The sequence below is a fragment of the Stenotrophomonas sp. CC22-02 genome, from assembly GCF_004365115.1.
Taxonomy (GTDB): domain Bacteria; phylum Pseudomonadota; class Gammaproteobacteria; order Xanthomonadales; family Xanthomonadaceae; genus Stenotrophomonas; species Stenotrophomonas forensis.
Genome location: NZ_SOCO01000001.1, coordinates 1299246 through 1356916, shown reverse-complemented (window position 1 = coordinate 1356916; position 57671 = coordinate 1299246). Strand labels below are relative to the sequence as shown.

Annotated in this window: 44 protein-coding genes and 1 pseudogene (1 of these 45 only partly in view); 15 read left to right on the top strand and 30 right to left on the bottom strand. The window is 64.6% G+C overall.

Annotated features, from left to right (window positions below):
* Positions 1-87 precede the first annotated feature (87 nt).
* Positions 88-1011, top strand: a complete 924-nt coding sequence (locus tag N440_RS06460) for a LysR family transcriptional regulator (RefSeq protein WP_133934456.1) — start codon at positions 88-90, stop codon at positions 1009-1011.
* 554 nt (positions 1012-1565) lie between these two features.
* A complete protein-coding gene (locus tag N440_RS06455; RefSeq protein ID WP_133934455.1) occupies positions 1566-1922 on the top strand; it encodes a hypothetical protein in 357 nt (118 codons plus the stop codon).
* A gap of 63 nt (positions 1923-1985) precedes the next feature.
* Here the strand turns inward: N440_RS06455 and N440_RS06450 are convergent, their stop codons facing one another.
* The 11 genes from N440_RS06450 to N440_RS06400 form a co-directional block, all read right to left on the bottom strand.
* Positions 1986-5135 (bottom strand): type I restriction endonuclease subunit R, encoded by a 3150-nt coding sequence (locus tag N440_RS06450; RefSeq protein ID WP_133934454.1) that lies wholly within the window; start codon positions 5133-5135, stop codon positions 1986-1988.
* A gap of 23 nt (positions 5136-5158) precedes the next feature.
* A complete protein-coding gene (locus N440_RS06445) occupies positions 5159-6319 on the bottom strand; it encodes an SIR2 family protein (protein WP_133934453.1) in 1161 nt (386 codons plus the stop codon).
* Positions 6319-7641: a restriction endonuclease subunit S gene (locus N440_RS06440; protein ID WP_133934452.1), complete on the bottom strand. Its 1323-nt coding sequence runs from the start codon at positions 7639-7641 to the stop codon at positions 6319-6321. Before N440_RS06440 ends, N440_RS06445 begins: the two co-directional genes overlap by 1 nt.
* Positions 7631-9649, bottom strand: coding sequence for a type I restriction-modification system subunit M (locus N440_RS06435; RefSeq protein WP_343133943.1), 2019 nt, complete (start codon positions 9647-9649; stop codon positions 7631-7633). The genes N440_RS06440 and N440_RS06435 overlap by 11 nt, the downstream gene beginning before the upstream one ends.
* A 17-nt stretch (positions 9650-9666) precedes the next feature.
* On the bottom strand, positions 9667-10659 hold the full coding sequence (locus N440_RS06430) for a restriction endonuclease (protein WP_133934451.1): 993 nt from the start codon (positions 10657-10659) through the stop codon (positions 9667-9669).
* 249 nt (positions 10660-10908) lie between these two features.
* Positions 10909-12474: a glutamine-hydrolyzing GMP synthase gene (gene guaA, locus N440_RS06425; RefSeq protein ID WP_005413109.1), complete on the bottom strand. Its 1566-nt coding sequence runs from the start codon at positions 12472-12474 to the stop codon at positions 10909-10911.
* A gap of 104 nt (positions 12475-12578) precedes the next feature.
* Positions 12579-14036: an IMP dehydrogenase gene (gene guaB, locus N440_RS06420; protein ID WP_133934450.1), complete on the bottom strand. Its 1458-nt coding sequence runs from the start codon at positions 14034-14036 to the stop codon at positions 12579-12581.
* Between the two features lie 529 nt (positions 14037-14565).
* Positions 14566-15444, bottom strand: coding sequence for a bifunctional methylenetetrahydrofolate dehydrogenase/methenyltetrahydrofolate cyclohydrolase FolD (gene folD / locus N440_RS06415; RefSeq protein ID WP_014036908.1), 879 nt, complete (start codon positions 15442-15444; stop codon positions 14566-14568).
* A gap of 222 nt (positions 15445-15666) precedes the next feature.
* A complete protein-coding gene (locus N440_RS06410) occupies positions 15667-17499 on the bottom strand; it encodes a monovalent cation:proton antiporter-2 (CPA2) family protein (RefSeq protein ID WP_053449528.1) in 1833 nt (610 codons plus the stop codon).
* Positions 17500-17803: 304 nt separating this feature from the next.
* Positions 17804-18940: a molybdopterin-synthase adenylyltransferase MoeB gene (gene moeB, locus N440_RS06405; protein WP_133934449.1), complete on the bottom strand. Its 1137-nt coding sequence runs from the start codon at positions 18938-18940 to the stop codon at positions 17804-17806.
* 51 nt (positions 18941-18991) lie between these two features.
* Complete coding sequence (locus N440_RS06400; protein WP_133934448.1) at positions 18992-19924, bottom strand: LysR family transcriptional regulator; 933 nt, start codon at positions 19922-19924, stop codon at positions 18992-18994.
* Between the two features lie 107 nt (positions 19925-20031).
* Between N440_RS06400 and N440_RS06395 the strand changes: the two genes are divergently transcribed.
* Positions 20032-21066: an alcohol dehydrogenase catalytic domain-containing protein gene (locus N440_RS06395; RefSeq protein ID WP_208322780.1), complete on the top strand. Its 1035-nt coding sequence runs from the start codon at positions 20032-20034 to the stop codon at positions 21064-21066.
* Between the two features lie 60 nt (positions 21067-21126).
* Here the strand turns inward: N440_RS06395 and der are convergent, their stop codons facing one another.
* The 7 genes from der to ndk all read right to left on the bottom strand — a co-directional run bounded on the left by der (position 21127) and on the right by ndk (position 27758).
* Positions 21127-22524, bottom strand: coding sequence for a ribosome biogenesis GTPase Der (gene der, locus N440_RS06390; protein ID WP_008264979.1), 1398 nt, complete (start codon positions 22522-22524; stop codon positions 21127-21129).
* Between the two features lie 17 nt (positions 22525-22541).
* Entirely contained in the window at positions 22542-23750 is a 1209-nt protein-coding gene (gene bamB, locus N440_RS06385; RefSeq protein WP_040007922.1) for an outer membrane protein assembly factor BamB, read from the bottom strand.
* A complete protein-coding gene (locus N440_RS06380) occupies positions 23750-24388 on the bottom strand; it encodes a tetratricopeptide repeat protein (protein ID WP_006434876.1) in 639 nt (212 codons plus the stop codon). Before N440_RS06380 ends, bamB begins: the two co-directional genes overlap by 1 nt.
* Positions 24389-24453: 65 nt before the next feature.
* On the bottom strand, positions 24454-25326 hold the full coding sequence (locus N440_RS06375; RefSeq protein ID WP_133934447.1) for a RodZ domain-containing protein: 873 nt from the start codon (positions 25324-25326) through the stop codon (positions 24454-24456).
* A gap of 18 nt (positions 25327-25344) precedes the next feature.
* The gene (pilW, locus tag N440_RS06370; RefSeq protein ID WP_133934446.1) at positions 25345-26130 is read right to left on the bottom strand and encodes a type IV pilus biogenesis/stability protein PilW; all 786 of its coding nucleotides are present in this window, start codon (positions 26128-26130) and stop codon (positions 25345-25347) included.
* Positions 26117-27322: a 23S rRNA (adenine(2503)-C(2))-methyltransferase RlmN gene (gene rlmN / locus N440_RS06365; RefSeq protein ID WP_005409296.1), complete on the bottom strand. Its 1206-nt coding sequence runs from the start codon at positions 27320-27322 to the stop codon at positions 26117-26119. Before rlmN ends, pilW begins: the two co-directional genes overlap by 14 nt.
* A gap of 10 nt (positions 27323-27332) precedes the next feature.
* Positions 27333-27758, bottom strand: a complete 426-nt coding sequence (gene ndk / locus N440_RS06360; RefSeq protein WP_008265389.1) for a nucleoside-diphosphate kinase — start codon at positions 27756-27758, stop codon at positions 27333-27335.
* Positions 27759-28072: 314 nt separating this feature from the next.
* Between ndk and N440_RS06355 the strand changes: the two genes are divergently transcribed.
* The 3 genes from N440_RS06355 (at position 28073) to N440_RS06345 (ending at position 32460) form a co-directional block, all read left to right on the top strand.
* Entirely contained in the window at positions 28073-28726 is a 654-nt protein-coding gene (locus N440_RS06355) for a TetR family transcriptional regulator (protein ID WP_006431024.1), read from the top strand.
* Between the two features lie 53 nt (positions 28727-28779).
* Positions 28780-31152: a 3-hydroxyacyl-CoA dehydrogenase/enoyl-CoA hydratase family protein gene (locus N440_RS06350; protein ID WP_133934445.1), complete on the top strand. Its 2373-nt coding sequence runs from the start codon at positions 28780-28782 to the stop codon at positions 31150-31152.
* Positions 31153-31251: 99 nt separating this feature from the next.
* Positions 31252-32460 carry an acetyl-CoA C-acyltransferase gene (locus N440_RS06345; protein ID WP_006431022.1) on the top strand — a complete coding sequence of 403 codons (1209 nt, stop codon included), beginning with the start codon at positions 31252-31254 and terminating at the stop codon, positions 32458-32460.
* Positions 32461-33015: 555 nt separating this feature from the next.
* Here the strand turns inward: N440_RS06345 and galU are convergent.
* The 8 genes from galU to cmk form a co-directional block, all read right to left on the bottom strand.
* Positions 33016-33894 carry a UTP--glucose-1-phosphate uridylyltransferase GalU gene (gene galU, locus N440_RS06340; protein WP_133934444.1) on the bottom strand — a complete coding sequence of 293 codons (879 nt, stop codon included), beginning with the start codon at positions 33892-33894 and terminating at the stop codon, positions 33016-33018.
* Complete coding sequence (locus tag N440_RS06335) at positions 33891-35804, bottom strand: nucleoside-diphosphate sugar epimerase/dehydratase (RefSeq protein WP_006430999.1); 1914 nt, start codon at positions 35802-35804, stop codon at positions 33891-33893. Before N440_RS06335 ends, galU begins: the two co-directional genes overlap by 4 nt.
* A 3-nt stretch (positions 35805-35807) precedes the next feature.
* Complete coding sequence (locus N440_RS06330; protein WP_133934443.1) at positions 35808-36797, bottom strand: glycosyltransferase family 4 protein; 990 nt, start codon at positions 36795-36797, stop codon at positions 35808-35810.
* A gap of 3 nt (positions 36798-36800) precedes the next feature.
* Positions 36801-37979 (bottom strand): lipopolysaccharide assembly protein LapB, encoded by a 1179-nt coding sequence (gene lapB / locus N440_RS06325; protein ID WP_006430997.1) that lies wholly within the window; start codon positions 37977-37979, stop codon positions 36801-36803.
* Positions 37980-37985: 6 nt separating this feature from the next.
* On the bottom strand, positions 37986-38270 hold the full coding sequence (locus N440_RS06320) for a LapA family protein (RefSeq protein WP_006430981.1): 285 nt from the start codon (positions 38268-38270) through the stop codon (positions 37986-37988).
* Between the two features lie 77 nt (positions 38271-38347).
* Positions 38348-38653, bottom strand: coding sequence for an integration host factor subunit beta (locus N440_RS06315; protein ID WP_005409286.1), 306 nt, complete (start codon positions 38651-38653; stop codon positions 38348-38350).
* An 88-nt stretch (positions 38654-38741) separates the two neighbouring features.
* Positions 38742-40427 carry a 30S ribosomal protein S1 gene (gene rpsA / locus N440_RS06310; RefSeq protein ID WP_005416230.1) on the bottom strand — a complete coding sequence of 562 codons (1686 nt, stop codon included), beginning with the start codon at positions 40425-40427 and terminating at the stop codon, positions 38742-38744.
* 198 nt (positions 40428-40625) lie between these two features.
* Entirely contained in the window at positions 40626-41303 is a 678-nt protein-coding gene (gene cmk, locus N440_RS06305) for a (d)CMP kinase (protein WP_049457846.1), read from the bottom strand.
* 197 nt (positions 41304-41500) lie between these two features.
* Between cmk and ykgO the strand changes: the two genes are divergently transcribed.
* The 7 genes from ykgO (at position 41501) to N440_RS06270 (ending at position 46891) form a co-directional block, all read left to right on the top strand.
* A complete protein-coding gene (ykgO, locus tag N440_RS06300; RefSeq protein WP_005409283.1) occupies positions 41501-41626 on the top strand; it encodes a type B 50S ribosomal protein L36 in 126 nt (41 codons plus the stop codon).
* Between the two features lie 146 nt (positions 41627-41772).
* Entirely contained in the window at positions 41773-42102 is a 330-nt protein-coding gene (locus N440_RS06295) for a hypothetical protein (RefSeq protein WP_006430960.1), read from the top strand.
* A 39-nt stretch (positions 42103-42141) separates the two neighbouring features.
* Positions 42142-43179: an agmatine deiminase family protein gene (locus N440_RS06290; RefSeq protein ID WP_133934442.1), complete on the top strand. Its 1038-nt coding sequence runs from the start codon at positions 42142-42144 to the stop codon at positions 43177-43179.
* Positions 43180-43338: 159 nt separating this feature from the next.
* Positions 43339-44226, top strand: coding sequence for a carbon-nitrogen hydrolase (locus N440_RS06285; RefSeq protein ID WP_005409280.1), 888 nt, complete (start codon positions 43339-43341; stop codon positions 44224-44226).
* Positions 44227-44240: 14 nt separating this feature from the next.
* Positions 44241-44771, top strand: a complete 531-nt coding sequence (locus N440_RS06280; RefSeq protein ID WP_133934441.1) for a GNAT family N-acetyltransferase — start codon at positions 44241-44243, stop codon at positions 44769-44771.
* Positions 44764-45996 (top strand): TraB/GumN family protein, encoded by a 1233-nt coding sequence (locus N440_RS06275; RefSeq protein WP_164087773.1) that lies wholly within the window; start codon positions 44764-44766, stop codon positions 45994-45996. Before N440_RS06280 ends, N440_RS06275 begins: the two co-directional genes overlap by 8 nt.
* Before the next feature lie 49 nt (positions 45997-46045).
* Positions 46046-46891 (top strand): phytanoyl-CoA dioxygenase family protein, encoded by an 846-nt coding sequence (locus tag N440_RS06270; protein ID WP_133934440.1) that lies wholly within the window; start codon positions 46046-46048, stop codon positions 46889-46891.
* Between the two features lie 66 nt (positions 46892-46957).
* Here N440_RS06270 and N440_RS06265 read toward each other — a convergent pair whose 3' ends face one another.
* The 3 genes and pseudogenes from N440_RS06265 to N440_RS06255 form a co-directional block, all read right to left on the bottom strand.
* Positions 46958-50044 carry an efflux RND transporter permease subunit gene (locus N440_RS06265; protein WP_133934439.1) on the bottom strand — a complete coding sequence of 1029 codons (3087 nt, stop codon included), beginning with the start codon at positions 50042-50044 and terminating at the stop codon, positions 46958-46960.
* Positions 50041-53496 (bottom strand): annotated as a pseudogene (locus N440_RS06260) (efflux RND transporter permease subunit); the annotation flags it as partial. The gene N440_RS06265 and the pseudogene N440_RS06260, both read right to left, overlap by 4 nt.
* A 62-nt stretch (positions 53497-53558) precedes the next feature.
* Complete coding sequence (locus N440_RS06255; protein ID WP_133934437.1) at positions 53559-54710, bottom strand: efflux RND transporter periplasmic adaptor subunit; 1152 nt, start codon at positions 54708-54710, stop codon at positions 53559-53561.
* 205 nt (positions 54711-54915) lie between these two features.
* On the opposite strand from N440_RS06255, the gene N440_RS06250 reads away from it, so the two are divergent.
* The gene (locus N440_RS06250; RefSeq protein ID WP_133934436.1) at positions 54916-55305 is read left to right on the top strand and encodes a c-type cytochrome; all 390 of its coding nucleotides are present in this window, start codon (positions 54916-54918) and stop codon (positions 55303-55305) included.
* Between the two features lie 9 nt (positions 55306-55314).
* Positions 55315-55776, top strand: coding sequence for a cytochrome c (locus N440_RS06245; RefSeq protein WP_133934435.1), 462 nt, complete (start codon positions 55315-55317; stop codon positions 55774-55776).
* Positions 55777-55877: 101 nt separating this feature from the next.
* Here N440_RS06245 and N440_RS06240 read toward each other — a convergent pair whose 3' ends face one another.
* Positions 55878-57671 carry the 3' portion of an ATP-binding cassette domain-containing protein gene (locus tag N440_RS06240; RefSeq protein WP_133934434.1) on the bottom strand. The gene runs 87 nt beyond the window's last position, so 1794 of the gene's 1881 nt are visible here — the last part of the coding sequence; its start codon lies beyond the right edge, outside the window; the stop codon is at positions 55878-55880.

Below are 57671 nucleotides of genomic sequence, written 5' to 3'. Positions count from 1 at the left end.
CTATCGGGGAATGGCGGCCACTTTATTCATCGCCCCAGCGGCGATAAATTGGCCCCACCGCAAAACATCTGTTCCCCGGAGAGCCAAATGAGCCGCAAGTTCGACTACCTGGGCGATGTGGAGGTGTTCCTGGCGGTGGTCGAGCACGGCTCGTTCACGGCCGGCGCGGTGGCCCTGTCCACCACGCCCTCGGTGCTGAGCCGCGCGGTCACCCGCCTGGAAGCGCGGCTGGGCCGGCAGCTGCTGCAGCGGACCACCCGCCGCGTGGGCCTGACCGACGCCGGGCGGCTCTATCTGGAACAGGTGCGCACCGCATTCGGCCTGCTGGACGACGCCGAGCGCGACGTACTGGCCCAGGACGGTGCGCTGGCCGGCCGCGTGCGCCTGAGCGTGCCCACCACCTATGGCCACTACCAGCTGCCGCCCGTGCTGGCGCGCTTTGCGCAGCAGTACCCGCAGGTGCAGGTGGAACTGAACATCACCAACCGCAACGTGGACCTGGTGGCCGAAGGCTTCGACCTGGCCATCCGCTTGGGCCAGCTGCCTGACAGCGGGCTGGTGGGGCGGAAGCTGGAGGATGCGCCTTTGGTGCTGGTGGCGTCGCCACAGTACCTGCAGCGCCGGGGTACGCCGCAGACGCTGGACGACCTGCAGCAGCACCTGTGCTTGCCGTTTGTGATGCCGCGCACCGGGCGGCTGGCGCCCTGGATCTTCCGCGACGACGGGCGCGACGTGGACTGGCTGCCACGTTCGTCCATCGAGACCTCCGACGATGTGCTGGGCGTGGTGTCGCTTGCCGAACAGGGCATCGGCATCTGCCAGAGCTATGCGTTCATCGTGCGGGAGCGGTTGCAGCGCGGGGAGCTGGTGGAAGTGTTGCCGCAGCTGCGGGGGCGGTCGCGGCCATTCTCGGTGATCTATGCGCCGCATCGGCGGCAGTCGGCGGCTGCGCGGGCGATGATTGAGTTGCTGGTGGGGAATGCAGCAGTGGTTGAGGACGGCGTGGATTGAGGTTTCTGCCGTCTTCCTGCGGTGTCGGCTTTGGACCGCTTTTCGGGCTGTCTGACTGATCGCGCGGTGCTGCGGCCCGCTTCGGAATACGAATTGTTGTAAAGGCGGCTGTCTCGCTATCTCCTGAAGGCACGGGCGATTGCGACGCCCTTGTTCGCTATTAGCAGCGTGTCTGCGCGAATGCGTCGGATCATGAGGCCTACGGCACGAATAGTGCGTGCCACAATAGATTTCCGCTCTCGAATTCTGCGATCTCTTCGCGAATTTCAATTGGTATTCGGAGCGACCGCGTAAACACCATGGCGCGCCACCGACAACGGGTGGCTCCGGGTCTGCAAACCCGCGATGAGAGATGCACATGTTGTTTGCGCTTGCCCGTCGGCACCGTCCCCAAGCGGTGCCGGCGGGCAATCCGTCGGCCTGTATGGCGGGCGGTGCGTGGGGGCCTTCGGGCCCGCCGGTCTATTGTGCGTTCTCATCCCGGTTTGCAGCCACGCATCGTCCGCCACCTTTTCACGGTGGCACTGTTAAGTACAGCCACGGAAGCCGACGCCATGAAGAAATCCGACACCTTTTCCTCGTACACCGTTGTTGAACCCATCAACGACGACACGCCCCTGCCCGATCTGAACTCCCTGCTCGGCATCCTCACGCGCATCCGCGCGGGTGAGGGAGCCGACGGGCTGCCCTGGCCGGAGAACGATGTGTCACCCGGCCGCCGCGTGAGCCTGGCGAAGAGCGAACGCGCAATGGTGGGTGCGTTGACGGTGCTGGAGTTGCTGCACGCGGCAGACCGTTGCCGGGTGGCCGCGGAGCCGGAGCGGCATTTGGATGAGGGGGTTGTGGATGGATTGTTTCTGGCTTGCCGGGGGTTGGTCGAGTGGGCTTGTCGGGAGGTTAGGCCGGAGTAATCCGCCAGCCCCTCGCTAGATCATACGGGCGCCTATCGGCGCCCTGATTCTTTAATCGTGCGTCTACTTTGACCAAGCGTTAGACAGTGATTCCGCCTGCTTTAGCACCAGTTCGATTGCGGCATCCTCACCTACCGGCGGGTACTTCCATTTCTTCAGGGTTCGTCGCACCAAAATCCGCAACTTGGCGCGGACGCTCTCCCGCACCTGCCAATCCACCGTGGTGCTATTGCGCAGCTTCTCCGTGATCTCGATGGCAATGTTCTTCAGAGTGTCGTCACCCAACTCCCGCACCGCACCTTCGTTGTTGGCTAAGGCATCATAGAAGGCGATCTCATCCTGACTCAGGCCCAATGCCGCCTCGCGTTCCAAGGCTGCCTGAAAATCCTTGGCCATCTGGATCAACTCCTCAATGACCTGCGCCGTCTCTACCGCCCGGTTGTGGTACTTGCGCAAGGTTTCCAGCAGTCGGTCGCCGTACTTTTTCTCCTGCACCACGTTGTTGCGCGCCCGCGCCTTGATCTCGTCGCGCAGCAGCTTTTCCAGCAGTTCCACCGCCAGGTTGCGGCTCTTCATCTGCCGCACGTCTTCCAGGAACTCGTCTGAAAGCAGCCCGATGTTGGGCTTGTCCAGGCCAGCCAACGCGAAGATATCCGCCACTCCTTCGGCTACGATGGCGTTATCAAGAATCTGCTTGAGCGCACTGTTCTTGTCCGCATCGGAACGCTTGCGATCCACCGTGGTGAACTTGACGATGGCGGCCTTGACGGCGGCAAAGAAGGCAATCTCCGTGCGCAAGGCTGCGGCTTCATCGAGCGTGCTGCATAGGGAAAACGCCTTACTCACCGCCAGCATGGCATCGAGGAAGCGCTGCTTGCCGTCTTTCAGCCCCAGAATATGGTTGGCCACTGGCACCAATAGTTGCAGCGCATCCGTTTCGAATTCGCTGTAATCAAAGCCGTGCATCAACCCCCGCACGATGTCCAGCTTCTCCAGCAATACAGCCAGAGCCTCCGCCGCGCTGTGCGCAGGGTCGCCCTTTCCCTTGGATTCGGTGTAGGTTTTGAGCGCCGCTTTCAGCTCGTTGGCAATGCCGATGTAATCCACCACCAATCCACCGGGCTTGTTGCGGAACACTCGGTTGACGCGGGCAATGGCCTGCATCAGGTTATGGCCCTTCATGGGCTTGTCTACATACATGGTGTGGCAGCAGGGCGCGTCGAAGCCAGTCAGCCACATGTCGCGCACGATCACCAGCTTCAACGGGTCTGCCGGGTCTTTGAAGCGCTTTTCCAGGCGTTTCTTCACCTGTTGGCTGTACAGATGCGGCTGCAGCAAGGCCTTGTCCGCTGCCGAGCCGGTCATCACTACCTTGATTGCGCCCTTCTCGGGGTCAGCATCGTGCCAGTCCGGGCGCAGGGCGACGATGGCGTCGTACAGCTCGGCGCAAATGTCACGGCTCATGCACACGATCATCGCCTTGCCTTCCAGCGTGGCCGTGCGCGTCTCGAAGTGCTGCACCAAGTCGACAGCGACCTGTTCCAGACGCGGTCGCGCACCAACCAGCTTGGTCAGCGCAGCCCAATCGCTCTTGGTCTTCTCGCGGGCAGTGATGTCTTCTTCGTCCTCGATGACCTCATCTACCTGGGCATTGAGTGCGTCGATCTCGGCCTGGTTCACGTCCAGCTTAGCTAGACGGCTTTCGTAAAAGATTGGGACCGTTGCGCCATCGTCTACCGCATCCTGAATGTCGTAGATACTGACATAGTCACCAAACACCGCCCGAGTGTCTTTGTCCTCCAGGGCAATAGGCGTGCCGGTAAAGCCGATGAAGGTGGCATTGGCCAGCGCGTCGCGCATGTGCTTGGCATAGCCGAACACGTACTTGCCGGTCTTGGTATCCAGCCGCCCCCTCATGCCATACTGGCTGCGGTGCGCCTCGTCGGATATCACCACGATATTGCTCCGATCCGACAGCAAGGGATGCTGCTCTTCATCTTCCAGAAGGGCGAACTTTTGCACCGTGGTGAAGATGATGCCGCCAGCCTCGCGCGAGGCCAGCATCTCGCGCAGTTCCTCGCGGCTGCCCGCCTGCATCGGCGTCTGCCGGAGCAGGTCTTCGGCCGCGCAGAAGGTGCCGTACAACTGCCCGTCCAGATCGTTGCGATCGGTCACCACCACCAGCGTGGGGTTCTTCATCTCCGGCTGTTGCAACAGCTTGCCCGCGTAGCAGGCCATGGTGATGCTCTTGCCCGAGCCCTGCGTATGCCACACTACGCCCGCCTTGCGGCTGCCGGGCTGCACTTCCTTACCGTAGGTGGCGCGCAACTCCTGCACTTCTAACAAACCCTTGTTCGGGCTGCAGGCGGCAATCACCGTGGCCTTCACAGCCTCGCGCACCGCATGGAACTGGTGGTAGCCCGCGATTTTCTTGATGATCTGATCAACATCCTGCTCGAACAACACGAAGTGACGCACGTAATCAAGAAACAGTGCGGGCTCAAAAAAGCCGCGCACCAGCGTTTCCAACTCGAACTCCAATAGCGGTCGGTCGTCCTCACAGGCGATCGCTCGCCAGGGCTGCATGCGCTCCTGGTTCGCCGTGAGCGATCCTAGCCGCGCTGTGAAGCCGTCGCTGACTACCACCGCCACATTGGCGCTGAACAGGTCGCTGATCTCCTCCTTGTAGGTCTGTATTTGGTTGAACGCGTCCCAGATGTCGGTCTGCTCGTTCGCCGGGCTCTTCAGCTCAATAACGGCGAGCGGCAGGCCGTTAACGAAGGCCACCAGATCGGGGCGGCGCAGCTGTTTGGTACCCGCCACGGTGAACTGGCTTACCAGCAAGAAGTCATTGTTGCGTGGATTTGTGAAGTCGATCAGGTTGACTAAGTCAATGTGCTTTTTGTCGCCTACGGAGAACTCCACTGGGATTCCAGCCAGCAACAGTCGGTGCATACGTCGATTGCGGGCGATCAGCAGCGGCTCGCTCACAGTCAGCAACTCGTGCGCAGCTTGTTCCAGCGCATCGGCAGGGATGCTCGGATTAACACGGGTCAACGCAAACAGAAGGCGCTCTCGTAGGACCACTTGACGATAACTGGTGCGTGCGGGCTGCTCACCATCTGGAGCGAGATCAAGGCCGGACTCAAAACGCCAGCCGACTGCCTGGAACCACTCTAAACATAATTCTTCTAGCCGCTGTTCATTCACCATGGGAGAACCTATGTTGGAGTGAATCATTCAAATGCCACTTGCCGGCGCGACACCGCAATAGCAAGCCTCAGCACTTGTTCCAACAGACTGTGATTGCAGCCTCCATCGTCAGCAACAGTTGTTGAATACCATATTGGCCGAATCTTCAGCTGCAATAGTCGAGCCTCTTTCTGAGCTCGCTCCTGCGGCGTAGCAGGCTCATTGAGCAGAGCGAAGTGATCAGGTATTTCGAATGCAGCCTCATCAACGACAGATTTAAAAAGATCAAGTGTCTTATCTTGCTCCAAGCTACAACCAAGGAATAATAAGGAATGGCTTATAAAAATCTGTCGCAGTGCCCGTGGCAATTGGTTCTGGAATGAGAGAGGCTCGCCGTAAGCAACCCGATATTGGTCCTGCGTGAAGACATATGTATTGTCCTGACGGGCATCGCCATGCAGCTTCAAGATACAGCGCTCACCGCGCAGCAAACGCTGAACGAAAGCATTTCCAGGCTGCATTCCATACATATATCCATCCATCGCCTGACCACGTTGCTGGAATAGATCTTCGATCATTGAATCGAAATTAGTCGTGACGATACAACCCTGCGCCAACTCAGGCAGCAAAATAACAGGCCCTGCAATCGCGCCCGCGCGTTGACGAAATTCAGTTTTTATGAAGTTCCTTACCTGATCTGCAGCCGCTTCGTATAGCAACTGCGCCGCCCCCATATAATCGTATTGCGCCATCAAAGGCTCAATATCCCTTACCTCCACACCATTAAGCTTTTGCGCCATTTTACGCAGGGCTTCACCCCACATCGGATAGCCGCACGCTTTTGATATGCCCGCCCCTACAAATGGTGAAATTCGACCTAAACGAACGGCGTCGACGAGATCGAGAAACACGGCCACCTGATCCGAATTTTTAATGAAGCGGATTGCAGAGTCATGCTGACTGATCTGACAACTTCCTTCCCATTGGTCAAGTTCGTCTAGATAGGCACCCCGATCTGTCCAGTACAACACTTCACTAATTGGATAGGCGTATTGATGTTCGGGATCCTTCAAGCTTCTGAACGCAAGAGGTTCAGCCTCATCTAATACGGCATTGAAGCCCTTATTGGATGAGTACGCCGCCTGCAAAGCCTCCTCGACCTTGTCCACGATGAGCTTATTCTCACGAAGTTTCTTGATGTCCATCACGTCGCCCCATTCGTGCCCATATACTCAGCCAGCTTACCCACGGCCAGCTCTCCTGAGAGAAGTTTGGGGAGAAGGGTATCGCGTAGCACCGACAATGTCCGGACATTCTCACGGCGCTGAAGTAAGTTGCGCAACAGTGGCTTTACAGCAATCGAAAATCGAGGGATTACATCATCGTCGGCAGCGATTGCACGGATCTTAGCTAGTTGTTCAGGCCTGACACGCTGATGGCTGTTTGAAGTTCCGGTGACCAGTTGGCACATAGCATCATTAAAGGCAGGCGACGATGCGAGGCAATATACAAAACTTTCACTCTCCGATTGCCTTGGCGTCCAGACGATAAATTCGGTGGAACAAACAGCTTCTTTGCCCGCCTCGCCAATAAGCCAGATGCGCGGAATACGCGGATTAAGCTTGGAGATAAGTATGCAATTATCGGGCACAGGAGTCTTATTACTCTTGATCTCCCCCCCGGGTTCCTGCAAAGGAAGTTGAGCCTTGTCAAATAGGGGGAGGCTGTAATGTGTAAAAATTTTACTAGGAGTCGCCAAGGGATTGACGCTGCCCTTGCCTTGTTCGGCAATCTCACCAAAAGAAACTACTCGCCATCCTTTCGGAATCACCCCCAACTCAGATTCTTCCACCTCACTGGGAAACAGAGCGGCAGTAGCCGCGAGTTGATCGCGTTGTTCACTGGGCATCTGGTCGAGTTCAGCGTCAATCTTGCCGCTTATGACGCACATGGCGGCGCGCAGCGGATCTTGGCCTTGTTCAATGGCGGCGATCTTGGCCTTCACTGGGTCGAAATCGATAAACCATGATTTGAATATGGCTTGAGCCATACCTTCGATGGTCTGATTAACACGGCGATTAAGATTTATCTTCGAATCAAGCGCACCCAAAACCCCCGCAATTGCCTTCTGCACGGGCAGCGCAGGAACTCTGACTTTTGCCGTATGAAGATGATTCCTATTAACACCCGGAACGGCACCTTTATCTGAGTAAGCCTGAAAATCCAGCGTCCTTAGAAAATAACTAATGAAGCGAGGATCGCTTCCTTTAAAGTCGCGAACATAAAGCGTCGTGTTCAGCGGCCAAAAATCGCCATCCACATAGAACACTTCACCTATGGTTCCATATCGCCCTGTCACAACCCCAGGACCTTTGACCATGGCTTCTGAATGGAAATCTGATATTCCAGACGATGAAACTATAGGAATCACTCCTACGGATCGCCTCCCCTTCGGAAGGTCATAACCGCGCTTCAACTCAATCACATCACCCAGATTGAGCTCTTTCCAACCAGCATCAGATTGCATAACCCAATCCCATCAGGCTCCGTCGGATTTCATCCTCCAGCTTCGCGCCCTCCACGATCTGGTCCGCCAACTGTGTTGTTAGCCGCTGCATCTTCTGCGCGAAGAGTTCGCCTTCTTCTTTCTGTTCTACCATCCCCACATAGCGCCCCGGCGTCAGCACATGCTCATGCTTGCGCACGTCGCTCAGTGCAGCGGAGTGGCAGAAGCCAGGCACATCCTCGTAACCATTGCCCTGCTGCCAGGCATGAAAGGTGTCAGCAATCTTCTGGATGTCGTCCAGCGTGAAGTCGCGGAGCACGCGGTCTTTCATATAGCCCAACTGGCGGGCATCGATGAACAGGAACTCACCGCGCCGGTCGCGCTTTTTCTTGTCCAGCGCGAAGCCGTTCTGCTTGTCACGACTCAGAAACCAGATGCAAGCCGGAATCTGAGTATTGGTGAAAAGCTGGCCGGGGAGTGCGACCATGCACTCCACGTAGTCGTCCTCGATCAACCGCTTCCGGATCTCGCCCTCATTATTGGTGTTAGAGCTCATGGAGCCGTTTGCCAGCAGCAGCGCCATGCTGCCAGTGGGCGCCAAGTGCCAGAGCATGTGTTGCAACCACGCGAAGTTGGCATTGCCCTGTGGCGGTGTCCCTGCAATCCAGCGTGGATCGTTGGCAAGCTTCTCGTTCCACCATTCCTTCATGTTGAACGGCGGGTTTGCCATGACGAAATCGGCGCGCAGGTCTGGGTACTGATCGCTTAGCAGTGTGTCAGCCGGGCCGCTGCCAAAATTGAAGTCGATGCCACGAATGGCCATGTTCATCGCCGCCAGTCGCCAGGTAGTGGGGTTGCTCTCCTGCCCGTAGACGCTGATCTGCCCGCTTTTACCATCGGCCTCTTTGCCGCCATGCTGTTCGATGAACTCCTCGCTCTGTACGAAGAAGCCACCGGAGCCCATGGCCGGGTCGTACACGCGACCCTTGAATGGTTGGAGCATTTCCACGATGAGGGTGACGATGCTTTTGGGTGTGTAGTACTGACCACCCTTCTTACCTTCGGCCAAAGCGAACTGACCGAGGAAGTATTCGTAGACGTGGCCGAGGATGTCTTTGGATTTCAGATCCAGCGACTGGCCCTTGTACTCTTTGGCGCTGAAGTCGGTATCCGAGAAGTGGCTGATTAGCCCCGCCAGCTTGCTGGAATCGAGCTGTACGCGTGCGAAGTCCTTGTTGAGCACGTTCTTCAGACGGGCATTCTCGCGTTCGACGGCTTCCATGGCGTTGTCGATCAGCCAGCCTACTGAGCGCATTTCCTCTGGCTCATCCTTGCCCGGCTTGTTCCACGGCAGCGCCGCCTTGGGCGGCAGCTGCGCGCTATCGCGCAGGGTTTGCCAACGGGCCTCTGCCGGTACCCAGAACACGTTCTTCTCTGTGTAGTAGTCGCGGACTTCAAGCTCGGCGGTGATATTCTCTTCGTACTCCTGCGTGCCTGAACCACCGTACTCGTCCGGGTCCATGTAGTAGTCATGGTCCGGGTTGGTGAACTCTCGACGCAGCTCGCGTTGCCGCTCTTCGAAGGAGTCGGAGACGTACTTGAGGAAGATCAGCCCGAGTACGACGTGCTTGTAAACGGCTGCGTCGAGGTTTGAGCGTAGCTTGTCTGCCGCGGACCAGAGCTTCTTTTCTAGGTCGTTGAAGAATTGTTGTTCGATGGGTCTCATGCTTCTATCCCGTGTTTCGTCATGTCTTCCTTCCTTGCTGGCCTCGCTGTCTAGCCGTTTGATGGCCGCGACTAGTTCTGCGATGGGTTTGGGAAAGGATGTAACTTTTTCGGTCAAGACAACCGAGCCGCCACGTCTCCTTCCAAGGTGGATACGGCCGTCGTCGATCAATTTCTGCTTGACACGCTGGTAGATACTATCCTGCCAGCCCAACGCCTCAAGCAAGCGCTGATTGCCTGCACTGCCACCATGGGAAACCAAGCACTCAATGAGTTGTTTGATCTGTTTTTGCGTGGAAGTCACTTGCTATTCCTCTGGCCTCAGGCAGGCCAGTACAGCCGCTTTAGCGGCATAACTCGTTTGGTTTCGGCATCTGTAGCGTCATAGTGCTCAATCAGCGCGCGAACTACATGGTCCAGAGTCCACATCGCTAGAGGTATTGAGGCGCGATCGGCTTCGTATTGAGCATCCTTCGTGAAACCACCGGTACTTACGTACAATCCGCGATCGTCCTTGTGTCGGCCGCCCAGGAAGCTGCGAATTTCCTGACTCCTCATTTGCCCCTTCCGGTGCTTAACCTCCACCATAATACGTGGGTGTTCGAAGCCGAACCCATCCGGCGAAGCGACGATGTCTTTGCCTCGGTCTAAACCAGGCGGAGAGACCTGAGTCTTGTAGCCCATGGCGCGCAGGATCCCGGCCACCAGCTGCTGCATATCGTCCCAATCAAGCTCGTTGACGCGGTCCTTGATCCGCTCCACCGCCTGAGAGTCAATGTCAGCCAACGGATCTGCCACAATCTCAGCGACCTCATCATCGGTCATCGGGGCTGGTTGGCCCAGAGCCGCAGCGAGAACTTCAGCGGCAGCGACTCGCGGCACCTCGAACAACGTCAAGGTGGAACCGAGACTGTTCTTTGTCCCAGCGCCCAAACGATCGCGCGGCAATTCTTGCTCGCCCCAGTGAACGTCTCGGGCCAAAGACATGCCCTGCTCTGCCCAATCGGCATGATGCTTAGCTGGACCAGCAATCTTACCGATCGAGTACAGTCGATTTGAAGGAGAATAGGTAATAACCCAATCGCCATCTCGGATGTCATTGACGAAGCGCCAGACCTGAGAAGCGCCTGACACTGCCGTGCCATGCTTGGCCTGGGGCTCAGCCGCCTGATAGAGGCCGATCAGCTGTTTTCGACCGACGCCAGGTTTGGCATGAGCAGCGAGCTGATTCCAGCCGACAGCAACGACACCGCGCTCTCGAAAAGCGTCATACAAGGTACCGCCATCGCCGCGAACCATCCACATCCGCTCCATCGCGCCTCCTCCCATTCTCGAAGCCATTAATCCAGCCCGCCCAAGAACTCGGCTGTCAGCACGACGGGCTTGATACTTCGCAAGCTGTGGCTCTACGAGTCAGATCTTGGCGAAGTGGTTACCAGTGACATTGTATCAGCGCCCAATGGTCGTCAATGCCCCAGCTAGGCCCGCCCATTAGACTCAACTGATAGGCTCGCCCCTCCCCTCAAACAACAAGGGCGCCTCTCGGCGCCCTCGCTCTTCAACTCATTCCCACTCAATAGTAGCCGGCGGCTTCCCCGAGATGTCATAGACAACCCGCGACACCCCCCGCAACTCATTGATGATCCGATTGCTCACCGTCCCCAGGAACTCATACGGCAGATGTGCCCAATGCGCGGTCATGAAGTCGATCGTCTCCACGGCCCGCAGCGCAATCACCCACTCATACGCACGCGCATCACCCACCACGCCCACCGACTTCACCGGCAGGAACACGGCAAACGCCTGGCTGGTCTTGTCGTACAGGTCCGCCTTCCGCAGCTCATCAATGAAGATGGCATCGGCCTTGGCCAGCAGCTCGGCGTATTCGCGCTTCACTTCGCCCAGGATACGCACGCCCAGGCCCGGGCCCGGGAACGGATGGCGGTAGACCATGGTGCGCGGCAGGCCCAGCTCAACGCCCAGGCGGCGCACTTCGTCCTTGAACAGCTCGCGCAGCGGCTCCACCAGGCCCAGCTTCATGTGCTCCGGCAGGCCGCCCACGTTGTGGTGGCTCTTGATCACATGCGCCTTGCCGGTCTTGCTGCCGGCCGACTCGATCACGTCCGGGTAGATGGTGCCCTGCGCCAGCCACTTGGCGTTCTTCAGCTTGTTCGACTCTTCGTCGAAGATCTCAACGAACAGGTTGCCGATGATCTTGCGCTTGGCTTCCGGGTCGCTCACGCCTTCCAGCGCAGCGAAGTAACGGTCGGCGGCATTCACGCGCACCACCTTTACGCCCATGTGCTCGGCAAACATTGCCATCACCTGGTCGCCTTCCTGCCAGCGCAGCAGGCCGGTATCCACGAACACGCAGGTCAGCTTCTCGCCGATGGCCTTGTGCAGCAGCGCAGCCACAACCGACGAATCGACGCCGCCGGACAGGCCCAGGATCACTTCGTCATCGCCCACCTGTTCGCGCACACGGGCGATCTGATCGTCGATGATGTTGGCGGCGGTCCACAGGGTCTGGCAGCCGCACACGTCCACCACGAAGCGGCGCAGCAGCGCCTGGCCCTGCAGGGTGTGGGTCACTTCCGGGTGGAACTGCACGCCGTACCAGCGCTTTTCTTCGTTGGCCATGGCGGCCACCGGAATGCGGTCGGTGGTGGCGGTGATGGTGAAGCCCGGCGGCGCAACGGAGACGTGGTCGCCGTGGCTCATCCAGACATTCAGCTTCGGCTCGCCGCCGTGGTCGCTCAGGCCCTTGAACAGCGCGTCCGGGTTGATCACGTTCACTTCGGCGTGGCCGAACTCGCGCTGGTCCGCCGCTTCGGTGGCACCACCCAGCTGCGCGGCCAGGGTCTGCATGCCGTAGCAGATGCCGAAGATCGGCAGGCCACTGTCGAACACTTCCTGCGGCGCGGCCGGCGCACCCGGTAGCGTGGTCGATTCCGGGCCACCGGACAGGATGATGCCCTTGGCGCCAAACGCCGCGATCTCGGCCGGGTTGTGGTCCCACGCCCAGATTTCGCAGTAGACGCCCAGCTCGCGGATGCGGCGGGCGATCAGCTGCGTGTACTGCGCGCCGAAATCGAGGATCAGGATCTTGTCGTTATGGATGTTGGTCATGGCGCCCTGGCAATGCAGTAGGGAAAACGAAATCAGATTTGCAGCAGCAGATGGAAAAAGAGGAACGGGAATCAGCTTCCTCGTTCCTCTTTGCTCATCCCGCGTCAGGCGCGGTAGTTCGGCGGCTCTTTGGTGATCGTCACGTCGTGGACGTGGCTCTCACGCTGGCCGGCGCCGCTGATCTTGACGAACTTGGGCTTGCTGCGCATGTCTTCGATGGTGGCGCAGCCCACGTAGCCCATGGTGGCGCGCAGGCCGCCCATCAGCTGGTGGATGATGCCGCCCACCGGGCCGCGGTACGGCACGCGGCCTTCGATGCCTTCCGGCACCAGCTTGTCGGCGGTGGCGGCGTCCTGGAAGTAGCGGTCCTTCGACCCCTTCTCCATGGCAGCCAGCGAACCCATGCCGCGGTAGCTCTTGTACGAACGCCCCTGGTACAGCTCGGTCTCGCCCGGCGATTCCTCGGTACCGGCCAGCAGGCCGCCAACCATGATGGTCGAGGCACCGGCGGCCAGCGCCTTGCCGATGTCGCCCGAGTAGCGGATGCCACCGTCGGCGATCAGCGGGATGCGGTCCTGCAGCGCTTCGGCCACCAGATCAATGGCGGTGACCTGCGGCACGCCGACGCCGGCAACGACGCGCGTGGTGCAGATCGAGCCCGGGCCGATGCCGACCTTGACCGCGTCCGCGCCGCTGTCCAGCAGCGCCAGTGCGGCTTCGCCGGTGCAGATGTTGCCACCGATGACCTGCACGTTCGGGAAGTTCTTCTTGACCCAGCTGACGCGGTCCAGCACGCCCTGCGAGTGGCCGTGCGCGGTATCGACCACGATCACGTCCACGCCGGCGGCGACCAGCGCTTCCACGCGGCGATCGGTATCGCCAGCCACGCCGACGGCAGCGCCGACCAGCAGGCGGGTCGACAGATCCTTGGCGGCGTTCGGGAAGTCGGTGTTCTTCTGGATGTCCTTGACGGTGATCAGGCCACGCAGTTCAAACGAATCATTGACCACCAGCACCTTTTCGATGCGGTTGCGGTGCAGCAGCTGCAGCACTTCGTCGGAGGCGGCGCCTTCCTTGACCGTGATCAGGCGATCCTTCTTGGTCATGATGTGGCGGACCGGATCGTCCAGCTCGGTTTCGAAGCGCATATCGCGGTGGGTCACGATGCCGGCCAGCAGGCCGTCGCTGCCCACCACCGGCACGCCGGAGATGTTGTGCGCCTGGGTCAGGGCCAGCACGTCGCGGATGGTGGTTTCCGGGCCGACGGTGATCGGGTCGCGGATGACACCGGCCTCGAACTTCTTGACCTTGGCCACTTCCGCGGCCTGCTGTTCCAGGCTGAGATTCTTGTGGATGATGCCCATGCCGCCGAGCTGTGCCATGGCGATGGCCAGGCGGGCTTCGGTGACGGTATCCATGGCTGCGGACAGGATCGGAAGCTTCAGCTTCAGGTCGCGAGTCAACCGCGTTTCGAGGTTGACGTCCTTGGGCAGGATGGTCGAATGGGCGGGGACGAGCGAGACGTCGTCGTAAGTGAGTGCTTCAGCCTGGATGCGCAGCATCGGCATACCCGAGATGTGGGGAAGCGCGACATTTTACCCTGTTTTCGCGCCCTGTGGCAGGGGGTAGATGCGACGCAGTGTCGCGCGGGCGGCGAATGGTTCAGGGGGACTGGGTGGGTGCCAACCTTGGTTGGCACAATCCATCCGACACCCTGACCCCAGATGGGGCAAAGGCCTCTTCCTGCTTGTGCCAACCAAGGTTGGCACCTGCCAGGAGCGGGTCATGCCGGGCATCCAAGCCACCCGGGAACTGCCTTGGGTGGGTGCCAACCTTGGTTGGCACAATCCATCCGGCACCCTCACCCCAGATGGGGCAAAGGCCTCTTCCTGCTTGTGCCAACCAAGGTTGGCACCTACCAGGAGCGGGTCATGCCGGGCATCCAAGCCACCCGGGAATTGCCTTGGGTGGGTGCCAACCTTGGTTGGCACAATCCATCCGGCACCCTCACCCCAGATGGGGCAAAGGCCTCTCCCTGCTTGTGCCAACCAAGGTTGGCACCCACCAACAGCAGGCCTCCCCAACAGCCGGTCAGCTCAGCGCTTCGGCCGCTTCCAGGGTGTTCTGCATCAACGTGGCCACGGTCATCGGGCCGACGCCGCCCGGAACCGGGGTGATCCAGCTGGCCCGCTGCGCAGCCGCTTCAAACCCTACATCGCCCACCAACCGGCCGTCATCCAACCGGTTGATACCCACGTCGATCACCACCGCGCCCGGCTTCACCCACTCGCCCGGCACGATGCCCGGGCGACCCACCGCCACCACCAGGATGTCGGCGTTGCGCACGGCCTGTTCCAGCACGTCCTTGGGGGTGAACTTGTGGCAGCTGGTCACGGTGCAGCCGGCAATCAGCAGTTCCAGGCCCATCGGCCGGCCGACGTGGTTGCTCACGCCCACGATGGTGGCGTTGCGGCCGCGTACCGGCTGGTCGGTGTGGCCCAGCAGCGTGGTGATGCCACGCGGGGTGCACGGGCGCAGGCCGAACTCGCGCAGGGCCAGGTGGCCGACGTTTTCCGGATGGAAACCGTCCACGTCCTTGCGCGGGTCGATGCGCTGGATCAGCCGGCGCGCGTCCGGAATGCCCGGCAGCGGCAGCTGGATCAGGATGCCGTTGATCTTCGGATCGGCGTTGAGCTGGTCGATCAAGTCGAGCAGCTCGGCTTCGGTGGTGCCGGCCGGCAGATCGTAGTCATGCGCTTCGATGCCGACCTTCTCGGCGGCACGGCGCTTGTTGCGCACGTACACGGTCGAGGCCGGGTCGCCGCCCACCAGCACCACGGCCAGGCCCGGACGGCTGCCACCGGCGGCCACACGGGCGTCGACGCGCACCTTCAGGCTGTCGAGCAGGTCCTCGGCGATACGGCGGCCATCAAGGATGCGGGCAGGAAGCTGGGGGGCGGAATCGGTCATCGGGAGCGGGCGTGGGGCGGCGGGGACGCTATTGTCCCCGATTCAGGCCCCCTCGCCCACCGCCGCGCGTCGACACCGCGCCCCGGTAGTGCCGGCCGCTGGCCGGCAACCCCATGGCGTCGGAACGTTTCCGTATCTGCCGGTAGTGCCGGCCGCTGGCCGGCAACCTCATGACGTCGGAACGTTTCCGTAATTGCCGGCCAGCGGCCGGCACTACCGGGGCTACTCTTCCTCTTCCGGCACGTCCTGCGGGTTCAGCGTCTTGCTCGCGCGCTTCGGTGCGGTGAACGGGGTCGGTGTCGGTACGCCCTGCGGGCTGTTGCCGTAGATCATCCGCGCGCCGGCATTCAAACCACCGCCGGCAATTTCCAGCTCGAAGCGCTCAGCATCGCGGCGACGGATCTGCTCGGCAATCTCCACCGCGTCATCCTCATCCGCACCCAGTTCCACCAGCGCTGCCTGGCCAAACAGCACCGCCGATTCAAACGTCTCGCGGATCTGGAAATCGACACCGGCATGGATCAGCCGCAGCGAATGCTCGCGGTCGAACGAGCGCACCATCAGCTTGGCCTGCGGGAACTCATGCGCCACCAGTTCGACGATGCGGTCGGCGGCTTCGGCCTTGTCCACGCACACCGCAATCGCGCGCGCGGTCGCGGCACCCGAAGCATGCAGCACGTCCAGGCGCGTGCCATCGCCGTAATAGATCTTGAAACCGAACCGCGCCGCGCTCTGGATCATCTCCACATCGTTGTCGATGATGGTCACGTCCACGTCGCGCGCCAGCAGCGACTGGCTGGCGACCTGGCCGAAGCGGCCGAAGCCGATCAGCAGCACGCTGCCGGACAGGCCATCGGCCTCGTCCACGCCGTCCATGTTCACCGTCGGCTTCGGCGCCACGCGCTTGTAGACCAGCACCACCAGCGGGGTCAGCGCCATCGACAGCACCACCACGGCGGTGAAGTTGGCATTGATGTCCAGGTCGATCACGCCGGCCGATGCGGCGGCGGAGAACAGCACGAAGGCGAACTCGCCGCCCTGCGCCATCAGCACACCGCGATCCAGCGCCTGCGCGTGGTCGCTGCCCATGATGCGCGCGACCACGTAGATGCACAGCGCCTTGGCCGCCATCAACGCCAGCACCAGGCCGAGGATCAGCTGCCAGTGCGCGGCTACCACGCTCAGGTCCAGCGCCATGCCCACGCTGAGGAAGAACAGGCCGAGCAGGATGCCGCGGAACGGTTCAATGTCCGCCTCAATCTGGTGACGGAAGGTCGACTCGCTCAACAGCACGCCGGCCAGGAACGCGCCCATCGCCATCGACAGGCCGGACAGCTGCATCAGCAGCGCCGCGCCCAGCACCACCAGCAGCGCGGCGGCGGTCATCACCTCGCGCGCCTTCGATTCGGCCAGCACGCGGAACAAGGGATTGAGCAGGAAGCGGCCGACCAGCACCAGGCCGACGATGGCACCGACGCCGATCGCCACCGACAGCCAGCGCGAGCCTTCGCCATCGGCGCTGCCCGCACTCGGCGCCATCCACGCCACCAGCGCCAGCAACGGCACGATCAGCAGGTCTTCGAACAACAGGATCGAGACGATCTTCTGCCCCGACGGCAGCGCGATGTCACCGCGCTCGGCCAGCAGCTGCATCACCACCGCGGTGGAGGTGAGCACGAAGCCAGTGGCGCCGATGAAGGCCACCTGCCAGGGGAAGCCGAACAGCTTGGCAATGCTGGTCAGCACCAGCGCACAGGTGACGATCTGCAGCGTGCCCAGCCCGAAGATTTCCTTGCGCAGGCTCCACAGGTGCGAGGGCCGCATCTCCAGGCCGATCACGAACAGAAACATCACCACGCCGAGCTCGGCGGTATGCAGGATCGCCTGCGGGTCGGAGAACCAGCCCAGCCCGAACGGTCCGATCGCCAGGCCAGCGGCGAAGTAGCCCAGCACCGAGCCCAGGCCGGCCCGGCGGAACAAAGGCACCATCACCACCGCCGCGCCCAACAGGGCCACGACCTTGACCAGCTCGCTGGTCGCTGCTTCTACCGCCATGCGGTGCTTTCCCCAAGATCCAGAATCGGGTTCAACAATAGAGCAATGCCGATGACGGCAATAGCACGCATGTTGCGCCGGATTGTCTTGGAGGTGGAACGATGTGGGGAGTGACCCCAAGCATCATCCCGAAACCGCACACCCGCTTCGGCACGCGCCAACCTTGCACCCGCTTCGGTAGGTGCCAACCTTGCACCCGCTTCGGTAGGTGCCAACCTTGCACCCGCTTCGGTAGGTGCCAACCTTGGTTGGCACGAGAGCGCCGACCAAGGTCGGCATCTACCAAAGCCTCCCCCAGCCGGGTTCACCCACCCCGACAAAACGCGGCGTAATCGATATACCCCGGGAATGGCACGCCCGGCGCGCACACCGGGCAGTGCGGGTCGGGCCGGATACCGGTCTCGCGGAAGCGCATGCCCAGCGCATCGAAGCGCAGCAGCCGCCCCACCAGCGGCTCACCGATGCCCAACAGCAGCTTCAGCACCTCGGTGGCCTGCAGCACCCCGGCCAGCCCCGGCAGCACGCCCAGCACACCGGCCTCGGAACAGTTCGGCGCGAACTCCGGCGGCGGCGGCTCGGGGAACAGGCAGCGGTAGCACGGTGCCACGCCGCGCTGGCGGCCGGCGTCAAACACGCTTACCTGGCCGTCAAAGCGCTCGATGGCGGCGTACACCAGTGGCTTGGCGTGCTTGATGCAGGCGTCGTTGAGCAGGTAACGCAGCGGGAAGTTGTCCGAGCCGTCCAGCACCACGTCCACACCGTCCAGAAGCGCGTCGACGTTCTCGGAAGTGACGCGCGCGGGTACCGCTTCGACCTCGATCGACGGGTTCAATGCCAGCAACCGCTCACGCGCGGAATCGACCTTGAACTGGCCGACGCTGGCTTCGGTGTGCACGATCTGCCGGTGCAGGTTGCTGCGCTCCACGCGGTCGTGGTCGGCGAAGCGCAGGTGCCCTACCCCGGCCGCAGCCAGATAGAAGCCGGCCGGTGCGCCCAGCCCACCCGCGCCCAGCACCAGCACGCGCGACTGCTGCAGGCGACGCTGGCCGGCCTCGCCCACCTGCGGCAGCAGCAGGTGGCGCGAATAGCGGTCGTAGAAGTCGCGGTCGGCCGCACTGGTCAGCGGCTGCACCAGCGGCAGCACCTGCTCGCGCCAGGCCACGGTACCGCCCGTCACGGAAGCGACGTTGGCATACCCGGCCTCCCGCAGGAACAGCGCGGCATCGGCCGAGCGCTTGCCGCTCTGGCAGATCAGCAGGATTTCCTGGTCGTGCCGCGGCAGATGCGAGGCCGGGTCGGCCTGCAGCGCGCCCTTGGCCACGCCACGCGCGCCCTCGGCCATGCCGCCGGCCCGTTCGTGCGCCTCGCGCACATCGATCAGCACGGCGCCATGGGCCAGGCGCTCGCGCGCCTGCGCGGGGGAAAGCTCTCGGATGCTCATGGCCGCATTATCGCGCAGGCCGCTCTGCCATGCCTTGACCAATGCCCGGCGCTACCCAGGCTGCCCGCGCCCGCCGTGCTGTTCCTGAAGAAGACCGATCAGCGCTTTCAGCCCAGGCGGCACATGTCGATGGCCCGGGTAGTACAGCGAAAGCCCGGGAAACTCAGGACACCAGTCCTCGAGCAGCCGCAGCAGGCGGCCATCGGCCAATGGCTCCAGCGCCAGATGCTCGGGAACGAAGGCAATGCCGATACCTTCAATGGCCGCGTCGACCATCAACGGCTGGTCCGTCAGCGTGATCGGCCCGGAGACGTTCACCCGCTCGGTGGTGCCTTGATGCTCGAACTCCCAACGGTAGATCGCCCCACTTTCGAAGCGGAAACGAATGCAGTCGTGCTGATGCAGATCCAGCGGCCGCAGTGGCCGGCCACGCGCCTGCAGGTACGTCGGCGAAGCAATCGCCGCGAAGCGCATGGGGGCGGTCACCGCTACCGCGACCATGTCCTGGGGCACGGCTTCGGTCAGGCGGATGCCTGCGTCGAAACCCTCCGACACGATATCGCCCAACCTGCCGTCACTGACGATGTCCAGGTGGACCTGCGGATACTGGCGCAGGAAGCGCGCAAGCACCGGCTTCAGCACGAGCCGTATGGCGCCTTCACTGGCGTTGATGCGGACCGTGCCACGCGGCGTGCCGGCTTCAGTGTCCACGGACTGCAGGGCCTCCTCGATCGAGGCCATGGCCGGCCGCAGCTTTTCCGCCAGGCGCTCCCCGGCGTCGGTCAGCGAGACGCTGCGCGTGGTGCGGTTGAACAGGCGCGCACCCAGCCGCTGCTCGAGCGCCTTGATCGCATGACTGATCGCCGACGGCGTGATGTTCAACTCTGCCGCCGCGCTGCGGAAGCTCCGGTGCGCTGCCACCGCCAGGAACGCCGTGAAGGCGGCCAGATCACCTCCGCTCGATTGCTGAATTCGACTCACCATATCGTGAAATATTGAAGCGATTGTCTTGATAGTCAGCCGATTCTACGCTCCGGGGTGTCGGTGGGCGCACGCCTCCGGCGCTCACCCACCGGGACAGGATCAAGACGATGAAGACGATGAAAGCGGTTGTGATGACCGGGCCGAATGTGCCGTGGCAGGTACAGGAGGTGCCGATGCCTGTGATCGAACCGGGCCAGGTACTGGTCAAGGTCCACGCATCAGGCATGTGCTACACGGACGTGTGGGCAACCCAAGGCTATGGCGGCGACATCTATCCGCAGACACCGGGGCATGAAGTGGTCGGCGAGGTCGTGGAAGTGGGCGCGGGCGTGCACACGCGCCGGGTGGGCGATCGCGTGGGCACCTCATGGGTCCAATCCGCGTGCGGGCGATGCCCCTACTGCCGCGAGAGCCGGCCCTTGTCCGGGCAGACCGCAATGAACTGCGATGCACCTCGCACCACCGGCTTCGCTGCGCAGGGTGGACACGCACAGTACATCGCCATCTCTGCCGAAGGCACGGTACTGCTGCCTGACGGCCTCTCCTACGTGGACGCGGCGCCGATGATGTGTGCCGGTTACACCACCTGGAGCGGGCTGCGCGATGCGGCGCCCCAGCCACGGGAGAAGATTGCGGTACTTGGCATCGGCGGACTGGGCCATGTCGCCCTGCAGCTGTCCAAGGCCTGTGGCTTCGAGACCATCGCCCTCACCCATTCTGCAGACAAGCACGCGCTCGCCCTGCAGCTGGGCGCCGACCAGGTGGTTGCCAATGGCAAGGAGCTGAAGGACATCGGCGGCGCCGACGTACTGCTGGTGACCACCAATGAATTCAGCTCGGCCGAAGAGGCGATGACCGGCCTGCGTGTCGATGGGCGCGTTGTGCTGTGCGGCCTGGACTTCAGCCAGCCCTTCTCGATCTCGTCCGAAGGCGTGCCGTTCCACATGATGCGCCAGCGCGTGATCGGCGCCACCCATGGTGGCCAGCACTACCTCAGCGAAGTGCTGCAGCTTGCCGCCGCCGGCAAGGTGAAGCCAATGGTCGAGACCTTTGATCTGGACCAGGCGACCGAGGCGTATGACCGCCTGTCGTCAGGAAGGATGAGGTTCCGTGGCGTCCTGTTGCCGTGGGGCAGCGCCTGAGGAAAGGCGGCCACAAAGCGTCAAACGAAAAAGGCGGCCCTGCGGCCGCCTTCTTCTGCATCACTTGCCCTTGACGTGCTTCATCAAGCGCCGCTTGGCCTTGACCTGCCGCTCGGTGAGGACGTTCTTCTTGCCCTCGTACGGGTTGGTACCCTCGCGGAAGATGAAGCTCACCGGGGTGCCGATCAGCTTGAAGCGCTTGCGGAAGAAGTTCTCCAGGTAGCGCTTGTACGATTCCTGCAGCTCCTTCAGGCGCGTGCCGTGCACGATGAAGGTCGGCGGGTTTGCGCCGGCCGGGTGCACGTAACGCAGCTTGGAGACATGGCCGCGGATGGTCGGCGGCGGGTTGGTCTCGTAGGCCACTTCCAGCGCCTTGTTCACTTCGCTGGTGGTGAAGGTCTTGTTGGCCGACTCGTGCGCGCGGTGCACCGCACGGAACAGCTCGCGCAGGCCCGAGCCATGCTTGGCCGAGATGCGCACCGATTCGGCCCACGGCACGAAGCCCAGCTTCAGCGACAGCAGGGTCTCGGCCTGTTCGCGCTGGTACTCGGTCAGGCCATCCCACTTGTTGATGGCGATCACCAGTGCGCGGCCGGCATCGAGCACGGCGCCAAGCACGGTGGCATCCTGGTCGGTCACGCCTTCGGTGGCATCCAGCATCAGCACGGCCACCTGGCACTGCTCGATCGACTGCATGGTCTTGACCACCGAGAACTTCTCGACGACCTCGTCCACGCGCGAGCGGCGGCGCAGGCCGGCGGTATCGATCAGGCGGTACTCGCGGCCGTCACGCTCCAGGTCCACCGCGATCGAGTCGCGGGTGGTACCCGGCACGTCGGAAGCGATCATGCGCTCCTCGCCGAGGATGCGGTTGACCAGGGTCGACTTGCCCACGTTGGGGCGGCCGACGAAGGCGATGCGGATGCGGTTCGGATCGTTGTCCAGCTCTTCGCCGCTGCCTTCTTCCGGCAGGCGCTGGATCACTTCGTCCAGCAGGTCGTCCAGACCCTGACGATGCGCCGCCGACACGGTCAGCATCTCGCCGAAGCCGTAACGGGCGAATTCCGAACGAACGCTGTCCTCGTCGGTGCCGTCGATCTTGTTGATCAGCAGCAGCGTCGGGCGCGACAGCTTGCGCAGCCAGGCCAGGATCTCGTCGTCCATCGCCGACGTACCCTCACGGGCGTCGACCACGAACAGGATCAGGTCCGCTTCCGCCGCAGCGGCGCGGGCCTGGCGGGTGGTAGCACCGGCCAGACCCTCTTCCTCTTCCGCGATACCGCCGGTGTCGACGACGAGGAAATGGTTGTCCTCGTCCAGACGGCAGACACCGTAGTTGCGGTCGCGGGTGACGCCGGGCTGGTCATGGACCAGCGCGTCACGGGTGCGCGTCAGCGCATTGAAAATAGTCGACTTGCCGACATTCGGCCGTCCAACCAGGGCGACCAAAGGCAGCATCGCGATTACTCCAATTTTTAATTTGCCAACCGGAAGGCGGTCAGCTTGCCATCAACGTTCTGCACCAGCAGCACCCCGTCTGCGACGACCGGCTGGGCCAGCAGGGCGTCACCGCCGCTCTTCGCCCGTGCCGCCATCGCACCATCGGAGGTCTTCAACCAGTGCACGTATCCCTTGTAGTCACCGACGACCACGTAATCACCCTGCAGTACCGGGCCGGTCAGCGAACGACGCGCCAGCTCGGTCTGCGACCACATCGCCGCGCCGGTCGCCTTGTCCAGGCCGAACACGCCGCCCTTGTTGTCGGTGACGAACACATTGCCCGACGACACCGCCACGCCACCGGCACCGCCATGGTCGCGCGCCCACAGCGGGCGACCGGTCGGGCCTTCGATGGCCATGGTCTGGTTCTTGAAGCTGCTCACGTAGAGGGTGTTGCCCTCCAGTACCGGAGCACCGTCAACGTCGGCCATGCGCTCAAGCTCGGTACGGCCTTCGCCGTTGCCGATGTTCTGTTCCCACAGCGTGCGGCCATCCTGCTGGGCCAGGGCCGCAACCGCGCCCTCGTCCTTGCCGATGAACAGCACGCCCGGGCCGGTGACCACCGGCGCGTTGCCGCGCACGGTCAGCGCCGGCAGTTCGCTCGGGTTGAACCACTTCTGGGTGCCGTTGCCGGCATCGAAGGCGGTCACGCGGCCATCGTTGCTGCGCACGAACACCAGGCCCTGGGCCACGGCCGGTGCGGCAATGACTTCACCCGGAACACGGGCGCGCCACTTCTCGCTGCCGTCGTTGATGTCCAGGGCAATGACCTGGCCGTCCAGCGTGCCGATCACGACCAGGTTCTCACCGACACCCGGGCCGCCGGACAGGCGCAGCTTCGGCTTCTTCTTTTCCTTCTTCGGCTCCCAGGTCCAGACCTTCTTGCCGGTCTGCAGGTCGATGGCGTGCACGCCACCGGTGATCGCCGCAGCGAACACGTGGCCGTTGGCCACCGCCGGGCCCTGGCGCACGCCGATGCGACGCTCGCCCTTGCCGAGGTTGACCGACCAGGCCTTGTTGACCTTGACGCTGGGCTCGAACTTGACCAGCTCAGCCGGCTCCTGGGCCTTCTTCGCTGCCGCGTCCTTGCCGGCGAACCAGCCCTTCACGGTGCTGCAGCCGGTCAGGGCCATGCCCATCAGGAGCACGGTGGCGACGCGGGTGATCATGACCTTCTGACTCATCAAACCGACTCCGCAGGGGCGGCGACCGTGCCGCCGGCATCCATAACCTTGGTTTCCAGCAGGCGCCGCTGCGGCGCTGCCACGTCCAGCGACTTCAGCGCCTTCTCGTACTGTGCACGGGCGTCGTCACGCTTGCCCTGCGCCATCAGCGCATCGCCATGGATTTCCAGGCTGCTGCTGTCGGTGGCGCTGCCCAGCAGCTTGATCGCCTCGTCGCTCTTGCCGGTGGCCACCAGCAGGCGGGCCACGCGCTGGTCGACCACGCGCTGCAGGTCACCTTCGACCTTCACGCCGCGCAGGGTGGCCAGCGCCTCTTCGTTCTTGCCGGCGTCGACCTGGGCCTTGGCCAGCTGCAGCGCCGCGAGGTCGCCGTAGATGCTGGACGGGCCGGCTTCAAGCGCCTTCACGGCCTTGGAGGCATCGTCGAGCTTGTTCTGCTGCAGGCCGAGCAGCGCCTTCTGGTACTCGACATTGGCCGAGGCCAGCTTGCCGCCCTGATCCTTCTGGTACCACTGCCAGCCAGCGATGGCACCGATGGCGATGACCACGCCACCAAGGATGCTGGCGCCATTCTTCCGCAGCCAGCTGCGGACGCGTTCACTTTGTTCGTGCTCGTCGAGCAGATCGTCGATCGCCATGCGTACTCTCGCCCCGCCCATCGGGAGGGACCATTGGGTTTAATCGAAGGTGGTGAAACCGCGCCTCAGTGCGAAACCGGGACTACGGAGCCTTCAGAGGATACCTGAAAGCGTGCCACGTTGGCTCGCTGGTAGGGGGTCAGATCGACGATAGCGCCGTTCTGCTGAACCTGGACCGCCGAGGCGTTGCCCAGGGTCACCCGGGTCACCTGGCCCGGGGTGAAGCTGCGGCTTTCGCCGGACTTGATCAGTGCCTTCTCGACGGTGGCACCGTCCGGGCCGCCGATATCGACCCAGCTGTCGCCGCTGAACTGCATCTCCAGCGTGTTGGCGGCAGCGGCCGGCGCCGGGGCCGATCGCGGCACCGGGGCCAGCGAGGCCACGTACGGGGTCGCGGCCGGCTTGCTGGCCGGGGCGCTCGCCACGTCAACCGGCGTGGCCGGCTCGACGCCTGCGGCGGACGGAGCCACCGGCACGGCGGCCGGGATCGCGTCCAGCGAGGCGGTGTTCGGCGTCGGGGTGGCACTGCCGTCGAAGTGGCCACGGGTGGCGAACCACACCGGCACGGCCAGGACCGCGGTGATGCCGACATAGAGCATGCGCCGGCCGAGATTCTCGGCAATGCGGCGCGCGCGCGGGGTATGGGTATGGCTGACCAGGGTGGGCGGAACCACCGGGCCGACCTGGGCCTGCTCCAGCAGCTGGCTCACATCCACGTTGAGCAGGCGTGCATAGCTGCGCAGCTGGCCACGCACGAACACCGGCGCGCCGAGCTTCTGCCATTGTTCCTCTTCCAGCGACTTGACCACCTGGACCGGCATGCGCAGGCGCGTACCGACATCCTCGAGGGTCAGTCCGGCCGCTTCGCGGGCCTGGCGCAGGCGGGTGCCGCAGCCGGCCGCAGTCTCGAGAGCGCTCACAGTCTGGTCATCAATCACAATGCATCAACCCTGGAGTTAGGAGCCCGCTTCCTGCGGAAATTCCTGTCGAATCCGCTGGAGATAGCGATCAGATGCCGCCCGATCGCCCAGCCGCGCTTCGATTTCAGACGCAAGTTGTAACACGGAACGCGTTGCGGGTGCAGCCGCCATCCTACGTTCGGCGAAGGCCCGGGCCTCCATGTAGCGGCCCTGGCGGAAGCTGAGCTGGGCCATCGCCTCGAGTGCGACCGGGTTGTCAGGCAGTGTCGTCAGCGCCGCGCGAAGGTCGCGTTCGGCACGTTCGAACTGGCCGGCATCCAGTGCGCAGCCGCCGGCATTGGCCTGCGCCTCGGCCGGCGTGGCATAGCCTGGCGCCTGCAGGGCGCGGTCGAACCAGACCAGCGACTCGGCCGGCCGGCCCTGCTGGCACAGCCAGGCACCGTAATTGTTGAGGATGTCGCCACGCTGCGGCGCCAGTTCGGCAGCCCTGCGGAAGCTCTCGCCGGCCTGCGGGGTGCGGCCCCGGCGCTCGTCGATGCCGGCCAGCAGCACCAGCGCATCCGGAGCCTCCGGCGCCAGCTTCTGCGCCTCACGGGCCTTGCGCTCGGCCGCATCGAGGTTGCCGACCTGCATGTCGCGGGCGGCCAGCGCCAGCAGATCCTGCCAGCGCACCTGGCGGCGGACGTTGTCCGGATCGCGGACCGAGTACACCGGCGCCACGCTGGGGCCCAGCTTGGCCTTGGGTTGGGATTTGCAGCCGCCGACCGAGAGGGCCAGCACGCCTGCGAACAGGGCCAGCCAGAGGCGGTCAGGCCGCGGCATCGCTCCCCTTCCCCGCCTGCAGCGTCTTGTTGAACTCCGCCTGGCGGCGGGTGCGGTCCATCACCTGGCCCTTGAGCTGGCCGCAGGCGGCGTCGATGTCGTCGCCACGGGTACGGCGGACCATGGTCAGCACGTTGCTGTCGAGCAGGATCTTCTGGAAGGCACGGATGTGCGCTTCTTCCGAACGCTCGTAGCGGGTGCCCGGGAACGGATTGAACGGAATCAGGTTGACCTTGCCCGAATCCTTGGCCTGCACCGCGTTGTCGAACTGGCGCATCAGGCGGGCCAATTCGCGGGCATGCTCGGGCTTGTCGTTGATACCCTTCATCAGGGTGTATTCGAAGGTGACCGATTCGCGGCGCTTGTTGGCGCGCAGGTAGCGTGCGCACGAGGCCATCAGCTCGGCGATCGGGTACTTCTTGTTGAGCGGCACCAGGGTCTCGCGCAGCGCATCGTTGGGCGCATGCAGCGACACCGCCAGCGACACGTCGCTTTCGGCCGACAGGCGGTCGATCTGCGGCACCAGGCCGGAGGTCGACAGGGTCACGCGCTTGTTGGCCAGGCCGTAGCCCAGGTCGTCGCGCATCACGCTCATGGCGCGCACGACGTTGTCGAAATTCATCAGCGGCTCGCCCATGCCCATCATCACCACGTTGGTGAGGCGGCGCATCTGGTGCGGCACGTTGCCCAGGTGGCGTGCGGCAACCCACACCTGGCCGATGATCTCGGCGGTGGTCAGGTTGCGGTTGAAGCCCTGGGTGGCGGTGGAGCAGAACGTGCAGTTCAGGCCGCAACCGACCTGCGAGGACACGCACAGCGTGCCGCGGGTCTTGTCGGGGATGTACACGGTCTCGATGGCGTTCTTGCCATCCACGCCCATCGCCAGCAACCACTTGTGGGTGCCGTCGGCGGAGGGCTTGTCGAACACGATGTTCGGAACCAGCACCTCGGCATGGGCCTGCAGCTTGGCGCGCAGGACCTTGCCGAGGTCGGTCATTTCATCGAAGTCGGTGACGTAGCGATGGTGGATCCACTTCATCACCTGATGGGCACGGAACTTCTTCTCGCCGAGAACCTCGACGAAAAACTTCTCCAGGCCCGCGCGATCGAGGTCGAGCAGGTTCTGCTTGCCAGCCGTGGGTGCCGACTTCGGCAGCGGCTGGATGGCGGGGGACTGTACGACCTCGTTCACGGCATTACTCTCAGCGCGAAACGACTTCGGTGGCGGCGAAGAAGTAGGCGATTTCAATCGCGGCATTCTCGACCGAGTCCGAGCCGTGGGCGGCGTTGGCATCGATGGATTCGGCGAAGTCGGCGCGGATGGTGCCCGCAGCGGCTTCCTTCGGGTTGGTGGCGCCCAGCAGGTCGCGGTGGGCCAGGACGGCGTTCTCGCCTTCCAGGGCCTGGATCATCACCGGGCCGGAGATCATGAACTCGACCAGCGCGTTGAAGAACGGACGCTCGCGGTGCACGGCGTAGAAGCCTTCGGCTTCACGGCGCGACAGCTGCTTGTACTTGGCGGCCACGACCTTCAGGCCGGCCTTCTCGAAGCGGGCGTAGATTTCGCCGATGACGTTCTTGGCAACGGCGTCCGGCTTGATGATCGAAAGGGTGCGCTCCAGCGCCATGGGATGTCTCCAATGGAATCGGGCCGCTGATGGCCCGAAGGGTAACATGAAAAAAACCCGCGTCGGGACGCGGGCTTAGCCTGATAAACGTAGGCGAATTGTAAAAGATAAAGCGCTGTCGTGGTAGTGCCGGCCGCTGGCCGGCAGGCTGGCGCCCGCCGGGCTGCCCCCAGCGGCCGGCACTATCCTTTGCGCCCATTCACCCACCTGAGCGGATTCTGACCGCCCCGGGTATTTTTGCTGCACTGCAAAATGCCATACGCTACCGTCTGGTTCTAGTATCAAACAATCGTTTGATTAAGGTCCGCCCGCCGATGGCCAAGCCCGCCCACTTCTCGACCAAGGACCGCATCCTCGGTGCCGCCGAGGAGCTGTTTGCCCAGCACGGTTTCGCCGGCACCTCGCTGCGCCAGGTGACCAGCCAGGCCGACGTCAACATCGCAGCGGTCAATTACCACTTCGGCTCCAAGGAAAACCTGGTCAACGAGGTGTTCCGCCGCCGCATGGACGAGATGACCGGCGCCCGCCTGGCCCAGCTCGAGCGCGCCCGCAGCGAACATCCCGGGCAGCTGCGCCCGGTGCTGGCCGCCTTCGTCGAGCCGGCGCTGGCGCTGGCCCAGGACCGCCAGAACGGCGGCGCCTTCGTGCGCGTGATCGCGCGCGCCTACGCCGAGAAGAACGACAACCTGCGCAAGTTCCTGTCCGACCACTACGGCCACGTGCTGCGTGCGTTCGGCAAGGCGATTGCCGAATGCGCGCCCGACCTGAGCAAGGAAGAGCTGTACTGGCGCCTGGACTTCCTGGCCGGCTCGCTCACCTATGCCATGGCCGACTTCGGGCTGATCAAGCGTCCCGCCGGTGTCACCGAAGCGGCGCATCGTGCCCATGCCGCCCACGAACTGATCCATTTCGCCGAAGCCGGGTTCCGCGCCGCCGCACGCGCCAGCGCCCTGCCCGCTTCCCCGTGATTCCACCGGGTGTGACCCACCCAGTAACTGCTGACCAACAAAGGCCCTACACCATGTCCAATTCCCTGCTAGTCCGCCGCGCCGCCGTGCTGGGTGCCGGCGTCATGGGTGCCCAGATCGCCGCCCACCTCACCAACGCTGGCGTCGACACCGTGCTGTTCGACCTGCCCGCCAAGGAAGGTCCGGCCGACGGCATCGTGCTGAAGGCGATCGCCAACCTGGGCAAGCTGAGCCCGGCGCCGCTGGCCAGCAAGTCGCTGGCCGAGGCCATCACCCCGGCCAACTACGAGTCCGGCCTGGAGCAGCTGAAGGACTGCGACCTGATCATCGAAGCCATTGCCGAGCGCATGGACTGGAAGCAGGACCTGTACAAGAAGATCGCCCCGTTCGTGGCCGACCACGCCGTGCTGGCCTCCAACACCTCGGGCCTGGGCATCAACAAGCTGGCCGACGTGCTGCCCGAGCAGCTGCGCCACCGCTTCTGCGGCGTGCACTTCTTCAACCCGCCGCGCTACATGCACCTGGCCGAGCTGATCCCGGCCACCACCACCGATGCTGCCGTGCTGGAAGGCCTGGAAGAATTCCTGGTCACCACCCTGGGCAAGGGCGTGGTGTACGCCAAGGACACCCCGAACTTCATCGGCAACCGCATCGGCGTGTTCTCGATCCTGTCCACCATCCACCACACCCAGCAGTTCGGCCTGGGCTTCGATGAAGTGGACGGCCTGACCGGCCCGCTGGTCGGCCGCCCGAAGTCGGCCACCTACCGCACCTCCGACGTGGTCGGCCTGGACACCATGGCCCACGTCATCAAGACCATGGGCGACACCCTGCCCAACGACCCGTGGCATGAGTTCTTCAAGTCGCCGAAGTGGCTGGACGCGCTGATCGCCAAGGGCGCGCTGGGCCAGAAGACCGGCGCGGGCATCTTCCGCAAGGTCGGCAAGGACATCGTCGTGCTGGACCTGGAAAAGCAGGACTACCGCCCGGCTGACCGCGCCGCTGCACCGGAAGTGGTCGAGATCCTGAAGATCAGGAACCCGGCCGAGAAGTTCGCCAAGCTGCGCGAGAGCCAGCACCCGCAGGCGCAGTTCCTGTGGGCGACCTTCCGCGACCTGTTCCACTACAGCGCCTACCACCTGGCCGACATCGCCGAGACCGCGCGCGACGTCGACCTGGCCATCCGCTGGGGCTACGGCTGGTCGCTGGGCCCGTTCGAAACCTGGCAGGCCGCTGGCTGGAAGCAGGTCGCGCAGTGGATCGCCGATGACATCGTCGCCGGCAAGAGCATGAGCAACGCCCCGCTGCCGGACTGGGTGTTCGATGGCCGCGACGGCGTGCATGCCGCCGAGGGCAGCTACAGCCCGTCGCGCAACGCCAAGCTGCCGCGTTCGTCGCTGCCGGTGTACCAGCGCCAGCGCTTCCCCGATCCGCTGCTGGGCGAGACGTTCGCGCCGGGCGAGACCGTGTTCGAGAACGACGGCCTGCGCATGTGGCATGACGGCGACGGCATCGCCGTGGTCAGCTTCAAGACCAAGATGAACACCGTGTCCGACCAGGTGCTGGACGGCCTGCAGGAATGCGTCAGCCGCGCCGAGAAGGACTTCCAGGGCCTGGTGATCTGGCAGCAGAAGGAGCCCTTCTCCGCCGGTGCCGACCTGGCCGGTGCGCTCGGCCTGCTGCAGGCCGGCAAGGTCGACCAGTTCGAAGAGATGGTCGCCAACTTCCAGCGCACCAGCCAGCGCATCAAGTACTCGCTGGTACCGGTGGTGGCTGCCGTGCGCGGCCTGGCCCTGGGTGGCGGCTGCGAGTTCCAGATGCACAGCGCCAAGACCGTGGCCTTCCTGGAAAGCTACATCGGCCTGGTCGAGGCCGGCGTCGGCCTGCTGCCGGCCGGCGGTGGCCTGAAGGAACTGGCCGTGCGTGCCTCGCAGGCCGCCGGCCCGGGCGGTGACGTGTTCGCCGAACTGAAGAAGACCTTCGAGACCGTGGCGATGGCCAAGGTCTCCAACTCGGCGGTCAACGCCAAGGAACTGGGCCTGCTGCGCAGCACCGACAAGGTGGTGTTCAACAGCTACGAGGCGCTGCACATCGCCAAGGCCGAAGCCCGTGCGCTGGCCGAAGCGGGCTACCGTCCGCCGCTGCCGGCACGCCGCATCCAGGTGGCCGGTGACGTGGGTATCGCCACCTTCAAGATGATGCTGGTCAACATGCTGGAAGGCCGTTTCATCAGCCCGTACGACTACGAGATCGCCGAGCGCATCGCCACCGTGCTGTGCGGCGGCAAGGTCGACCGCGGCACCCTGGTCGACGAAGAATGGCTGCTGACCCTGGAGCGCAAGCACTTCGTCGAACTGGCCCAGCAGGAAAAGACCCAGGCCCGCATCGCGCACATGCTGAAGACCGGCAAGCCGCTGCGTAACTGATTGATGGCGGGTGCCGGCCCCTGGTCGGCATCCCTCTGCCTCTGGTGGGTGCCCACCTTGGTGGGCACACCGGCAAAACCTATTCGAGAGATCACTGCAATGACCAAGCAAATCCAGGACGCCTACATCGTCGCCGCCACCCGCACCCCGGTTGGCAAGGCGCCCAAGGGCATGTTCCGCAACACCCGCCCCGACGACATGCTTGCGCACGTGTTGCGCAGCGTCGTCGCGCAGGCGCCGGGCGTGGACGTCAACCGCATCGATGACGCAATCATCGGCTGCGCCATGCCGGAAGCCGAGCAGGGCATGAACGTGGCGCGCATCGGCGTGCTGCTGGCCGGCCTGCCCAACACCATCGCCGCGCAGACCGTGAACCGCTTCTGCTCCTCCGGCCTGCAGGCCGTGGCGCAGGCCGCCGACGCGATCCGCCTGGGCAACGCCGACCTGATGCTGGCCGGCGGCACCGAGTCGATGTCGATGGTGCCGATGATGGGCAACAAGATCGCGATGGCACCGAGCGTGTTCGACAACGACCACGTGGCCATCGCCTACGGCATGGGCATCACCGCCGAGAAGGTCGCCGAGGAATGGAAGGTCTCGCGCGAAGACCAGGATGCGTTCGCCCTCGCCTCGCACCAGAAGGCCATGGCCGCGATCCAGAACGGTGACTTCAAGGACGAGATCAGCCCGTACGAGATCGTCTCGCACCTGCCGGACCTGGCCGACGGCCAGCGCATCATCACCCGCAACAAGGTAGCCGACACCGACGAAGGCCCGCGCCCGGATTCCTCGGCCGAAGGCCTGGCCAAGCTGCGTCCGGTGTTCCGCAACGGCCAGTTCGGCGGCACCGTCACTGCCGGCAACTCCTCGCAGATGAGCGATGGCGCCGGCGCCGTGCTGCTGGCTTCGGAACAGGCGATCAAGGATTACGGCCTGACCCCGCTGGCGCGTTTCGTCAGTTTCTCGGTGGCCGGCGTGCGTCCGGAAGTGATGGGCATCGGCCCGATCGCCGCGATCCCGAAGGCACTGAAGCAGGCCGGCCTGACCCAGGACCAGCTGGACTGGATCGAGCTCAACGAAGCCTTCGCCGCGCAGTCGCTGGCGGTGATCCGCGATTGCGGCCTGGACCCGAGCAAGGTCAACCCGCTGGGCGGCGCGATCGCCCTGGGCCATCCGCTGGGTGCGACCGGCGCGATCCGTACCGCGACCCTGCTGCACGGCCTGCGTCGTCGCCAGCAGAAGTACGGCATGGTGACGATGTGCATCGGCACCGGCATGGGCGCGGCGGGCATTTTCGAGGCGCTGTAAGGTTCAAGGCGTTGCCTCGTTAGGCTTCATGGCGTGGGCCGGGTCGGCAGGGCTGCCCGGGACACGCCGTGAACCCCTCCATGGGGGCTCGATGGCGCCATCCATGGCGCCAACGGTCCCGGGCAGCCCTGCCGACCCGGCCCTTCCAGCCTCCCCGCGGCGGAGGGGTGAGCAAAGACAGGGGCAAAGGCCGGGGTCAGAGCCCTTTGCAGCGCAAAGGGATCAGACCCCAACAAGCAAAAAGGCAGCCTATGGCTGCCTTTTTGCTTGTGCTTCTGCCTTTGATTCCGCCCTTCCCGTCCGCGCCCACGGGAAATCTGACAGGCGGGACGGGTCGGCCTTTGCAGGACCGTTGGCGCCATGGATGGCGCCATCGAGCCCCCATGGGTGAGGGCGCTTTGCTTGCGAAGCACTGCTTCGCAAGCGCCCGAACGCACAGCCGCCAGCGGCTGGGCCGGACCTCGGAGGGGGGTTTACGGCGTGTCCTGCAAAGGCCCACCCGTCCCGCCCATCACGTATCAATCAAGGCGCTGCACGGAGCGCTTGATAAAACCCTTATTCCGCCAGCATCGCCGTCAGCTTCTCCCGCGCCGGGCCAGCCAGCTTCGGGTTATCCAGCGCGAACCGGATCGTCGCCTCCACCAACCCCAGGTGCGTGCCGCAGTCGAAGCGGGTGCCCTCGAATCGATAGGCATCGACCTCTTCGGTCTTCAGCAGCTGCGCGATCGCATCAGTCAGCTGGATCTCGCCACCGGCACCGCTGCCGGTGCTTTCAAGCAGCTCGAAGATCTTCGGGCTCAGCACATAACGGCCTACCACCGCCAGGTCGCTCGGCGCGTCCTCCGGCTTCGGCTTCTCCACGATCTCCGAAATGCGACCCTTGCGGCCATCAAAGGCCTCGGTCGCCACGATGCCGTAGCTCGCTGTCTTTTCGTGCGGCACGTCTTCAACGGCGATCACGCTGGCACCACTGGCCTCGTTGAGATCGGCCATCTGCTTGAGCGCACCCGCGCCGCGGTTCCAGATCAGGTCGTCCGGCAGCAGCACGGCGAACGGCTCGTCGCCGATCACGGCTTTGGCGCAGAGCACCGCATGCCCCAGGCCCAGTGCTTCGGCCTGGGTCACGAAGATCGCGCGCACGCCTTCGGGCAGCACGTGGCGGATGAGCTCCAGCTGTTCCTGCTTGCCGGCGCGCTCGAGCTTCTGTTCCAGCTCGTAGGCCTTGTCGAAATAGTCGGCCACCGCGTGCTTGTAGCGGTTGGTGATGAACACCAACGTATCGCAGCCCGCTTCGATTGCTTCATCCACGGCGTACTGGATCAGCGGTCGATCAATGATCGGCAGCATCTCCTTCGGCACGGTTTTGGTTGCTGGCAGAAAACGTGTCCCCAGACCCGCTACCGGGAAAACCGCTTTGCGAATTCGCTTGCTCATTGGTGCCTGTTGGCCTCACGTGCCGGAAAGGGCACGACTTTAGCGGATGAAATGTAAGCATCCTGTTCGATTGGAGAGAACTCCGGCATCGTCGCGAACAGGACTTCCTTGATGGTGTCGGTGTCGTAGCTGCAGACCGCATCGCGCAGACGCGGCACGTTGGCCAGCACCAGATCTCGCGAGAACATGCGCACACCGGCCTCGAGGATCTTCGGGTGCGCAGTGGAACGGTAGTCCTCGTCTGAATAGAACAGCGTCTCATGCAGCTTTTCACCGGGACGCAGGCCGGTATAGATGATCGGAATATCCTTGTAGGGTTGCTTTCCCGCCAACCGGATCATCTGTTCGGCCAGCAGGCGGATCGGCACCGGCTCGCCCATGTCCAGCGTATAGATCGCGCCATGCGAGGCCGAGGCGGCCGCCTGCAGGATCAGCTGGCAGGCCTCGGGAATGGTCATGAAGTAGCGGCTGACTTCCGGATCGGTAACGGTCACCGGCCCACCGCGCAGGATCTGTTCCCGGAACAGCGGCACCACGCTGCCGGCCGAGGCCAGCACATTGCCGAAACGCACGGTGACAAAACGGGTGTGCGTGGACTTCTGGTCCAGGCTCTGGCAGATCATCTCGGCATAGCGCTTGCTGGCACCCAGCGCATTGACCGGGTCCACCGCTTTGTCGGTGGAGATGAAGACGAAATGCTCGACGCGCGCCTCCAGGCAGGCCCGGGCCACATTCTCGGTCGCCAGGATGTTGTTGCGCACCGCTTCACGCAGCTGGCGCTCCAGTACCGGCACATGCTTGTAGGCCGCCGCGTGGAACGCGGTATCCACCGGATGCAGCGAAAGCGCATGGCGGATCACGGCCGGGTCACCGCAGTCACCCAGCACTGCCTCGATCTCGACATCGGGGAAACTGCGGCGCAGTTCGCCCTCGATGGTCAGCAACAACAGTTCGCTGATCTCCAGCAGGATGATCCGGCCAGCACCATGGCGCGCGCACTGGCGGCACAGCTCCGAGCCAATCGAGCCACCGGCGCCGGTCACCATCACCGTACGCCCGCCCAGCCAACCACGGATCAGGTTCCAGTCCGGCATGATCGGCTTGCGGCCGAGCAGGTCCTCGATCGCCACTTCCTTCAGCTGCCCGGGAAGCGACTGGCCCTGCAGGATGTCGCTGAGCTTGGGCACGGTACGGAACGGCACGCCCGTGCTTTCACAGATGGCCACGATCCGCTGCATGCCGGCAGCGTCCAGCGAAGGAATGGCGATCACCAGCAGTTTGGCCGCGGTCTCGCGGACCACGGTGGGCGCGTCGTCCAGGGTGCCAAGGATCGGAAGGCCCTGCAGTTTGGCCCCGCGCAGGTGGGGGGCGTCATCGAGCAGGCCGACCGGCTCGAAGTTGCCCGAGCGCCGCAGATCGCGGACCAGCGTCTCGGCGGCCTGGCCGGCGCCGAGGATCAGCACACGACGTGCACTGGAATCGGACTGCAGCGCCTGGTAGTCCTTCCAGGCCCGGTACAGCAGGCGCGGCGCGCCCAGCAGGGCCGACAACGCAAACGGATAGATCACCAGCACCGACATCGGCACGCCATCGAAGCGCTTCCACATCAGCACCAGCACGATCGCCACCATGCCGATGAAGCTGGCCTTGAAGATGTTCAGCAGGTCACTGACACTGGCAAACCGCCACAGTCCGCGGTAAAGGCCGACGCGCCAGAACACCAGGCCCTGCAGCAGCAGTACCAGTGTGGTGTCGATGTTCCAGAGCGGAAGCTCGGGCGCGTTGGGCAGGATCGAGTAGCGCCCCGCGTGGAGCAGCTGCCAGCATGCCCAGACCATGAACAGGTCGTGGCAGACGATGGCCGAACGCGGCATCAGGCCGAGGATTCTGTCCCGCCAGGGTGAAGCCATAAGTCAGGTATTTCCTTGTCGATGGCGCAATCCATTGCGCAGGAGGAGCCAGAGGACGCTCAGCGCACTGAACCACGCGATCGCCACGACAGCCTCCCACCTCGGCTGCAATTTGGAGCAGACAACAGTCACTGTAATACTGAACAGGCCCAAAGCAAAGTACATCCCTGTCACCTGGGCGTGACTGGCTCCTGCCTGCACCGCGCGCTGGTAGACATGCTGGGTATGGGGTTCCATCCAGCGTTGTCCGGAAATGATGCGCGCCAGCAGTGTGAAGCCTGCGTCCACAAGGAAAGCCGAGGCCGGCACCAGCAGCAGGAGCCAATTGATGTCCGTGCGCACGCTGGCGATGGCCAGCACGGCCGCAACCGCATAGCCCAACGCGCCACTTCCGACATCACCCATGAAGATCCGCGCCCGCGGAAAATTGAACGGCAGGAAGCCCAGGCAGGCCAGGCCCAATGCCAGGGCCGCAAGCGAATAGGGCCAGGGCAGAAGCGGCGCCAGTCCCAATGCGACAACGATGGCCTGGCTGGCGGCAATGCCGTTGATCCCATCCATGAAGTTCCAGATGTTGATCAGCGAAGCGGTGAACAGCAGCACCAGTCCGGCCAGCAGCCAGCTGCCACCGTTCGCCTTGACCAGCATGGCCAGCAGCGCTGCCGCAATGAAATGCACCAGCAGCCGGCGCAGGGCAGGCAGGGGCCTGTGGTCGTCCCACCAGCCGATGCCGGCCACCAGGACCAGGCCAAGGCTGGCGACCAGCAGGCTCGGCGCCGCGTCCGGCCAGACGAACATGGCCACGCCCGCCGTAACCAGCAGGCTGATGACGATGGCGATGCCACCACCGCGCGGCGTCGCCACGCTATGACTGCGACGTTCGCCGGGCTGGTCCATCAACTGCTGCCGCACGGCATAGCCACGGGCGGCCCAGGTCAGGGCTGCGCTCAACAGGGCCAGTCCCAGCAGCGCCCCCATCACGAACCACGGCATGGATCAGAGCACCGCGTAGTTCAGCAGCGGCTTGACCGTCCCCCACTCCTTGCAGCTCGGGCACTGCCAGTGATGCGTCCGCGCTCCGAAACCGCAGCGGGTGCAGCGGTAGGCCGGGTTGCGCACCAGCAACTGATCGGTGATGTGCTTGAGGTCATGCAGGGTGGCCGTGGAGTCGGCGCCTTCGGCCAGGGTCAGGTCGATCAGTGCGGACTCGCCACGCACCGACGGACGATCCTTGAGCTGGCGCCCCAGATAGGCTCGGGCCGGCGCAACGCCTTCCTGCTCTTCCATCAGCCGGGTCAACGCCAGTACCGGAGCGATGCCGCGATAGTGCTCGGTCATTTCCGACAGGAAGGCACGCGCGCCCGCGAGGTCACCGACCTTGCGATAGTTCGCCATCAGCGCCGGCAGCAGCTCGGGCAGGTATTCCGGATCGTTGCGGGCCGCCCGCTCGAATGCGCGCACCGCGGCTTCCGCGTTGCCGGCATCGGTCTCCAGGCGCCCCTCGATGATGCCCGCACGCACCGACATCGCATCGGCCTGGTAGGCACGGGCGATCGCTGCCCTCGCCTCCTCCAGCTTGCCGGCACCACGGAAGCGCTCGGCCAGCTCGCATTCGAACTGACCGATCAGCTTGCCCATCGGCTCGCCGGTCACGTCCTCGAAACGGGTCGCGTTGTCGATCGCCTTTTCCCAGTCACGCTCGGCCTGGTAGATGCCGATCAGGTGCTTGAGCGCCTGCGGGGCGCGCTGGTCGAGCTGCGCCAGCTCGGTGAACACGGTTTCGGCACGGTCCAGCAGGCCGGACTTCATGTAGTCCTCGCCCAGCGCCAGCAGCGCCTGCACGCGCTGTGCATCACTCAGATCGTGGCGGTTGACCAGGCCCTGGTGCAGGCGGATGGCACGATCGACTTCGCCGCGACGGCGGAACAGGTGGCCGAGCGCGACCTGGGTCTCGAAGGTTTCCTTGTCCAGCTCGGCGATATGCAGGAACAACTCGATGGCCTTGTCCGGCTGCTCGTTGAGCAGGTAGTTCAGGCCCCGGAAATAGGTGCTCGACAGGCGGCTGACCTGGCTGTCACCGTGACGCTGCCCGCCGCGCCGGCCGATCACCCATCCCGCCACTGCAGCCAGCGGGACGAACAGGAAAAACCACAGCCACTCGGTGACGAATTCCATCTTCGATCAGCGTCCGTCAAAAGATTGGGAGGAAACACCCGCGGCCGGCGTCGCCGCCCCGGATTTGTTGGCGCGGCGCAGCTGGCTGTAGAGCGGAATGACCACGCTTACCAGCACCAGACCGGCACCGACGATGACACCCACCAGCAGTGCAGCGATCAGCGCCACGCCTACCGAGGTATGCAATTGAGTGAAAAGCAGGTTGATCGACATCGCGGTCATGTTGACCGCACCGATGATCAGCCCAAGGATCAGGACCGCCAGCAGGACCAGCAGACGAAAAACCTTCATGCGAGAGCTCCAGTGGCAGGAGTCCGTAGCTTATCCGACTCGCGGCTTGATTCGCACGCGGTGGCGCGACGGGAGGCTCAGGCCGGATCAGCGTCCAGCGGCAGCACACTGCTGACCCGCTCGCGCAGTTCCTTGCCCGGCTTGAAATGGGGAACATGCTTGCCCGGCAGGGCAACCGATTCGCCGGTCTTCGGGTTGCGACCCAGGCGCGGCGGACGATAGTGCAGCGAGAAGCTGCCGAAACCACGGATTTCGATGCGATCCCCGGCGGACAGCGAACCGCCCATCATTTCCAGCAATGACTTCACCGCCAGATCGACATCATCGGCCTTCAGGTGCGCCTGGCGGCGCGCAAGGATTTCGATCAGTTCGGATTTGGTCATCACCGGCTCACATCAGGGGCATCTCAGCCTGAAACGGCCCGGGCAAACGCCCGGGCCGTCCAGGAAACAACGTACAGCGTAAGGCCGATTACTCGGACTTGTTGCCGTTCAGCTGCGCACGCAGCAGCGCGCCCAGCTGGGTGGTGCCGCTGGAAGCCGAAGAGGACTGGTATTCCTCCAGCACTTCGCGCATTTCCGCGTCGTCCTTGGCCTTGATCGACAGCTGCAGGGTACGGCCCTTGCGGTCCATGCCCACGAACTTGGCTTCGACCTTGTCGCCGACCTTCAGGTGCTGGGTGGCGTCGTCAACGCGCTCGTTGGCGATGTCGCGTGCCGAGACGTAACCTTCGATGCCGTCAGCCAGTTCGATGATCGCGCCCTTGGCGTCGACTTCCTTCACCACGCCTTCGACCTTGGAGCCCTTCGGATTGGCAGCCATGTACTGGCCGAACGGATCCTGCTCCAGCTGCTTCACGCCCAGGGAGATGCGCTCGCGCTCCGGATCGACAGCCAGGACGACGGCGTCCAGGGTATCGCCCTTCTTGAAGTTGCGAACGACGTCTTCGCCGGTGGTGTTCCAGCTGATGTCGGACAGGTGGACCAGGCCGTCGATGCCGCCGTCCAGGCCGATGAAGATGCCGAAGTCGGTGATCGACTTGATCTGGCCCGACACCTTGTCACCCTTCTTGTGGGTGGCAGCGAAGGTTTCCCACGGATTGGCGGCAACCTGCTTCATGCCCAGCGAGATACGGCGACGCTCTTCGTCGACGTCCAGGACCATGACTTCAACTTCGTCACCGACCTGCACAACCTTGGACGGGTTGACGTTCTTGTTGGTCCAATCCATCTCGGAGACGTGCACCAGGCCTTCGACGCCCGGCTCGATCTCGACGAACGCGCCGTAATCGGTGACGTTGGAGACCTTGCCGAAGACGCGGCTGTTGGCCGGGTAACGACGACCGATGTTGTCCCACGGATCCTCGCCCAGCTGCTTCAGACCCAGCGAAACGCGGTTGCGCTCGCGGTCGAACTTCAGCACGCGGACGTCCAGCTCGTCGCCGACGTTCACGACTTCCGACGGGTGACGCACGCGCTTCCACGCCATGTCGGTGATGTGCAGCAGGCCGTCGATACCGCCCAGGTCCACGAACGCGCCGTAATCGGTCAGGTTCTTGACGACACCCTTCAGGATCGCGCCTTCCTGCAGCTTGTCCATCAGCTGCTCGCGCTCTTCCGAGTGCTCGCTTTCGACGACAGCGCGGCGCGAGACCACGACGTTGTTACGCTTGCGGTCCAGCTTGATGAGCTTGAACTCGAGTTCCTTGCCTTCCAGGTAGGCCGGATCGCGCACCGGGCGCACATCGACCAGGGAACCCGGCAGGAAGGCGCGGACATCCTTGATGTCCACGGTGAAACCACCCTTGACCTTGCCGCTGATGCGGCCGGTGATGGTTTCGTTCTTTTCCAACGCTTCTTCCAGCTCGTCCCACACCATCGCGCGCTTGGCCTTCTCGCGCGACAGGACGGTTTCGCCGAAGCCGTTCTCGATCGAGTCGAGGGCGACCTTGACGATGTCGCCTTCGGCGACGTCGATTTCGCCAGCGTCGTTACGGAACTGTTCGATCGGCACGATGCCTTCGGACTTCAGGCCAGCGTTGATCACCACGACGTCGCCGCGGACTTCAACAACGGTACCGCTGACGATGGCGCCCGGCTTCAGCTTGGCCAGATTGGCCTGGCTGGCTTCAAACAGTTCGGCAAATGATTCGGTCATTAGATTTACTCTGTTGGACACATGGGTCGGTGGCGTCCCCTTCAGGGGAATGGCGACCGCCCGCCTGTTGGTCGACCCCGGAAACGCAGGTCGTGTGTAGTAGGAAAACCGCCACGCATCATTGCGCGACGGAGCTGGTACAGCACTGCTATGCGCGACCACCACCGATGTTGCTGGCAGTGCTCCCGCGCGAACGGATCAGGCAGCCGGAACCGGAAGCAGATCCATCACTCTGGCAACGACATCATCGATGCCGATGCCTGTGGTGTCGATGAGGACAGCATCGTCTGCCGGCTTCAGGGGCGCCACGGTACGCTGAGCATCACGGGCGTCGCGGGCCATGATCTCGCGCAGGAGGTCATCAAAGTTAACAGAAACCCCCTTGTCTTTCAACTGCTTATGCCGGCGCTCGGCGCGCTCCTCGGCACTGGCGGTCAGGAAGACCTTGTAGGAGGCGTCCGGGAAGATCACCGTGCCCATGTCGCGGCCATCGGCGACCAGGCCGGGCAGCTCCCTGAATGCGCGCTGGCGCTCCTTCAGCGCGGCCCGCACCTCCGGAATGGCCGCGATGGCCGAGGCCAGGGCCCCGGTGGTCTCCAGGCGCAGCTCGTCGGTGGCGTCGGTACCGTTCACCATGACCCGCATCGACTCGCCCTGTTCAACAAACTGAACGTGGGTATCGAAGGTGCAGCGCACCAGCGCCGAGGCGTCCGAGGTGTCGATGTCGGCCCAGCTCGCAGCCACGCCCACCGCCCGGTACAGGGCGCCCGAATCCAGGTAATGCCAGCCCATCCGGCGCGCGATGATGCGGCTGATGGTACCCTTGCCAGCCCCGGAAGGGCCGTCGATGGTCAGGACGGGAGCGAGTGGATTCATGGGGTTCCCAGAGCGTTCGAAGGGGTCATTCTAGCCCCTGCCCGGGGGCCCGCGCGGCGACTTTCGCGCAACCACTTGAAACAACGACAAAAAGCCCGGTAGAATGGCGGGCTTGAACGAGCGTCAACTGCCGATTGTCTTTCGCATATCGCGGCCACGCTCCACCCGAACAACTACTGTTTACGCCGAGGTATGCCATGAAAGTCCTGTCCTCCCTGAAGTCGGCGAAGGCCCGTCACCGTGACTGCAAGGTCGTGCGTCGTCGTGGCAAGATCTTCGTCATCTGCAAGTCGAACCCGCGTTTCAAGGCGCGTCAGCGCTAAGCCTCACAGCCTTCCGGCTGCGGCTGGCCCTACGCGGGGCCGACCCGATGCAAGAAACCGCCTTCGGGCGGTTTTTTGTTTTATGCGGCTTTTTCCTGCCGATTTTGCTGTAATCGCCGTTCTTGACCACTGGGGAGTAGATCGAGATGAAGCGTTACCTGTCCGCCCTGGCCGTGATGGCCACCCTGGCCGCCGCCACTCCGGCGCTGGCCGATACCCTGCTTGTCGACCGTGCCCGCGAGAAGCCGGCCGGTGCCCTGCCCGTGCGCGGCCAGAGCATGCAGCAGGTGCAGGCGCAGTTCGGCGCGCCAAGCGAACAGCTGCAGCCGCGCGGCGGGCAGAAGCGGCAATGGCCGACCATCAACCGCTGGGTCTACCCGCAGTTCACCGTCTACTTCGAGAAGCAGAAGGTGATCGACGTGGTGGCCAATCAGGCGGACCCGAACGAAGTCGGCCCGAAACCGCCGATCCGTTGATCCCTTTACCCGCCGTGGGCGGGCCTGTGTAGCGAGACCATGAACCAGACCCTTCGTTTTCCTGCCGAGTGGGAAGCCCAGAGCGGCGTCCTGATTGCCTGGCCCACCGCCGACACCGACTGGGCCGAGCGCCTGGGCCAGGTGGAAGAGACCTACATCGCCCTGGTCGCGGCCATCACCCGCTTCCAGCCGGTGCTGATCTGCGTGGCCGACGACGACGTGGAGACCTATGCCGAGATGCGGCTGCGCTCCAACCGCATCGACATGGACAAGGTCCACTTCACCACGGCGGCCTACGACGATACCTGGCTGCGCGACTCCGGCCCGATCACCCTGCGCCGCGCCGATGGCGGCTTCCAGCTGCTGGATTTCCGCTTCACCGGCTGGGGCGGCAAGTTCGACGCCACCCTGGATGACCAGCTGGTGGGCGTGCTCGACCAGGCCGGCGTGTTCAACGACGCACCGGTGCGCAGTATTCCGTTCGCGCTGGAAGGCGGCGGCATCGAGACCGACGGCGCAGGCACCCTGCTGACCACCTGGAAGTGCCTGCACGAGCGTCACCCGGACCGTGACCGCGCCAGCCTGAGTGCCGACCTGGCCGACTGGCTGCAGCAGGACCGCGTGCTGTGGCTGGACCACGGCTATCTGGAAGGCGACGACACCGACGCCCACATCGACACCCTCGCCCGCTTCGCCTCGGCCGACAGCATCGTCTACCAGGCCTGCGACGACGAGAGCGACTCGCACCATGCCGAGCTGCAGGCGATGGGCAACGAACTGGCCGCGCTGCGCACGAAGGATGGCCAGCCGTACCGCCTGTTCCCGCTGCCGTGGGCACAGCCGGTGATCGACGAAGGCCGCCGCCTGGCCGCGTCTTACGCCAACTACCTGATCGTCAATGGCGCGGTGCTGATGCCGGCCTACGGCGACCCGGCCGACGACCTGGCCCGCGACGTGCTGGCGCAGGCGCACCCCGGCCGCGAGATCGTGCAGGTGCCCTGCCGCTCGCTGATCTGGCAGAACGGCAGCCTGCACTGCATCACCATGCAGCTGCCGGCAGGGTTGTTGAAGGCGTAAGCGGTAGTGCCGGCCGCTGGCCGGCAACCATGCAATGCCTGATGGATCCACGGGATTGCCGGCCAGCGGCCGGCACTACCAGCACCCATTCAGCGCGCGACACGCCGTCGCCGTCCATCCGCGCTAACATGCTGGTTTTCCCCCGCAGGAACGCCCCGCATGAACTCGCGCAGCCCCCTTACCGTCGCCCTGATCCAGGAGCGCAACCACGGTGACGCCGCCGCCAATCTGGCGGTGATCGAAGCACGCGTGGCCGAGGCGGCTGCGCAGGGTGCAAAGCTGGTGCTGCTGCAGGAACTGCACAATGGCCCGTACTTCTGCCAGCACGAGTCGGTGGATGAGTTCGACCTGGCCGAGCCGATTCCGGGCCCCAGCACCGAGCGCCTCGGCGCGCTGGCGAAGAAGCATGGCGTGGTGCTGGTCGGTTCGCTGTTCGAGCGCCGCGCCGCCGGCCTGTATCACAACACCGCGGTGGTGTTCGAAAAAGACGGCACCCTGCTCGGCAAGTACCGCAAGATGCACATCCCGGACGATCCGGGCTTCTACGAGAAGTTCTATTTCACCCCGGGCGACATCGGTTTCAAGCCGATCGACACCTCGGTGGGCCGCCTCGGCGTGCTGGTCTGCTGGGACCAGTGGTACCCGGAAGCGGCGCGCCTGATGGCACTGGCCGGTGCCGAACTGCTGCTCTACCCCACCGCGATCGGCTGGGACCCGGACGACGTGCAGGACGAGAAGACCCGCCAGCGCGACGCCTGGGTGCTGAGCCACCGCGGCCACGCCGTGGCCAACGGCCTGCCGGTGCTGAGCTGCAACCGCGTCGGCCACGAGGCTTCGCCGCTGGGCGCGTCGGGCATCCAGTTCTGGGGCAACAGCCACGTGCTTGGCCCGCAGGGCGAGTTCCTGGCCGAGGCCGGCACCGACGCCACCGTGCTGCTGTGCGATGTCGACCTGCAGCGCAGCGAGCACGTGCGCCGCATCTGGCCGTTCCTGCGTGATCGCCGCATCGATGCGTACGGCGACCTGCTCAAGCGCTACATCGACTGAGCCGGAGCCCGCGCATGGCCGTCCTCATCCGTGATGCCGGCCCGGCCGACATCGACGCGATCACCGCGATCTACGCGGTGGAAGTGACCGACTTCGTCAACACCTACGAGTACGACATTCCGGATGCGACCGAGATGCTGCGCCGCATGCGCGACATCATCGACCGTGGTTTCCCTTACCTGGTCGCCGAGATCGACGGCCAGGTGGCCGGCTATGCCTACGCCAACACCTACCGCACCCGCGTGGCCTACCAGTGGACCGTCGAGAATTCGGTCTACGTCGATGCCCGTTTCCAGGGCAAGGGCGTCGGCACCGGCCTGCTGCAGGCCCTCATCGATGCCTGCGTGGCGCGCGGCTACCGGCAGATGGTGGCGGTGATCGGTGAACCGACCAACACCGCCTCGATCAAGCTGCACGAACGCTTCGGCTTCCACCTGGTAGGCATTTTCAAGGGCCTGGGCCGCAAGCACGGCCGCTGGCTGGACACCGTGCAGATGCAGCGCGCGCTCGGCGATGGCGCCGACACCGCACCTTCCAATGAATGAATCCATGACTGAAACCCTTCCCGAGACCGGCGACGACCTGTTTGCCGGCCAGCCGGTGCGCGTCGTCGAACGCGACGGCGTGCGTTACACCCTGCTGGGCACCGCCCACGTCTCCCGCGCCAGCGTCGAGGCCGTGGAAAAGGCCATCGACAGCGGCCGCTTCGATGCGGTAGCCGTCGAACTGGATCCGCAGCGCCTGCAGGCGCTGAGCGATCCGGACACGCTGGCCAAGCTCGACCTGGTCGAGGTGATCCGCAAGGGCCGCGTGGCCCTGTTCGCCGCCAACCTGGCCTTGTCCGCCTACCAACGCCGCCTGGCCGAACAGCTGGACATCGAGCCGGGCGCTGAACTCAAGCGCGCGGTGGAACTGGCGCGTGAGCGCAACCTGCCGGTACACCTGATCGACCGCGAGGTGGGCCTGACCTTCCGCCGCGCATCGCAGCGGCTGGGCTTCTTCGGCAAGCTGAAGCTGGTCGCCGGCCTCGGTGCCGGCCTGTTCTCATCCGAGGAAGTGGGCGAGAACGAGATCGAGAAGCTCAAGCAGGGCGACATGCTGGAATCGAGCTTCGGCGAGTTCGCCAGCGAGAGCCCGGCGCTGTACGAGACCATCATCGGCGAGCGTGACCGCTACATGGCCACGCGCCTGCGCGAAGAACACGACCCGCAGCAGCGCGAAGTGCTGGCCGTGGTCGGTGCCGGCCACCTGGCCGGGCTGGCCCGTTACCTGGAAACCGACACCGAGGCACCGGCGCCGCTGCGCGCCGAGCTGGAGGCGGTGCCGAAGAAGCGCAACATTCCGTGGTTCACGCTGGGCATCCTGGCCATCGTGGCGACCGGCATCGGCGTGGGCTTCTATCGCGGCGGACTGGGTGTGGGTACCGAACTGCTGGCGACCTGGGCGATGTATACCGGTGGCCTGGCGGGCCTGGGCTGCCTGCTGGCCGGCGGCCATCCGCTGAGCATCCTCACCGCGATCGCGGTGGCCCCGTTCAAGCCGTTCCGCCTGAGCATCCCGACCGGTGCGTTCTCGGCGCTGGTGGAAGCGCGGCTGCGCAAGCCGGCGTACGAGGACTTCCTGAAACTGCGCGACGATGCGCAGAGCCTGAAGGGCTGGTACCGCAACCGCGTCACCCGCGTGGTGCTGACCTTCATGCTGACCAACATCGGCAGCATGCTCGGCCTGTGGCTGACCACCTTCAAGGTGTGGGGCAAGGTGGCGGGCTGATGGTCCCGCCCCACGTGGCTATACTCGGCGTTCAAGGAGGAACACAGCGATGGATGCATATGACGCGCTGATGCGCGATGGCTATGTAGTAGTTCGCCAGGCCATCGCGCCGGCGTTGGTCCAGGACATCAACGAGCGCATCGCGCGCTTCAAACAGCGCAACCCAAAAGCGGTTACGCGCAACCTGGACGGTCACAAGCGCATGTACCGGGTCGTCAACCTGCACCTGGCAGTGGATGCGATGACCCGCCTGCTCACCGACAACCCGGCCATCGACGTCTGCGACCGCTTCCTCGGTGAACCCACTACGCTCTACACCAGCCTCTACTACGAGCGCGGATCCGAACAGTCATTGCACCGCGATACGCCGCTGTTCTGCACCTCCCCGGGCGAGCGCTACATGGGGGTGTGGACGGCACTGGAAGCAGTTGATGACACTAACGGCCCACTACGGGTGGTCCCTGGCAGCCACCTGCTGCCGCCCATTGATGTGCAGGCGCTGCGACGCACGGTCTTCGGCGACAGCCCGGTCAGCGCCATGTCGCCGGAGGGCTGGACTGCCTACCAGGATGCGGTAGCCCGCCAGTGCGAAGATGCCGGCCTGCAACCGCAAGCGGTGCACGTGCAGGCGGGTGACGTCATCGTCTGGCACCCGCAGTTGTTCCATGGCGGCGCCCCGCACCCTTCGTCCGGCGCGCGCCGCAGCGTGGTGATGCATGTGACCCCGAAGTCGATGCCGGTCGGCCACATGGATGTCTTCTACGGGCAGACCCAGCCGCCGGAGAAGGCGCCATGGCGCTACTACCGACGCGGCCGGCGTGAGATCGCGCGGTTCGGCCATGTCGACTTCGGGCATGAATACACCCGGCGCACGCTGTTCCTGCGCAAGGCCTGAGAAAAAAGGGGGGAGGCCGCCCCACTACGACCGGCCTCCCCCCACACCACAACACGTTGTCGCCCATTACAGCCGGGCAGCGCCCGGCCCTACCATCTCCAGGCCGCGCGCACGACGGATCAGGCGCGTCACGGCGCTGCGCAGGTCGTCCAGCACCGCGTAGATCGTCGGCAGGAACAGCAGGCTGACCACGGTCGAGAACGCCAGCCCCCCGGCGATCGCGCGCGCCATCGGCGCGTACTCCGGGCCATTGCCGAACATCTGCGTATTGGTCAGCGAGATCGGCACCATCGCCAGGATCGCCGTGCCCATGGTCATCATGATCGGGCGCAGGCGCTCGCGTGAGCCTTCCACCAGCGCCTGGGTGCGGCCCATGCCGCCGCGCCGCAGGTTGTTGATGTGCTCGATCATCACGATGCCGTTGTTCACCACGACGCCCATCAGCACCAGGATGCCGATGAAGGACATGATTCCGAACGAGGTGCCGGTGATCCAGAACAGCCAGAACACACCGAAGATCGAGAACAGCACGCCGCTCATGATCGCCGCCGGGAACAGCAGCGATTCGAATACCGCCGCCATCACCACGTAGATCATCACCAGTGCGATGAGCAGGTTGAACACCATCTGCTGCATCGCCTCGTCGTCGTTGCCGTAGTCGCCGCCGTCGAAGGTGAAGCCGTAGCCGGCCGGGAAGCTCATCGGCTTGAGCACCGCTTCCATCGCCTTGCGGCCATCCGGCGCGGTGACCTTCTCGGCCAGGTTGGCCTTGATGGTCAACGTGGTCTGGCGGTTGGTACGGCCGATCTGGGTGGCGGACGATCCGACATCTACGGTGACCAGGCTCAGCAGCGGCACGCTGCGGCCATCACCGGTGCGCACGCTGAAGCCGGCCAGATCTTCCGGGCTGCTCTGCTCGGCACCGGCGAAACGCACCCACACCGGCACCTCGTTGTCGCCGCGGCGGAACTCGCGCATCGGTGCACCGCGCAGCGCCAGGCCGACGAAGCTGGCCACCTGCTCGGCATTGAAGCCGAATGCTGCGGCACGCTCACGATCGACACGCACCTTCAGTTCGCCGCCCTTCTCGCCGTTGTCGATGCGCACGTCGCGCAGCTCGGCACGCTGGGCCAGCAGCGGCACCACTTCCTGGCCGATTTCCTGCAGCATCGAACTGGAGTCGCCGACCAGCTGCACCTGCACGCCCTGGTTGCCACCGCCGCCACCGTCGCCGCCCTGGTTGCCGACGAAGTAGTCGGTGCGGGCGGACTTCGGCAGGCCCTTGCGCAGTTCTTCCTGCAGCGCCTTGATGTCCTTGGCGTACTTCTCGTCCAGGGTGACCACGGTCGAGCTGCCTTCCTGCTCGCTGTACCAGGAGTAGACCTGCTTCACATGCAGGCGCTCGCGGTTCTGGTCGATCCAGTTCTCCACCCGTGCCACTTCATCGGACATCTGCCGATAGGTGTAGGCGCCCTTCCACATGTAGCCGATGAAGATGTCCTTGCCGCCATCACCGCCGAACATGTCGATCTTGGTCAGCTTCATCGGCACCAGGCTGACCAGCACCACCAGCACGATGCCGAGCAGGCTCCAGCCGCGATGGTGCAGCGACCAGTCCAGCAGCGTGGCGTAGCGGCGCTGCAGCCGCGCGATCATGCCGGTCTGCGAGTGCACCAGCTTGGGCGTGGCCATGCGCGCGGACAGCATCGGGATCAGGCTGACCGCAACCAGCCACGAAGCCAGCAGCGAGACCGAGATGGTGATCGCGATCTGCGACATGAAGATGCTGATGTTGTTGGTCTCGCCGAACAGGTTCGGCACGAACACGATGCAGTGGCACAACGTGCCCGCGCTGAGCGCGATGGCCACGTTGCGGGTACCGATGATCGAAGCCAGCCGCGGCTGCCCGGGCATGCGCTCGCGTTCCTGGTAGATGCTCTCCACCACCACCACGGCGTTGTCGACCAGCATGCCCACCGCCAGCAGCAGGCCCATCATGGTCAGGATGTTTAGCGTCACCCCGACGAAGTACATGAAGCCCAGGGTGATGGTGAAGCAGATCGGGATCGCCAGCGTCACCATCAGGGTCGAAGGCCAGTGGCGCAGGAAGAAGAACAGCACGGTGATCGACAGGATCAGGCCGACGGCACCGGCCTCGGCCAGCTCCAGCAGCGATGACGTCACCGCCTTGCCCTGATTGTCGATCACCTTGATCTGCACGTCGCGCATGGACGCCTCGGCGCGGATCGATTCGACCTCGGCCAGCGCGGCACGCGAAACCTCCACCAGGTTGGCGCTGCGCTCCTTGAAGATGTCCAGGCCGACCGCCGGGTTGCCGTCCAGGCGGCGCCCGTAGTTCATGCGCGCCGGCTTCAGGCGAACGTCGGCAATGTCGCCCAGGCGCAGGCCCTTGGCGTTGATCACCAGGTCACGCATCTCCTGCAGATCGGTGATCTCGCCCACCGGCTGCACGCGCACACGTTGGCCGTTGTCGTCGATCTGCCCGGCCGAGATCGAGAAGTTCAGCGTGCGCAGGCGCTCGCTCAGTTCGTTGATGCTCAGCCCGTGCGCGTTGAGCCGGTTCGGATCGATGGCAATCTCCACCTCGTTCGGCGGCGCGCCGGTGATATCGACGCGGGCCACGCCTGGAATACGCTCGATGCGCCGCTTGAACTCGCGGTCGAGCATGTCATAGGCGGTGGTCAGGTCAGTGGTACTGGCCAGGCGCACCTTCAGGACCGGCTGGTCGCTGCTGGACCACTTGAACACGTTGTAGCGCTGCAGGTCGTCGGGCAGGTCGCTGCGGATCGCATCGATGCGCTCGCGGGCATCGGAGGCAGCGATGGCGATATCACGATCCCAGTCACTGAACTCGATGAAGATCAGCGCCGCCTCGGAGGTCGCCGACGAGCGCATGCGCTTGATGCCGGTCATCGTTGCCAGCGATTCCTCGACCGGGCGGATGATGGTCCGCTCCACTTCCTCCGGGGTCGAGCCGGTGTACGGGATCTGCACGAACAGGAACGGCGCGGAGATGTCCGGCAGCGCTTCCAGCGGCAACCGGAACGAGGCGATCAGGCCGATCACCACCAGCGACACGAAGCACATGATGGTGGTGACCGGACGGCGGATCGAGAACTCGGCAACGCTCATGCCGGTTCCTCCGCACCCGCCGCGCTGCCGGCGGCACCCAGCTCGATCTCACCTGCGTGCTTGCGACCGCGTTCACGGTAGTACGCATCACCGCGACGATCCATCAGGTCGTACACCACCGGGATCACCAGCAGGGTCAGCAGCGTCGACACCAGCAGGCCGCCGATCACGGTGATCGCCATCGGCGCGCGTACTTCGGCACCCTCGCCCATCGCCACCGCCAGCGGCAGGAAGCCGAACAGCGTGCACAGGGTGGTCATGATGATCGGCCGCAGGCGCGAGCGTGCCCCTTCCACCAGCGCCTCGTGCTTGGCCACGCCGGCCTCGCGCAGCTGGTTGACCTTGTCGATCAGGATGATCGCGTTCTTGGTGACCAGGCCGACCAGCAGGATCAGGCCGATGAACACCACCACCGAAATGGGCTTGCCGGTCAGCATCAGCGCCAGGATCGCGCCGACCAGCGCCAGCGGGATGGTGAACAGGATCACGAACGGATGCAGCAGCGATTCGAACTGCGAAGCCATCACCAGGTAGACCAGGAAGATCGCCAGGCCGAAGGCGAAGATCAGCGACTTCGCCGCCTGCGCAAGCTCCTCGCCCTGGCCGCCGATATGCAGGCCGACGCCCGCACCCAGCGGCTGCTCGGCCACCATCTGCTGCACTTCGCGCATGGCCGCGCCGAGATCGATGTCGCGCAGGTTGGCCGACACCACTGCCACGCGTGTCTGATCGGCACGATGGATCTCGCTCGGACCGGTGGTGGCGACCACATCGGCTACCGCGTCCAGGGTGACCGGGCGCGTGCTGCCCGGGTTGACGATCAGCCGACGGATGCTCTCCACGCTGGCGCGATCACCTTCCTGCGCCCGCACCAGCACGTCGATCTTGCGGTCGCGGAAGCTGTAGCGCGTGGCCACGTCGCCGCGCACCTTCTTCACCACCACGTCGGCGATCTGTCGGGTGGTCAGGCCCAGCGCACCGGCACGTTCCTGGTCGAAGCGGATCTGGATTTCCGGGAAACCCTCTTCCACTGTCGACTTCACGTCGGCGTAGTGCGCATTGCCGCGCAACATCGCCGCCAGGCGCTGGCCGGCCACTTCCAGGGTCGCCATGTCCTGCCCGCGCAGTTCGATTTCCAGCGGCGTGGAGAAGCTGAACAACGCCGGCCGTGCGAAATCGACCTGGGCGCCCGGATGCTGGCCCATGGTGCCGCGCAGGCGTTCGGTGATGGCCGCTTCGGTGCGTGCGTTGCCGCCGCCTTCCATCACCACGGTCAGCTTGCCGATGTTCTCGCCACTTTCGGTCGGGCTCGCATCCAGGCGGGTACCGCTGCCGCTGACGCCGTACAGCGATGCCACGCCCTCGCCCTTGCCGTGTGCCAGCTGCAGTTCGCGCACCAGTGCGTCGGTCTGCTTCAGCGGCGTGCCGGCCGGCAGCTTCACCGTCATTTCGAAACGGTCCTGCGCCAGCTGCGGAATCAGGTCGGCACCGAGCATCGGCACCAGTGCCATGGTCGCCACGAAGATGAGGGTCGCCACGCCCAGCACCTTGCCCGGGTGGGCCAACGCGCTCGGCAGCAGGCGCAGATAGCCGCGCTCGGCACCCGCGTAGGGCTTCATCGCCAGATCGCTGGCCTTGCGCATCACCGGGCCGACCACCGCCACCACGCCGCGCCACAGACGCACGATCAGCCAGGCCAGCGCGAAGAAGCCCCAGCGCGCGGTTGCGACGACGCCACGGCGGCCCAGCGCGACCGGCTTCTGCCAGCGGTTCTGCGGCTGCCACGGTTCATTCGGTGCCTCTTCCGGGAACGCCAGCGGTGGCCGTCCCTTCAGCGAGCTCAACATCGGGATCAGGGTCATCGACACCAGCAGCGAGATCGCAATGGCGATCGCCACCGTCAACGCCTGGTCGCGGAACAGCTGGCCGGCGATGCCGTCGACGAACACCAGCGGCAGGAACACCGCGATGGTGGTCAGGGTCGAGGCGACCACGGCCATGCTCACTTCGCGGGTACCGGCGATGGCGGCCTGCAGGATGCCCAGGCCGCGCTCGCGCGCCTTGGCGATGCTTTCCAGCACCACGATCGAGTCGTCCACCACCAGGCCGGTGGCCAGCGCCAGGCCGCCCAGCGACATCACGTTCAAGCTCAGCCCCAGCTGGCCCATGAAGAAGAACGTGGCGATGATCGAGACCGGCAGCGACAGGCTGATCACGAAGGTGCTCCAGCCATCGCGCAGGAACAGGAAGATGATCAGGATCGCCAGCAGGCCACCGATCACCGCGTCCTTCTTGACGTCGGCGATGGCGTGCTCGATGAAGCGCGACTGGTCCTCGATGGTGGTCATCTCGACGTCGGCCGGGAACGTGCCCTTGATCTGCTCCAGGCGCTTGCGCAGCGCTTGGGCGGTGGACACGGTGTTGGCGTCGCCTTCCTTGTAGATCGCCAGCTCGACCGATTCCTTGCCGCCCAGGCGGATCACCGCTTCGCGTTCCTTGTAGCCCTGGCGCACGGTGGCCACGTCCTTCAGGCGCACCGGCACCCCGTTGGCAACCACGCTGGAACCGCCGCCGGACGATGCGCTCTGCGCCGCCGAGGCCGCCGCGATGGCCGCCGCCGAGCCGGTCGACGCAGCGATATTGAACATCTGCTGCAGCGCCGAATCAGCCGCGCTGCCATTGCTTCCCTGGGTGGTGACCAGCAGGTTGCGGATCTCTTCCAGATCGGCGAACTGGTTGACGGTACGCACCAGGAAACGCTGCGAACCCTCCTCCAGGCGGCCACCGGAGATGTTGATGTTCTCGTCCTTCAGCCGCTTGATGACGGTGTCGATCGGCAGGTTCAGCTGGGCCAGCTTCTGCTGGTCGATGTCGACCTGGATCTCGTCTTCCAGGCCACCGCCGACCTTGACTGCGGCCACGCCGGAGACCGGCTCCAGCTTCTTCTTCAGGTCTTCATCGGCATAACGACGCAGGCCGGTCAGCTCGCGGATCGCGTCGGCATCGCTGGCCGGCGCGGTCTTGCTCGACAGCACCAGGCGCATGATCGGCTCGGTGGACGGATTGAAGCGCAGCAGCACCGGGGCCTTCGCCTCCAGCGGCAGGTTCAGCGCTTCCATCTTGTCGCGCACCTCCAGGCTGGCCTGGTCCATGTTGGTGCCCCAGGCGAACTCGAGCACCACGTCGCTCTGGCCGGTGCGCGAGACTGACTTCAGCTTGCGCAGGTTCTTGACCACGCCCACCGCTTCTTCGACCGGCTGGGTGATCAGGGTTTCGATTTCGGTCGGCGCCGAACCGGTGTACTCGGTACGCACGGTCAGCGTCGGGTAGCTCAGGTCAGGCAGCAGGTTGACCTTGAGGTTGCCCAGCGCGATCAGGCCGAACAGCAGCAGGGTGACCGTGCACATGGCGATGGTCACGCGGCGGCGGGTGGCGAATTCCACCAGGCCGCCGCGCAGGCCGGCGGCGGCGCCGTCGCTCGCCGGCGAGGCACCGTGGTCGTGGCCCGGGGCGGTCATTGCTTGCTCCCGGCCTTGTCTGCCGGCGTGGCGGACGCTGCGACCGTCTTCGCCTTGGCCTTCGGATCGGCGATCACCTGCACTGCGGTGCCGTCGCGCAGGGCGACCTTGCCGGCGGTGACCACCTGATCACCGGCCGCCAGGCCATCACGGATCTCCACCCACGGGCCCTCGGCGTAACCCAGCTTGACCGGAACCCGTGCGACCTTGCCTTCGCGCACCCGGAACACCGCCGGCTCACCGTCGTCGAGCAACGAAAGGCGCGGCACCACGAGCGCATCGGCACGCTGGTCGTAATCGATGCGGATGCGCCCGAACATGCCGGGCTGCAGCGCGTGCGCGGCACCGTCGAAGGCACTGACCACGCGAAACGTGCCGCTGCCCGAATCGACCACCGGCGCGATGCGATCGACTGTGCCGGTGAAACTCTGGCCCGGCAGCGCATCGGCAACCAGCGTCACCGGCTGGCCGGCACGCAGCGTGGCCAGCTCGCGCTCGGGCACGTTGAGCGTGGCTTCCAGCCGCGAGTTGTCGACGATGCGGAAGATCGGCGTGTTGATCTGCACGAAGTTGCCGGTCTTGATCGAGCGCGACGCGATGACGCCGGAGATCGGCGCCACCACCGTGGTGTAGGACAGTTCCAGCGTGGCCAGGCGGTACTGCGCGCGGACGTTTTCCAGGTCAAAGCGCAGCTGGTCGACATCGGCGGCGCTGACCATCTGCTGGCCAACCAGCTTCTGTGCGCGCTGGTAGTTGTTTTCCAGCTTGCGCATCTGCGCTTCGCTCTGGGCAACGGCCAGGCGTGCGCGGTCCGGGTCCAGCCGCACCAGCGGCTGGCCGGCGGTCACCCGCTGCCCTTCCTCGACCAGCACCGCCAACGCCACGCCGGAGGTCTTGGCCACCACCTGCGATTCGGCGCGCGGTTCCAGTGCGGCGGTGCCGGTGTAGCTGGCCGCCACTGCGCGGTGGCTGGCCACCGCCACTTCGACCGGGACCGCATCGACCTTCTTCTCCTCCTTGGTCTCGGCGGCCTTGGCTTCGGAATTGGGCCCTGCGGCGCAACCGCCCAGCAGCAGGGAGGTGGAGATCAGCAGTGCGGCAGCGCAGATTCCGCTGCGACGGCCGGGCAGGAAGGTTGGGTGCGACATCGTCAGGTCCCTGGAGGATGCGTGGACAGGTGTGGTAGCAAAGTAATGCACCACTTCACGGCCACACCATATCCCAAAGGTCATGGTGTCTTCACGCCGCTGGTCGGCCCACCCCCATTTCAGCTAGATGAAACCTGAGGCTATACTCGGGGCGTTCCGTACCCCACGCCGGAACGACCAGACCCGAATCCCCGGAAACGACACCATGCGCCCGCAGCCGCTCGCCGCTTGTCTCGCTCTGGCCGTCCTCCTGCCCCTTGGGGCCGCCGCACAGCCCGCTCCTGCTCCTGCCACACCTGCCCCGGCCCCGGCTCCCGCCGCTACCCCGGCGCCTGCCGCCCCTACCGGCAACTTCGACAATGGCCGCGTGCTGGCCTACACCTGCCAGGGGTGCCACGGCATCACCGGCTACAAGAACGCCTACCCCAGTTACCGGGTGCCGAAGATCGGCGGCCAGACCCAGCAGTACCTGGCCCAGGCCCTGACCGAGTACCGTCAGGGCAAGCGCCGGCATCCGACGATGCAGGCGCAGTCGATGAGCTTCAGCGAACAGGAGATCGCCGATCTCTCTGTTTACCTGTCCACCGTCAAGTAAGGCCCGCCCATGTCGAAAGCCGCGCATCCGATGCGTCATGCCATCGCCCTGTCCGTTGCCCTGCTGCTGGCCGCCTGTTCGCAGTCGCAGGTGGAAAACAGCGAGAAATCCGCCGCCGACCCGGGCCATGCCAGCGGCGAACACGGTTCTTCTTCATCGGCCGGCCTGCCTGCAGGCCGCGAGGCCGCCGGCGAAGCCCGCGCCAAGGTGAAGGGCAAGGCCACCAACCAGAGCTGCATCGACTGCCACGGCGCTGAAGGCAATGCGCCGATCGATGCGACCTATCCGAAGCTGGGTGGCCAGTACGGTGACTACCTGGCGCATGCCCTGCAGGCCTACCGCGCCGGTGACCGCCAGCATGCGTTGATGACGCCGCAGGCGAAGGACCTGAGTGATCAGGACATCGCCGATCTGGCGGCGTACTTTGGCAGCCGGCCGAGCCAGCTGCGGGATCTGCACGGGGTCAAATGAGCGCTGGCCCCCCGGTGGGTGCGGACCTTGGTCCGCACTGATGCCGCCATCCACGCATGGCGTGGATCTACTGATTGTCCACCGGCAGCGCCGACCGGTGCTCAGCCTTCCAGTTCTTCCCAGCGCGCGTACGCGGCATCCAGCTCGGCCTGGACCTTGGCCAGCTGCTGCGTGTGCGCGGTCACTTCGGCACTGCTGCGGGTGTAGAACGACGGGTCGTTCATCGCCGAGGTCAGCCCTTCGACGTCGCCTTCCAGCTTCTCGATGGTCTTCGGCAGCTGTTCCAGTTCGCGCGCTTCCTTGTAGGCCAGCTTGCGCTTGGGCGCTGCAGGAGCAGCAGCCGTGGCGGCCGGTGCAGCTGCCGCGGGCTTGGCGACCGGGGCCGCGGCAGGCGCTGCCACGCTGGCGGCATAGCGCTGCCAGTCGCTGTAGCCACCCACGTACTCACCAATCACGCCGTCGCCTTCCATCACCAGCGTGGAGGTCACCACGTTGTCGATGAAGTCACGGTCGTGGCTGACCAGCAGCAGGGTGCCGGTGTACTCGCCCAGCAGCTCTTCCAGCAGCTCCAGGGTTTCCACGTCGAGGTCGTTGGTCGGTTCGTCCATCACCAGCAGGTTGGACGGCTGTGCGAACAGCTTGGCCAGCAGCAGGCGGTTGCGCTCGCCGCCGGACAGGCGGGTGATCGGCGCACGCGCGCGTTCCGGGGTGAACATGAAGTCCTGCAGGTAGGCGTGCACGTGCTTGCGCTTGCCGTTGAACTCGAGGAAATCACGGCCTTCGGCCACGTTCTCGATCGCGCTCCAGTCTTCGCGCAGCACTGCGCGGTACTGGTCGAAATAGGCGATCTGCAGGTTGGTGCCCGCGTTGACCTCGCCCTTGGCCGGCTGCAGTTCGCCCAGCAGCAGCTTCAGCAGCGTGGTCTTGCCGCTGCCGTTGGGGCCGATCAGGCCGATGCGGTCGCCACGCAGGATGGTGGTGGTGAAATCGCGGACCATGGTGCGCTCGCCGAAGGCGAACGAAATGTCCTTGACGTCGATGACCTTCTTGCCCGAGCTGACGCCCTGTGCGGCTTCCATCTTGACGTTGCCGCTGAGATCGCGACGCTGCGAACGTTCGGTGCGCATCGCCTTCAGGCGGCGCACGCGGCCTTCGTCACGGGTACGGCGCGCCTTGATGCCCTGGCGGATCCAGACTTCTTCCTGCGCCAGCAGCTTGTCGAAGCGTGCATTTTCCTGTGCCTGCGCGTTGAGGCGTTCCTCGCGGCGGCGCTCGTAGTTGGCCCAGTCGCCCGGCCAGCTGGTGACCTGGCCGCGGTCGATCTCGACGATGCGGGTGGCCAGCGCACGCAGGAAGCGGCGGTCATGGGTGACGAACACCACGCTGCCGCTCCAGCCCTTCAGGAACGCTTCGAGCCAATCGATGGCTTCGATGTCGAGATGGTTGGTCGGTTCGTCCAGCAGCAGCACGTCCGGGCTGGACACCAGCGCGCGCGCCAGCAGCACGCGGCGCTTCATGCCGCCGGACAGGCGGCCGAATTCGGCTTCGCCGTCGAGGTCGAGCTTGGTCAGGGTTTCGCTGACGCGCTGGTCCAGGCCCCAGCCGTTGGCGGCGTCGATCTTGGCCTGCACGTTGCCGAGGGCTTCGCCATCGAACACCTCGGCGTGGCTGAGGTGATGGAACTCGGCCAGCCACTGGCCCAGTTCGCCCAGGCCATCGGCGACGACGTCGAACACCGAACCGGCCGCGCCGTGCGGCACTTCCTGCTCCAGGCGGGTGACGCGCACGCCCTGCTGCACGCGGACTTCGCCGTCATCGGGCTTGTGGTCGCCGGACAGCAGCTTGAGCAGGGTGGATTTGCCGGCGCCGTTGCGGCCGATCAGGGCGATGCGTTC

What these genes read in the sequence shown, in the direction of transcription:
- N440_RS06460 (WP_133934456.1), top strand. Translation starts at nt 88, where the DNA reads ATGAGCCGCAAGTTCGACTACCTGGGCGATGTGGAGGTGTTCCTGGCG.
- N440_RS06455 (WP_133934455.1), top strand. Translation starts at nt 1,566, where the DNA reads ATGAAGAAATCCGACACCTTTTCCTCGTACACCGTTGTTGAACCCATC.
- N440_RS06450 (WP_133934454.1), bottom strand. Translation starts at nt 5,135, where the DNA reads ATGGTGAATGAACAGCGGCTAGAAGAATTATGTTTAGAGTGGTTCCAG.
- N440_RS06445 (WP_133934453.1), bottom strand. Translation starts at nt 6,319, where the DNA reads ATGGACATCAAGAAACTTCGTGAGAATAAGCTCATCGTGGACAAGGTC.
- N440_RS06440 (WP_133934452.1), bottom strand. Translation starts at nt 7,641, where the DNA reads ATGCAATCTGATGCTGGTTGGAAAGAGCTCAATCTGGGTGATGTGATT.
- N440_RS06430 (WP_133934451.1), bottom strand. Translation starts at nt 10,659, where the DNA reads ATGGAGCGGATGTGGATGGTTCGCGGCGATGGCGGTACCTTGTATGAC.
- guaA (WP_005413109.1), bottom strand. Translation starts at nt 12,474, where the DNA reads ATGACCAACATCCATAACGACAAGATCCTGATCCTCGATTTCGGCGCG.
- guaB (WP_133934450.1), bottom strand. Translation starts at nt 14,036, where the DNA reads ATGCTGCGCATCCAGGCTGAAGCACTCACTTACGACGACGTCTCGCTC.
- folD (WP_014036908.1), bottom strand. Translation starts at nt 15,444, where the DNA reads ATGACCGATTCCGCCCCCCAGCTTCCTGCCCGCATCCTTGATGGCCGC.
- N440_RS06410 (WP_053449528.1), bottom strand. Translation starts at nt 17,499, where the DNA reads ATGGCGGTAGAAGCAGCGACCAGCGAGCTGGTCAAGGTCGTGGCCCTG.
- moeB (WP_133934449.1), bottom strand. Translation starts at nt 18,940, where the DNA reads ATGAGCATCCGAGAGCTTTCCCCCGCGCAGGCGCGCGAGCGCCTGGCC.
- N440_RS06400 (WP_133934448.1), bottom strand. Translation starts at nt 19,924, where the DNA reads ATGGTGAGTCGAATTCAGCAATCGAGCGGAGGTGATCTGGCCGCCTTC.
- N440_RS06395 (WP_208322780.1), top strand. Translation starts at nt 20,032, where the DNA reads ATGAAGACGATGAAAGCGGTTGTGATGACCGGGCCGAATGTGCCGTGG.
- der (WP_008264979.1), bottom strand. Translation starts at nt 22,524, where the DNA reads ATGCTGCCTTTGGTCGCCCTGGTTGGACGGCCGAATGTCGGCAAGTCG.
- bamB (WP_040007922.1), bottom strand. Translation starts at nt 23,750, where the DNA reads ATGAGTCAGAAGGTCATGATCACCCGCGTCGCCACCGTGCTCCTGATG.
- N440_RS06380 (WP_006434876.1), bottom strand. Translation starts at nt 24,388, where the DNA reads ATGGCGATCGACGATCTGCTCGACGAGCACGAACAAAGTGAACGCGTC.
- pilW (WP_133934446.1), bottom strand. Translation starts at nt 26,130, where the DNA reads ATGCCGCGGCCTGACCGCCTCTGGCTGGCCCTGTTCGCAGGCGTGCTG.
- ndk (WP_008265389.1), bottom strand. Translation starts at nt 27,758, where the DNA reads ATGGCGCTGGAGCGCACCCTTTCGATCATCAAGCCGGACGCCGTTGCC.
- N440_RS06355 (WP_006431024.1), top strand. Translation starts at nt 28,073, where the DNA reads ATGGCCAAGCCCGCCCACTTCTCGACCAAGGACCGCATCCTCGGTGCC.
- N440_RS06350 (WP_133934445.1), top strand. Translation starts at nt 28,780, where the DNA reads ATGTCCAATTCCCTGCTAGTCCGCCGCGCCGCCGTGCTGGGTGCCGGC.
- N440_RS06345 (WP_006431022.1), top strand. Translation starts at nt 31,252, where the DNA reads ATGACCAAGCAAATCCAGGACGCCTACATCGTCGCCGCCACCCGCACC.
- galU (WP_133934444.1), bottom strand. Translation starts at nt 33,894, where the DNA reads ATGAGCAAGCGAATTCGCAAAGCGGTTTTCCCGGTAGCGGGTCTGGGG.
- N440_RS06335 (WP_006430999.1), bottom strand. Translation starts at nt 35,804, where the DNA reads ATGGCTTCACCCTGGCGGGACAGAATCCTCGGCCTGATGCCGCGTTCG.
- N440_RS06330 (WP_133934443.1), bottom strand. Translation starts at nt 36,797, where the DNA reads ATGCCGTGGTTCGTGATGGGGGCGCTGCTGGGACTGGCCCTGTTGAGC.
- lapB (WP_006430997.1), bottom strand. Translation starts at nt 37,979, where the DNA reads ATGGAATTCGTCACCGAGTGGCTGTGGTTTTTCCTGTTCGTCCCGCTG.
- N440_RS06320 (WP_006430981.1), bottom strand. Translation starts at nt 38,270, where the DNA reads ATGAAGGTTTTTCGTCTGCTGGTCCTGCTGGCGGTCCTGATCCTTGGG.
- N440_RS06315 (WP_005409286.1), bottom strand. Translation starts at nt 38,653, where the DNA reads ATGACCAAATCCGAACTGATCGAAATCCTTGCGCGCCGCCAGGCGCAC.
- rpsA (WP_005416230.1), bottom strand. Translation starts at nt 40,427, where the DNA reads ATGACCGAATCATTTGCCGAACTGTTTGAAGCCAGCCAGGCCAATCTG.
- cmk (WP_049457846.1), bottom strand. Translation starts at nt 41,303, where the DNA reads ATGAATCCACTCGCTCCCGTCCTGACCATCGACGGCCCTTCCGGGGCT.
- ykgO (WP_005409283.1), top strand. Translation starts at nt 41,501, where the DNA reads ATGAAAGTCCTGTCCTCCCTGAAGTCGGCGAAGGCCCGTCACCGTGAC.
- N440_RS06295 (WP_006430960.1), top strand. Translation starts at nt 41,773, where the DNA reads ATGAAGCGTTACCTGTCCGCCCTGGCCGTGATGGCCACCCTGGCCGCC.
- N440_RS06290 (WP_133934442.1), top strand. Translation starts at nt 42,142, where the DNA reads ATGAACCAGACCCTTCGTTTTCCTGCCGAGTGGGAAGCCCAGAGCGGC.
- N440_RS06285 (WP_005409280.1), top strand. Translation starts at nt 43,339, where the DNA reads ATGAACTCGCGCAGCCCCCTTACCGTCGCCCTGATCCAGGAGCGCAAC.
- N440_RS06280 (WP_133934441.1), top strand. Translation starts at nt 44,241, where the DNA reads ATGGCCGTCCTCATCCGTGATGCCGGCCCGGCCGACATCGACGCGATC.
- N440_RS06275 (WP_164087773.1), top strand. Translation starts at nt 44,764, where the DNA reads ATGAATGAATCCATGACTGAAACCCTTCCCGAGACCGGCGACGACCTG.
- N440_RS06270 (WP_133934440.1), top strand. Translation starts at nt 46,046, where the DNA reads ATGGATGCATATGACGCGCTGATGCGCGATGGCTATGTAGTAGTTCGC.
- N440_RS06265 (WP_133934439.1), bottom strand. Translation starts at nt 50,044, where the DNA reads ATGAGCGTTGCCGAGTTCTCGATCCGCCGTCCGGTCACCACCATCATG.
- N440_RS06255 (WP_133934437.1), bottom strand. Translation starts at nt 54,710, where the DNA reads ATGTCGCACCCAACCTTCCTGCCCGGCCGTCGCAGCGGAATCTGCGCT.
- N440_RS06250 (WP_133934436.1), top strand. Translation starts at nt 54,916, where the DNA reads ATGCGCCCGCAGCCGCTCGCCGCTTGTCTCGCTCTGGCCGTCCTCCTG.
- N440_RS06245 (WP_133934435.1), top strand. Translation starts at nt 55,315, where the DNA reads ATGTCGAAAGCCGCGCATCCGATGCGTCATGCCATCGCCCTGTCCGTT.